The 57671-nt window shown below is 58.7% G+C and carries 37 protein-coding genes (1 of these 37 cut by a window edge); 25 read left to right on the forward strand and 12 right to left on the reverse strand.

What is annotated here, in order from left to right; all coding sequences use genetic code 11:
• Positions 1-181 precede the first annotated feature (181 nt).
• Genes ABH945_RS31320 through ABH945_RS31350 form a run of 7 tightly spaced genes read left to right on the forward strand, consistent with a single transcriptional unit; the run spans position 182 to position 5727 of the window.
• Positions 182-709 (forward strand): Na+/H+ antiporter subunit E, encoded by a 528-nt coding sequence (locus ABH945_RS31320; protein WP_074771897.1) that lies wholly within the window; start codon positions 182-184, stop codon positions 707-709.
• Positions 702-962: a monovalent cation/H+ antiporter complex subunit F gene (locus tag ABH945_RS31325; protein WP_074771899.1), complete on the forward strand. Its 261-nt coding sequence runs from the start codon at positions 702-704 to the stop codon at positions 960-962. The genes ABH945_RS31320 and ABH945_RS31325 overlap by 8 nt, the downstream gene beginning before the upstream one ends.
• Positions 963-964: 2 nt before the next feature.
• Positions 965-1207, forward strand: coding sequence for a hydrogenase subunit MbhD domain-containing protein (locus ABH945_RS31330; RefSeq protein ID WP_074773318.1), 243 nt, complete (start codon positions 965-967; stop codon positions 1205-1207).
• 3 nt (positions 1208-1210) lie between these two features.
• The gene (gene mnhG, locus ABH945_RS31335) at positions 1211-1555 is read left to right on the forward strand and encodes a monovalent cation/H(+) antiporter subunit G (protein WP_074771902.1); all 345 of its coding nucleotides are present in this window, start codon (positions 1211-1213) and stop codon (positions 1553-1555) included.
• Positions 1552-2247 carry a Na(+)/H(+) antiporter subunit B gene (locus ABH945_RS31340; protein ID WP_429253243.1) on the forward strand — a complete coding sequence of 232 codons (696 nt, stop codon included), beginning with the start codon at positions 1552-1554 and terminating at the stop codon, positions 2245-2247. Before mnhG ends, ABH945_RS31340 begins: the two co-directional genes overlap by 4 nt.
• 16 nt (positions 2248-2263) lie before the next feature.
• Positions 2264-2638: a sodium:proton antiporter gene (locus ABH945_RS31345; protein ID WP_074771907.1), complete on the forward strand. Its 375-nt coding sequence runs from the start codon at positions 2264-2266 to the stop codon at positions 2636-2638.
• Positions 2632-5727, forward strand: a complete 3096-nt coding sequence (locus tag ABH945_RS31350; RefSeq protein WP_429253244.1) for a complex I subunit 5 family protein — start codon at positions 2632-2634, stop codon at positions 5725-5727. The genes ABH945_RS31345 and ABH945_RS31350 overlap by 7 nt, the downstream gene beginning before the upstream one ends.
• A gap of 20 nt (positions 5728-5747) precedes the next feature.
• Here the strand turns inward: ABH945_RS31350 and ABH945_RS31355 are convergent, their stop codons facing one another.
• On the reverse strand, positions 5748-7184 hold the full coding sequence (locus tag ABH945_RS31355; RefSeq protein ID WP_429253245.1) for a basic amino acid/polyamine antiporter: 1437 nt from the start codon (positions 7182-7184) through the stop codon (positions 5748-5750).
• 558 nt (positions 7185-7742) lie between these two features.
• Here ABH945_RS31355 and ABH945_RS31360 point away from each other — a divergent pair.
• Positions 7743-8051 carry a hypothetical protein gene (locus ABH945_RS31360; RefSeq protein ID WP_429253246.1) on the forward strand — a complete coding sequence of 103 codons (309 nt, stop codon included), beginning with the start codon at positions 7743-7745 and terminating at the stop codon, positions 8049-8051.
• A gap of 163 nt (positions 8052-8214) precedes the next feature.
• Here ABH945_RS31360 and ABH945_RS31365 read toward each other — a convergent pair whose 3' ends face one another.
• Genes ABH945_RS31365 through ABH945_RS31375 form a run of 3 tightly spaced genes read right to left on the reverse strand, consistent with a single transcriptional unit; the run spans position 8215 to position 13941 of the window.
• On the reverse strand, positions 8215-9765 hold the full coding sequence (locus tag ABH945_RS31365) for an efflux transporter outer membrane subunit (RefSeq protein ID WP_429253247.1): 1551 nt from the start codon (positions 9763-9765) through the stop codon (positions 8215-8217).
• On the reverse strand, positions 9752-12823 hold the full coding sequence (locus tag ABH945_RS31370) for an efflux RND transporter permease subunit (RefSeq protein WP_429253248.1): 3072 nt from the start codon (positions 12821-12823) through the stop codon (positions 9752-9754). Before ABH945_RS31370 ends, ABH945_RS31365 begins: the two co-directional genes overlap by 14 nt.
• Positions 12820-13941, reverse strand: a complete 1122-nt coding sequence (locus ABH945_RS31375; protein WP_143026438.1) for an efflux RND transporter periplasmic adaptor subunit — start codon at positions 13939-13941, stop codon at positions 12820-12822. Before ABH945_RS31375 ends, ABH945_RS31370 begins: the two co-directional genes overlap by 4 nt.
• 1564 nt (positions 13942-15505) lie before the next feature.
• Here ABH945_RS31375 and ABH945_RS31380 point away from each other — a divergent pair.
• The gene (locus ABH945_RS31380) at positions 15506-17524 is read left to right on the forward strand and encodes an esterase/lipase family protein (protein ID WP_429253249.1); all 2019 of its coding nucleotides are present in this window, start codon (positions 15506-15508) and stop codon (positions 17522-17524) included.
• A gap of 3809 nt (positions 17525-21333) precedes the next feature.
• On the opposite strand, the gene ABH945_RS31385 is transcribed toward ABH945_RS31380, so the two are convergent.
• From ABH945_RS31385 to ABH945_RS31395, 3 genes are all read right to left on the reverse strand, one after another.
• A complete protein-coding gene (locus ABH945_RS31385; RefSeq protein WP_074771917.1) occupies positions 21334-22308 on the reverse strand; it encodes a ParB/RepB/Spo0J family partition protein in 975 nt (324 codons plus the stop codon).
• The gene (locus ABH945_RS31390) at positions 22305-23516 is read right to left on the reverse strand and encodes a ParA family protein (protein ID WP_171910365.1); all 1212 of its coding nucleotides are present in this window, start codon (positions 23514-23516) and stop codon (positions 22305-22307) included. The genes ABH945_RS31385 and ABH945_RS31390 overlap by 4 nt, the downstream gene beginning before the upstream one ends.
• A 99-nt stretch (positions 23517-23615) precedes the next feature.
• Positions 23616-24074 (reverse strand): hypothetical protein, encoded by a 459-nt coding sequence (locus tag ABH945_RS31395; RefSeq protein ID WP_429253250.1) that lies wholly within the window; start codon positions 24072-24074, stop codon positions 23616-23618.
• Between the two features lie 496 nt (positions 24075-24570).
• On the opposite strand from ABH945_RS31395, the gene ABH945_RS31400 reads away from it, so the two are divergent.
• Complete coding sequence (locus ABH945_RS31400) at positions 24571-25974, forward strand: replication initiation protein (protein ID WP_074773336.1); 1404 nt, start codon at positions 24571-24573, stop codon at positions 25972-25974.
• Between the two features lie 339 nt (positions 25975-26313).
• Complete coding sequence (locus tag ABH945_RS31405) at positions 26314-26589, forward strand: YadA C-terminal domain-containing protein (protein ID WP_429253251.1); 276 nt, start codon at positions 26314-26316, stop codon at positions 26587-26589.
• Positions 26590-26741: 152 nt separating this feature from the next.
• Here ABH945_RS31405 and ABH945_RS31410 read toward each other — a convergent pair whose 3' ends face one another.
• Both ABH945_RS31410 and ABH945_RS31415 read right to left on the reverse strand, forming a co-directional pair.
• Positions 26742-28250: a GntP family permease gene (locus tag ABH945_RS31410; protein ID WP_074771919.1), complete on the reverse strand. Its 1509-nt coding sequence runs from the start codon at positions 28248-28250 to the stop codon at positions 26742-26744.
• 2 nt (positions 28251-28252) lie between these two features.
• Positions 28253-29239 carry a patatin-like phospholipase family protein gene (locus tag ABH945_RS31415; RefSeq protein ID WP_074773340.1) on the reverse strand — a complete coding sequence of 329 codons (987 nt, stop codon included), beginning with the start codon at positions 29237-29239 and terminating at the stop codon, positions 28253-28255.
• A 1476-nt stretch (positions 29240-30715) separates the two neighbouring features.
• On the opposite strand from ABH945_RS31415, the gene ABH945_RS31420 reads away from it, so the two are divergent.
• On the forward strand, positions 30716-33028 hold the full coding sequence (locus ABH945_RS31420; RefSeq protein ID WP_429253252.1) for a hypothetical protein: 2313 nt from the start codon (positions 30716-30718) through the stop codon (positions 33026-33028).
• Between the two features lie 90 nt (positions 33029-33118).
• Here the strand turns inward: ABH945_RS31420 and ABH945_RS31425 are convergent, their stop codons facing one another.
• Positions 33119-34192, reverse strand: a complete 1074-nt coding sequence (locus ABH945_RS31425) for an AI-2E family transporter (protein ID WP_429253253.1) — start codon at positions 34190-34192, stop codon at positions 33119-33121.
• A gap of 812 nt (positions 34193-35004) precedes the next feature.
• Between ABH945_RS31425 and ABH945_RS31430 the strand changes: the two genes are divergently transcribed.
• The 3 genes from ABH945_RS31430 to nhaC all read left to right on the forward strand — a co-directional run bounded on the left by ABH945_RS31430 (position 35005) and on the right by nhaC (position 39375).
• Positions 35005-36426, forward strand: coding sequence for a basic amino acid/polyamine antiporter (locus ABH945_RS31430; protein WP_074771926.1), 1422 nt, complete (start codon positions 35005-35007; stop codon positions 36424-36426).
• Between the two features lie 48 nt (positions 36427-36474).
• Positions 36475-37731 (forward strand): arginine deiminase, encoded by a 1257-nt coding sequence (gene arcA, locus ABH945_RS31435; RefSeq protein WP_074771928.1) that lies wholly within the window; start codon positions 36475-36477, stop codon positions 37729-37731.
• Between the two features lie 132 nt (positions 37732-37863).
• Positions 37864-39375: a Na+/H+ antiporter NhaC gene (nhaC, locus tag ABH945_RS31440; protein ID WP_429253254.1), complete on the forward strand. Its 1512-nt coding sequence runs from the start codon at positions 37864-37866 to the stop codon at positions 39373-39375.
• Positions 39376-39383: 8 nt separating this feature from the next.
• Here nhaC and ABH945_RS31445 read toward each other — a convergent pair whose 3' ends face one another.
• Both ABH945_RS31445 and ABH945_RS31450 read right to left on the reverse strand, forming a co-directional pair.
• Positions 39384-40715, reverse strand: coding sequence for a type II toxin-antitoxin system HipA family toxin (locus ABH945_RS31445; RefSeq protein ID WP_429253255.1), 1332 nt, complete (start codon positions 40713-40715; stop codon positions 39384-39386).
• 2 nt (positions 40716-40717) lie between these two features.
• Positions 40718-41200 (reverse strand): helix-turn-helix domain-containing protein, encoded by a 483-nt coding sequence (locus tag ABH945_RS31450; RefSeq protein WP_429253256.1) that lies wholly within the window; start codon positions 41198-41200, stop codon positions 40718-40720.
• A gap of 789 nt (positions 41201-41989) precedes the next feature.
• On the opposite strand from ABH945_RS31450, the gene ABH945_RS31455 reads away from it, so the two are divergent.
• From ABH945_RS31455 to ABH945_RS31500, 10 genes are all read left to right on the forward strand, one after another.
• The gene (locus ABH945_RS31455) at positions 41990-48325 is read left to right on the forward strand and encodes an SDR family NAD(P)-dependent oxidoreductase (RefSeq protein WP_429253257.1); all 6336 of its coding nucleotides are present in this window, start codon (positions 41990-41992) and stop codon (positions 48323-48325) included.
• A gap of 38 nt (positions 48326-48363) precedes the next feature.
• A complete protein-coding gene (locus tag ABH945_RS31460; RefSeq protein ID WP_074771938.1) occupies positions 48364-49713 on the forward strand; it encodes an aminotransferase class I/II-fold pyridoxal phosphate-dependent enzyme in 1350 nt (449 codons plus the stop codon).
• Positions 49710-50744 carry a zinc-dependent alcohol dehydrogenase family protein gene (locus ABH945_RS31465; RefSeq protein ID WP_429253258.1) on the forward strand — a complete coding sequence of 345 codons (1035 nt, stop codon included), beginning with the start codon at positions 49710-49712 and terminating at the stop codon, positions 50742-50744. The genes ABH945_RS31460 and ABH945_RS31465 overlap by 4 nt, the downstream gene beginning before the upstream one ends.
• A 15-nt stretch (positions 50745-50759) precedes the next feature.
• Entirely contained in the window at positions 50760-51497 is a 738-nt protein-coding gene (locus ABH945_RS31470) for an ABC transporter ATP-binding protein (RefSeq protein ID WP_083380195.1), read from the forward strand.
• Entirely contained in the window at positions 51497-52723 is a 1227-nt protein-coding gene (locus ABH945_RS31475) for an ABC transporter permease (RefSeq protein ID WP_429253259.1), read from the forward strand. Before ABH945_RS31470 ends, ABH945_RS31475 begins: the two co-directional genes overlap by 1 nt.
• Before the next feature lie 43 nt (positions 52724-52766).
• Positions 52767-53543, forward strand: a complete 777-nt coding sequence (locus ABH945_RS31480; protein WP_429253260.1) for an outer membrane lipoprotein-sorting protein — start codon at positions 52767-52769, stop codon at positions 53541-53543.
• Positions 53544-53561: 18 nt separating this feature from the next.
• Positions 53562-54920 carry a hypothetical protein gene (locus ABH945_RS31485; protein ID WP_429253261.1) on the forward strand — a complete coding sequence of 453 codons (1359 nt, stop codon included), beginning with the start codon at positions 53562-53564 and terminating at the stop codon, positions 54918-54920.
• Positions 54921-55276: 356 nt separating this feature from the next.
• Positions 55277-55660 carry a hypothetical protein gene (locus tag ABH945_RS31490; protein ID WP_074771946.1) on the forward strand — a complete coding sequence of 128 codons (384 nt, stop codon included), beginning with the start codon at positions 55277-55279 and terminating at the stop codon, positions 55658-55660.
• A gap of 10 nt (positions 55661-55670) precedes the next feature.
• A complete protein-coding gene (locus tag ABH945_RS31495; RefSeq protein ID WP_074771948.1) occupies positions 55671-55892 on the forward strand; it encodes a hypothetical protein in 222 nt (73 codons plus the stop codon).
• 459 nt (positions 55893-56351) lie between these two features.
• A protein-coding gene (locus ABH945_RS31500) for an alpha/beta hydrolase (RefSeq protein WP_074771950.1) crosses the window boundary here: on the forward strand, positions 56352-57671 show its 5' portion. It continues 246 nt past the right edge of the window; only the first 1320 of its 1566 coding nucleotides appear in the window; the start codon lies at positions 56352-56354; its stop codon lies off the right edge, out of view.

A 57671-nucleotide genomic window follows, 5' to 3' on the forward strand; every position in this document is an offset into this window, starting at 1 on the left:
TTCGCGCTTGTTTCACCCGTCAACAACGACACTGATTTGCGATGTCAGAGCGCCGGGCTTTGCTTATGTTTTTCCATTGAAGAATCACCGCCCAGTCGAACTGCCTGCGCCGCCTGTCGGTTGATTTGCCACAGGTTGTCACCTAGAATTTTTCTGGGACCCTCTTTTGGAAACTGAAGACGTGGCTTCGCACAACGAAAAACCTGTCTCGTCGTTATTTCCTCAGGGGATGTTCGGCCTCTGGGTCATCCTGTTTGCAATCTGGATGGTCGCCAACGCGTCGTTGGCCATCGCACCCGCGCTCGTGGGCGCAGTGATCACACTGGTGCTGGCCCATGTGTTTGCGTCGACATGCGACGCATGGCGGCAGGTGCGCTTGACGCCCCGCTCGCTCTATCACTTTCTCGCTTATAGCGGCACCTTCATCGTCGAACTGGTGCGCTCCAATCTGAACATGATGGCTTATGTCTACGCGCGCCGTATCGACATAACGCCTGGCATCATCAAGGTTCGCACCAACCTGAAATCGCCCATGGGCCGCCTCGCGCTCGCTAATTCGATTGCGCTCACACCAGGCTCGCTCGTGATGGATATTCGCGACGACATCCTGTTTATTCACTGGCTCGACGTCAAGACTACCGATATCGACGAAGCCACCGAGGCGCTGGTCACGCCTTTTGAAAAGCATCTGGAGAAAGTCTTTGGCTGAGATCATGCTTCAGCTCGCCACTGTCCTGATCTTTTTCGCCATTCTTTTCGCTGTTATCCGCCTCGTGCTCGGCAAGACGCTCATCGACCGGGTCGTCGCCATCGACACGCTCACCGTCATCTCGCTTTCGCTGATTGCGCTGTACGCGCAAACGTCGGGCCGTATCGTTTATATCGATGTCGCGCTCGTCTACGGATTGCTCAGTTTTCTGGCCGTTCTCGCGATTGCACGCTTTCTCGAAAGGGGCCTTTGACCGTGTTGAAACTCCTGCTTCTGCTGATGTGCGCCAGTATCCTCGTCAGCGGAATATTGGCGGTATGCCTGAAAAACATCATGGCGGCGATGGTCAGTTCGGGACTGGCGAGCCTGTTTGCAGCCGTCGCGTTTCTGCTGCTCGCCGCGCCCGACGTTGCAATGGCCGAGGCCGCGATCGGGTCGGGACTCGCTACCTTCATCTTTCTCTACGCAATCCGCAAAACCGGTTACGAGAGGGGCTAACGCATGATCGAGCTGATCGGCAGTGTATTTATTCTGGCGGGCGCGATCTTTCTGTTCTCGGCCGGTCTCGGCCTGTTGCGCATGCCCGATGCCTATACGCGCATCCAGGCCGGCACCAAGGCGTCGACGCTCGGTAACATGCTGGTGCTGATCGGCCTCGCGTTCTATCACCCGGGCTGGACCTTCCAGCTGATCCTCGTCGCGTATTTCGTGCTGGTGACCAATCCGGTGTCGTCGCATGCGTTGTCGCGTGCGGCATGGTTGATTCGTACTCCGATGGCATCGACCACGATGACCGATGCGCTGGTCGACGAAGAAGAGCGCGGCGCCGGGGAGAAGCAGGCATGATGCGCCGCGTTTTTGCGCTGCTGATCGTCGCGCTGTTCGCCGTGGTGTTCTGGCGCATTGTCGGCGGCTATCAGGAGTTGCAGGCGCTGCGGCCGCTGGCCGAATACTACGTCGTACGGGGGCCAATCGATCTCGGCGCACCGAACATCGTCACCGGCATTCTGATCACGTATCGCGGCTTCGATACGCTCGGCGAAGTCGCCGTGCTATTCATGGTTGCGGCGAGCGTCGGCTTACTGTTGAAAGAAGAAAGCACAACGGCTGAATCGGCGGACGAAGACAGCCCGCGCCGCAAAGCCGGCGAGATTGTCAGAACTGGCACACAGGTATTGCTGCCCATGATCCTGACCTTCGGCGCGTATGTGATCGTGAACGGGCATCTGTCGGCGGGAGGCGGCTTTCAGGGCGGCGCAATCGTAGCATCGGGCGTAATGCTGATGCTGCTCGCGCGACCCGGCGCCACGCTGAACGTCGCGTTGCTGAGCATCGTCGAATCGTTCGCGGGCGTGATCTATGTGTTGATCGGCATTCTCGGGCTGGTGCTGGCAGGCGGTTTTCTCGACGCGCGCTTTCTGCCGCGCGGCCAGTTCGGCGCGTTTTTCAGTGCGGGCGCTATTCCGTTGATCTCGGCATTGCTCGGCGTCAAAGTAGGCGCGGAGCTGAGTGTCATCCTCGACCGGTTCAGAAGCTGACGAAGGAGAACAGCGCATGACCACGGGCCTACCGGTTTCGACCATCCTTCTGATCACGGGCTTTTGTCTCTCGTTGATCGGTCTATGGGGAATGCTGACCCAGCGCAACATTTTGCGCATCATCATCGGCTTCGCGGTGATCGACACGGGGTTGCATATCGTGATGGTCGCGACCGGCTATATCACCGGCGGCACCGCGCCGATCATCGACTCGGCCTTGAGCAAAGCGGACGCCGCACGGCGCGCGATCGATCCGATTCCGTCCGCGCTCGTGGTGACCGCGATCGTGATCGGACTGTCGGTGACGGCCGTGATGCTGTCGTTCGCGATTCGCCTTTACGCGGCCAAAAAGACGCTTTCCATCGACGCGTTCTCCGAGTCGAAATGGTAGCCGGGCTGTTTCATCCGCTGAACATCTTCATTCTCGGGCTGGGTGGCGGCTTTGTGATGCCGCTGCTGTACCGGCTCGGCAAGCCGTGGCTGACGGGCGGATTCTTCGTCGCACTCGGCGGAATCGTGCTGGTCAGCGGCGTGTCGTTTTTCGGACTGATCGAAGGCGGCGACACCATCGAAGTCCTCACGGCGGGCGCACTGCCGCCTGCGTCGATCAATCTGCGCTTCGGCATCTGGGAAGGCTTCTTCGCGTTCAGCGTGAACATGGTGGCGCTGCTTGGCGCGCTGCATCTGTGGGATCGTCTGCGTGGCAATTACGCGGCGTTGCTGCTGTATCTGATTCTCGTGATGGGCATCGACGGCATGGTGATGACCCGCGATCTGTTCAATCTCTTCGTGTTTCTCGAGATCGTCTCGATTGCCACGTACGGCCTGCTCGGACTGGATCGCACACCGGCCGCGTTGTCGGCGGCGTTCAAGTACATCATCGCAACGGTCATTGCCTCGACCTTCTTCCTGCTCGGCGCGGTGCTGCTCTATTACGTGAGCGGCACGCTGAATATCGACGACCTGATCGCGGTCCGCGCCCAACTCAACGGACCGATTGCGGTCACTGCTGTACTGCTCGTTTTCGCCTGCCTTGTCATCGAGCTCAAGCCGTTTCCGGCGAACGGCTGGGGACTCGACGTCTACGAAACCGCACCGAGCGGCATTGCGGCGATGGTGTCGGTCGGCGTATCGGCGGGCGTGTTTTTCGCGTTGCTCAAGTTGCTGCCTTTGTTCGAAGGTCAACTCGGTCTGATCGCGATCTCGGGCGGGCTGACTTTCCTGTTTTCAAATCTGATCGCACTTAAACAGACGAAACCTCAACGTGTACTCGGCTATTCGTCGATTGGACAGATGGGACTTTTGATGCTCGCGCTCTCACTGCTTCGTCAAGTGGGCGCGGAAGCTTCGATTCCGCTCGTGGTCGGCGGTCTGTTTATCAATCACCTGTTCGCGAAGGCGGGACTGTTCTGGCTCGTCGGCATATTGAAACGACACGGCGACGACGCGTTCGCGATCCTGTCGCGCAGTCCGTTGCTGATCGGGCTGCTCGGGCTCTTTCTCGTAGCGATTGCCGGGCTACCGCCCTTCCCCGCTTTTTGGGCGAAGTGGGAACTCGTAATGCAGTTGACCATTGCCGGCAAGCCCTATTGGATCGCGCTGATTCTGACCGGGTCGCTGCTCGAAGCGGCCTACATGTTCCACTGGTTCGTGCGCGCACTGCGTCCATCGGATGACGAAGTGAAAGCCGGTCCCGATCTGGTTGCGCTATTCCCGCTCTTTTGTGTCGCGGTCCTTCTGATTGCGGCTGGTTACGCCGCCGCGTCGTTCTCGGGCGCGGGATCGCTATGGCTCTTTTCTCCGCTGATAGCCGGTGGACTGTTCTACGCAGCGGACCGCCTGCCGGGCCGATTGAAAGGCATCGTTACGCTGATCGTGCTCGCACTCGTGGGCTCATGGCTCGCGTCGGACGCGCACGGCATCGCCGGACTTTTCGCATGGCTTTTGCTGGCGGGGAGCTTCGTGATCGCGGCGGCCAGTCTCTATCGCGACGATATTCGCGCAGGCTTTTATCCGATGCTCGTGGTTCTTCTGCTTTCGATCCCCGCGTTGCTGCGTGCGACGACCACGCTCGAATTTTTCTATAGCTGGGAAATCGTCACGCTGTCATCGTGTTTCCTGATCGCAAAATGCAGGAATGCTGGACCACATGTGCTGACCTTCCTGCTGTTTTCGCTGCTGTCCGCGTTCTGCCTGCTTGCCGGTTTCGCGGAAGTCGCGGCGCTCGACGGCAGCATCCAGCTCTCCGCGCTGATCCGGTCGGGACCGGACGCAAGCCGCGCGTTTGTGCTGCTGGCAGCGGGTTTTCTGATCAAGGCAGGCGCAATCGGCGTGCACGTGTGGCTGCCCGGCGCCTACACCGAAGCTGAAGACGACGTGACCGCGATGCTATCGGCAGTAGTCAGCAAGGTGTCGATGTTCGGGTTGCTGATCTGCACGTATCTGACGATACGCTCGGAAGTCGGACTGGAACTGGCGCACGTGATGGCGTGGATTGGCATGCTCACCACCATCGCAGGCGCACTGATGGCGGTCAGACAAAACGACTTCAAGCGACTGCTCGCGTTTTCGAGCATGAGTCAGCTCGGTTATATCGTCACCGCGATTGCGTTGATGAGTCATCTCGGCTGGGTCACGGCACTTTATCTGGTTGCCAATCACATGCTGGTGAAGGGCATTCTGTTTCTCGCGCTCGCGGGGATCATCATGCGCGCGGGCACGCGCAACTTCGCCGAAACCGGCGGACTCACGCGCGCGATGCCGTTCACGTTTGCGACGGTGCTGATCGCGATTGTGTCGATGTCGGGCTTGCCGCCGCTAATGGGCTTCGGCGGAAAGTGGCTGCTGCTGAGCGCGATGACCGACAAGGGCTGGTACGGACTCGCCGTGTGCGGCGTGCTTGCGACGTTCGTCGGCTTTCTTTATATGGCGCGGATTGTCAGCGGACTTTTCTTCGGGCCGCGTCGCGCGGAACAGGCCGACGTCGTCGAAGCACCGCTTCTGCTGCTTTTGCCGCAATTCGTCCTGGTGATTGGCATCGTGATTCTTTCGTTCTTCCCGAAGCTGCTGATCGAACCGGTGTCGGCGGCAATCGACCCGCAGTTCGCTTCGACACTGGTATGGGGAGGGATGTCGCTCGAAAGCATTTACGGATTCTGGAACCCGACACCTGTCGTGCTTGTGGTGCTCGCCGTGGTCGCCGTACTGTTCGCTATCGTCGTGCTGTTCTATCGCAGCCGACGCCGCCAGGCCGAAAGCCTGTCAGGCTTTTTCAGCTTCTATCGGCCGATATTCGGCCGCGCATTGCCGCCGATTGCGCAGATCTTCTGGCGCGGCGTTTCACACGGCGCACTCGCGGCAGCGGCGAAAATACGCCTCGTGTACACCGGCAATGCGCAAACTTACGCGCTCTATGTATTCGGCTATTTCCTTGTGCTCTATTTCGCAAGCACAGGATTCGGTGGCGGCGCTTTGCGATAAATCGCCGCTCTACGATAAACTCAGACCACAATCGCGCCGCTGACCAAACCGATCAGCGCTGAAAGCGCGCCGCAGACAGCAACGACGAATATGATCCACTCGGCCTTCGTGAAAACGGCCAGGCCACGCTCGCGCCTTGCCAGAATAAACAACATGCTGCCCGGCGCGTAGAGCAACGCCGACATCATCAGAAATTTGGCTCCGCCTGCGAAAAGCAGGAACACCGTGTAAAGCGTCGCAAACGCGGCGATCAGGTAGTCGCGGCGTAATGCACGTTGCGGTTCGACGCCCTGTTCGATATCGCGACGCGCAGCCTTGATGCCGAATGCCGCTACCAGAAAATAGGGAATCAGTGCCATTGAACTGGTGAGGTTCAACATCAACGAAAACGCGTCGTTCGACCAATACGTGCTGATGACGAATAGCTGCACCACGCTACTGGTCAACCAGATTGCGGCCACCGGCAATTTGCGCTCGTTCTGACGCGAGAATATTGTCGGCATCGTGCCGGTGCGCGCCGCGGCGAATAACACCTCGGCGCAGATCAGCGACCACGCGAGATACGCACCGAGAATCGAAACGATCAGACCGCCGCCGATAAAGACCGTGCCGAACGGACCGAGCAGCGCACCCAATACGGCAGCCATCGAAGGCTGACGCATCACGGCGATATCCGCACGAGGAAGCACCGCATACGGCAACAGCGTGACCAGCACCAGCAGACACAAAACGGCGATAAAACCGGTAATCGTCGCCGCGCCGACGTGCGAGCGCTGTTTTGCATAGCGGGAATAAACGCTCGCACCTTCAATGCCGACGAACACGAATACGGTAATCAGCATCGTCGAACGAATCTGCGAAAACAGGCTTGCCGGAAGCGCGTTTTCGCCGCTCTCCCAGAAGTTCGCATGAAACATATCGAAGCGGAATAGCACGATCAGGATGCCGATGAACAGGATGATCGGAATCACCTTCGCGACGGTTACGATTGTGTTGATCAGCGTGGCCGATTGCACGCCTCGCAACATCACCAGATGAAATAGCCAGATGCCGACAGACGACACGGCGATCGCTGTCGCGGTATTGCCGTCGCCGAACGCGGGGACGAATGCGCCGAGTGTCGATTTGATCAACACCCAGTAAGACACGTTGCCGAAGCATCCCGCCATCCAGTAGCCAAATGCGGAGAGGAAACCTGCGTAATCGCCGAAGCCTTCTCTCGCGTAGGCGAACACGCCTGCGTCGAGTTCGGGGCGTCGCTCGGCCAGCGCCTGAAAAACCCGCGCCAACGCATACATGCCGATGCCCGCCACACACCACGCGATGATCGCGCCGAGCGGTCCCGTAGCGCGCGCAAAATTACGGGGCAACGAGAAGATTCCCGCACCGACCATCGATCCGACGACCATTGCGGTCAATGCAGGCAGCGATAGTTTTGTCTCGACTTGAGATGACATTGTTCACCATTCAGGGAAGCAGATTGCTTTCAGAAGTGACTGACGCGTCGGCTTGATGACTGGAACACCCGGCCGCTGTGTGCGAGAAATTCCGGCTGGACATCAGCATGTTCTATTTCGTTGGAAGCCGGAGTTCGCTGCACCTACGTGCTATCAACTTTCGCCGATGGCGACAATGCCGCAGGTGGTCTCGTTTGTCGTTTTTTCACTTTACGCCTTGTTGTCATCATAGGATAACTTCGCTATGGGGTCAGGTGATTTGTGCCCGCGAGACGGATTGCACCAGCGACACATGACAGACGCAAAGCCATGAAATCATTGTGGACGACTACAGAGATTTTTCGCTCCATCTATTTTCAAAGGGTTAGCCCTGGTGCATGGCACGCTTCCCCCTTGGTACTAATCAGGTCAATGATTAAAGCAACGCACCTCAAAGTTGCCAAAGAGAATTCGACGACACGAGGAAGGTCGACTCAAAAGGAAGACCCGGGGTCCACGAATGGCGTGAATTCGGAAGGTGTTTTACATTGTTTAATCATGTTGGTTAATGGAGCACAAATGATGGCACGCACTACTTTCAAATTCGCCACTGCATTGGTGGTATTCAGCGTCCTGACCTCGGGCGCAGCAATTGCACAGCAACCCGCAGCCGATGCACCGGCCATGGCCAGCGCCACTCACAGCGACCCGATTGTCCAGAAGCGGATGGAGGTTCGCAGCGCCAATCAGAAGCAGCGCGCGGCGAATGCAAAGACCAGGCAGCAGGCGAAGCAGCAACAAGCTCAGGCTAAAGCCGAACGCGACAAGTCGGTATCGCAATCGCGTGCGCGCGCGACGGCGGCGATGAGCGCATCGGCTCCGCAATAACGTGAATGGTTTGCCGCTGGCAGTGTTGCGGGTTGATGCTGTCAGCGAAGCGCGACCGTTCTGTTGGCGAGATTCAAAAAAAGCGCTGCTGCCGTGACATTCCGGCAGCAGCGCTTTTTTCGTGAGAGGGGAAATGCGGTTTAACGAGTCGCGCGCGACTCACCTACTGACTAACAGGCGGCATCGGATACGGCGGCGATGCGCTAACGGCAGACGTTGCCGGCTGCCAGCCGCCGCCCATCGCACGGAACAAGGCGACCTGCGCCTGCAACTGCCCGACCTGCTCCCGCACCAGCGTCGCCTGGCTTTCGAGCAACGCGATACGCGCCTGGTCGATATCCAAACGCCCCACGTCGCCTACCGTGAACTGACGCGTGGTTTTTCGCAGCACTTCGCCGCGACGTGCGACCTCTTCATTGCGTGCCTGCTGCAATTGCTCCTGGCGCTTCAATCTCGACAATGCCTGCTCGACATCGAATAGCGCACCGGATGCCGCTTTTTCATACGCACGGAGCGCCTGTTGTGCTTGCGCATCCGATGACTCCACCTGCGATTCCCGCGCGCCGAAATCGATCAACGGCATGGCGGCGGCTGCGCCGAACAGCCAGAACGTACTCGGCCCCAGCCCCTGTCCAGCGATCTCCCAACCATTGCGTGCGAGCAGCGCGCTCAACGAGAAGGTCGGCCAGTAATTCAGACGCGCCGCATCCGATTGCTTCACGCTTGCGAACAGGCGGTCTCGCGCGGCGATCAGATCGGGTCGCCGCATCAACAGATCGACAGGTTGTCCGGGAACGATATCCGGTAAAGGCTTCGGCAAACCGCTGGCCGAACTCAACGTCGTAGTCAGTTCACCGGGCTGGACGCCGCATAGATTTTCGAGCCCAAGCTGCGAAGCAGCGATAGCGGTCTCGACATCCTGTTGACGCGCCTCGACTTGCGCGAGCCCTGCGCGAGCGACATCGATATCCGTGCTCAACACCACGCCCGCCTTGAAACTGTGCTCGGCAATCGTGACGAAATCAGCGGCAATCTGACGGCTTTGCGCAAGCAGTTCCCGCTGCTGCAATAGCCCGCGATACGTCATATAAAGATCGGCCACTCCACCGATCACACCAAGCCGCACGGCCTCCGCATCACCGGCGGCTGCAAGCGTCGAGGCTCGCGCTGCCGCAAGACGCGCACGTCCGCGTCCGAATACGTCGATCTCCCATTGGGTCTGAAGACCGATTCGCCAGAATTGCGCATCGAGATCGTTGATGCCGAGAAACTCCTGAAACTCCAACGCCGTTTCGCCGCCGTGATATGACGCGGCCTGCGCACCCACGCCCACCGACGGCAACAATTGCGAGCGAGCGAGACGTATGCCCGCGCGCGCCTGATCAACCCGCGCCGCGGCAATGGCAATGTCGTAGTTGTTCCTGATCGCCGTTTCGATCAACTGCGTCAACGCCGGGTCGTTGAATTGCATCCACCACGTGGCGAGTTGTTCGTCGGTTAGCGATGCGTGCGTGTCCGTTGCCGCCGACGAAGCTTCGTTGAAATTCTGCGGCAGCGTCTTCGGCGAATCGAGTCTCAGCGAACCGGAGCAACCCGATACGATCGCGACGGACAGCGAAGCCAGCGAAGCCAGCGACGCATGACACATGGCACGCCAGATCGAACGAAAAGCAGTAGGCGGCACTGAGCGGTTCCGGTTATCAAGGCTTGCCATGTTGATCCCCGGCTTGTTGGCCCTCTTCCCACTCGTTGCTCTTGATCGAAAAGAGCAGCACGTAAAGCGCTGGAACGGCAACCATGGTCAGGACCGTCGCGAACGCGAGACCTGCCATCATCGTGATTGCCATGTCCTTGAAGAACGGGTCCCATAACAATGGCACCATGCCGAGGATCGTCGTGCCCGCAGCGAGCGCAACCGGGCGCAGACGACTCATCGAGCCGAAAATGACCGCCTGCATTCGCGGTACGCCCGATGAAATCTGACCGTCGATCTCTTCAACCAGCACCACGCCATTCTTGATCATCATGCCGATGAGACTGAGCAGGCCGAGCAGCGCCATGAAGCCGAACGCGCCACGGAACAGCAGCAGGCCGACCGTCACGCCGCAGATCGACATCGGCACGACAAGCAGCACCACCAGCGCAGGCTTGAGCCGGCCGAACATGAACAGCACCAGTAGGATCATGCCGATGAACCCCATCGGCAACTGGCGGAACAGACTTTCCTGCGCGATGGTCGACGATTCGTGTTCACCGCCCCACTCGAAGCTGTAGCCGGGCGGCAGCGGAATCGATTCGATATCGTGCCGCACGCGATTGAACGCGGCCACGCTGTTGCTGCCATACGTGACGCCAGCGGATACGGTGAGCGTTCGAATGCGATCGTTGCGCGAGATGTTGGCTTCTTCCGTTTGCGGCGAGACGCCGTCGAGCACGTCGCCGAGCGGAACATAACGGCGTTGCCCGGCGCTGAAAACCTGCATCGTGAGCAGGCGCTCCATGCCCTGCTCGCTATCGGGTGCGCGCAGCACGATCGGCAGCAACTGATCGTGCTCTCGGAAGATGCCGGCCGTGAGGCCTTCTGTCCCATACGCGAGTACGTCGTTCACCTGCCGACGCGTAACACCGGCAGAACGCGCGCGTGATTCGTCGAATATCGGCCGCACTACGTTGATGGGCGTTTCCCAGTCGTCGCGAACCGATATCATGCCGCCATCGTTGTGCAGAATCGCCTGCGCCTGACGACTCAAACCACGTAACACGCCAGGATCCGGGCCCATGAAACGCGCCTGAATCGGCGTGCTGCCGCCGGGGCCGAAGCTCGGTCGTATCACCGTCCAGCTCGCATTGGGAAAACGTTTCTCGAGTTGTTCGGTCACGGTGGGAATCATCGTGTCGATATCGCGCTGATCCTTTACCGTGACGATAAATTGCGCGTATCGCGGGTCGCGCGTTTCAGGGTCGTAGACGAGGAAGAAGCGCGTCGCGCCACCACCAATATAAGTGCCGACGTTCGCTACGCCATTTTGCGCAAGCAGGAATTTTTCCGCGCCACGCGTCTTTTCGGCGACCGCGCGAATGTCGGAGCCGAGTGGCAAGCGCATGTCTACATAAAAGATAGGCGTGGTCGAATTGGGAAAGAAGCTTTGCTCAACGAAACGAAATCCCCACATGCATACGCCGGTGAGCACCGCCAGCGAAATCACCACCGGCACCCGGCGGCCCGCTACCCAGTTCAAAAGACCCCGATACTTGCGATACAGCCGTGACTCGAACGGATCGGGTTGGTCGCCTTCATCCGCTTTGAACAGGTACGAACCAAACAGCGGCGTCAGGCCGATGGCGATCACCCAGCTAAATAGCAGCGATATCGCCGCAACCGCGAACAGTGACGCGCAGAATTCGCCGACCGCGTCCGGTGAAAGACCAATGCCCGAAAATGCCAGAATGCCAACCACGGTCGATGCCAGCAGAATCCACTGCCCCTGCTGCAGCACTTCGTTGGCGGCATCGATATGCGACATGCCCTTCTGCACGCGAACCAGCATGCCTTCACACACGACAATCGTATTGTCGGTCAGCATCCCCATCACGATGATCAGCGCGCCGAGCGAGATTCGCTGTAACTCGATGCCGGCGGCGTACATCACGAACAAGGTGCCGAGAATCGTCAGGAACAGTTCGACGCCGAGCACGACACCTGCGCGCCAGCCGAGTCCGATACCGAGCGCAACGCCGACAATGACCACCGCCAGCATCACGTCGAACACGAAGCCTTTAACGGCTGCATCGACGGCCTCCGGCTGATCGTAAAGCACATGCAGTTCCATGCCGAGCGGACGACTGCGCTCAAGCTCGCGCATTCGCGCCTTCACTTCCTCGCCCACTTTCACAACGTTTACGCGTGACCGCGCGCTGATGCCGATGGTGAGCGCGGGCTCGCCGTTATAACGAATCAGATTATTTGGAATCCTCGCGTAGCCATACGACACATTACCCAGATCGCCGAGTAGAACCGGACCCGCGGTCGAACCCACGGGCACTGAGCGAACTGCGTCAAGCGAATCCAATGTACCGGTTGGCGCAACCCGCAACAGCAGATCGCCGACGCGCTCGCGTCCCGCCGGGCGGATTTCGTTTTGCAGCGCGAGTGTTTGCGCGAGGTCGTCGGTGGAAAGATTGTTGGCGACCAGTTTCGCCTGATCGGCCTCGACCGTAATCTGTTCCTGCTGATTTCCGGCAATCACGATATCGGCGACATCGGGCATCGTCAGCAATTGCTTGCGCAATTCGCGCGCGTATTCGAAAAGCTGCGCCTGCGTATAGCCCTTGCCGGTGATCGCGTAAAACATCCCGTAGACATCGCCGAACTTGTCGAGAACGACCGTTGGACCTGCGCCGGGAGGTAGCCGCGCTTGCACGTCGCCGACCTGGCGGCGCAGTTCGTCCCACACTTGCGGCAAATCGGCGGAGGTGTAGCGGTCGCGAATCTGCACACGAACTTCCGAGTAACCGGGCATCGAGCGCGAACGCAGAAAGTCGACCTGCTCCATCTGCTGGATCGAGCTTTCGAGCCGGTCGGTCACTTCGTTCTCGACTTCCTTCGCGCTGGCGCCGGGATAGAACGTGACGACCACGGCCGTCTTGATCGTGAACTTCGGATCTTCGAGCCGCCCGATGTTGATATACGCGAACAGTCCGCCGAATAGCGACACGAGCGTGATCACCCACGCGATCAACGGCTTCTCGATAAGAGGGCGCGCGAGGTTCATTGATTCTCATCCAGTGGCCGCACCGCCTGCCCTTCGGCGACGAACTGCGAGCCGCCCCCCACTACCTTGTCGCCGACATGCAGGTCGCCTGCCACGATGGCCGAGTTGTCGCGAATCTCGCGCAGATCGACCGGCACCGCGTGGACCTTGCTCGATCCGGGGTCGTAACGCCATATCCTGTGCTTGCCGTCGGGCGTGACGGAAAGCGCGGCGACCGGCACCGACAGGGCGAGGTTCGTCGTGGGCGCCTGGGTTGCGCCGATGCGCACGCGCATCGCCATGCCCGGCAGCAGCGAAAGCTGCGTGGGCTGTTTGACACTGAACAACAACCGGTAAGAACTCGAGATGGGCGAACTCTGTGTCGAATGCTCGCGATAAACCAGCGGGAACACGTTGTCGGGGCGGTCCGGCGTCCACGCTTCCGCGTGCAGGGTGTTATTGAGCGGCAAGCTTTCGGCGATACTTTGCGGCAGCTCCACGCCGATCTCGATTCGCTCCGCGTTCTCCAGATTGAATACGGGTGCACCGGCCTGCACCATCTGCTGGGTTTCGATGGTGCGCCGTGCAATCCGCCCATCGAACGGCGCGATCAGGCGGGTATTGCGTAAATCGCGACGCGCCAGATCGCGTTGCACGCCCGCGACGTCAACAGCGGCTTTCAGCTGATCGAAAGCGCCGCCCGACAGGATGTTTTCGTTATGCAGTACGGCCTTGCGCTTGAGGTCGTCGGCGAGTTGCGTGTATTGCGCTTCGGCGCGGCGCACCACCAGTTCATAAGGCTCAGGATCGATTCGCGCGATCAGTTGACCTTTGCGCACGCGGCCGCCGTCAAGCACGGCAATCTGGACGACGCGCCCGGACACCTCGAAAGCCAGCGGCGAAATGCTGGTCTGCTCGACGCGGCCGGTGAACTCGCGCAACTCGTTGGCCCCTTCCTGCGTGACAGGCACCAACTGCACCATACGTGGCCCGGTATCGGTTGCGACTTCCTGTTGTCGCCCGCATGCACTCAGCGCGGCGAGTGCCAGAACGATGACTATTCGCGACCGGCGTACCGGCCGCTCTACCTCGTGCAGCACACAGGACCGCACTGCGGGGCGGCTTTCGTGAGCGGTCATTCAGGCCTCTCGTATGGTTAACCCACTACGCTTATGAGCGATATGACGAAACCTGCCGACCTTCTTGCGACGATGTAAAACCGTGCGTTTCAGGCAGGCGACACAAAGTGAAGGTTCAGCCGCAATGAGAGTGTCCGGCGTGGCGACAGTCGACACTCGCGATGGTCGCGGCATCGACCTCCTCCTTGCTTGGCGAGATGTGCGAGTGTGTTGTGTTCGGGCTATCGAGGTTTGCTTTGCGCTGCTTGATATCGTTCATGTCCGCACCTCGGATTGAAAATTTAATCCTGCCCGTCGCGACAACGAAAATGATGGCCGGACCGCCGACCATGCGACCGCGAGGGTGAGCCATTTGGGGTGGAAGACAATGACCAGAACCTGAGTGTCCCAGCCGATGCGCCAGCCTGCCCCGTAGCACCGGCGAAAGATAAACGAAGGTAACTGGCCAACGAAATCTCTTGCGAATTGTCTGCGCATAACGCGGGACACCCGTTCATGATTTTCAGGCTACCTGACAAAGTATTTAAGTTCCCAAACAATTCATTGTCAAGCGCTTAACTACAAGTGCCGAACCGAGCGAAGTATGGCGTTGCCAATCCCGGCACTGATCCAATTGCTCCGCTTCGCTAACGGTAAGCACATCATGCATTTTCTGCGAGTGAATCCTGAATGTTTGCGCGCGGCACGTACAAACAATGTCATGAGCACGTCATTGCCCTCACCCATATTGCACGATTGCCTGCGCTGTGCTCGGGGCACCGTACGTTCTGGCGATCATGCAACGCACCCGCTACGATGCATGATGGCCGATCGATACTAAGTCCGTCAATTGCTTGATTGCCTTATGCAAATAATTAGCGCGCGGCGCGACATTTGACAAATTGAGGCCGGAAATTCACACGCTCATTTTCTATCATGATCAGGATACCGATCTTCAGTCTCCGATCATGTCAAAAGAAAATAGCTGAATGGACGGACTGTAAGGGGACATCAAGGCGGGTTGTTTTCAGCTTCATATCATGACTGCAGACGTCGATGTGCCGTTTTTTCGATCGTGTGAAAATGTTAATTCTCGCCATCTATGTACAAGCGAAGACCGTGATATCGATCAGGCATCCCCAGCTTCATCAACTTCATGGTTCATGCGTGAGCGCTTCGCCAACTGCGTTTCTCGCGCGAGAGTAACAACGCGCAAAGCGCTCTGCGATGAAGCGATATAGTTTCCCCTGCTGAGGTCGCATAGGGCGAATAGACTGCTGTCACCGTGGTGGTCTTTCTGGTCGACCGGAGGTTGGGTCAGTGAAGCCACATTGCAGCGTATCCTCCAATTTCCCATGTCTGCGCACATGGGTAGCGCGGCTCAACTGACTCGCGCAAGCGGTCCCGTCAACCACGCAGATGAGGTAATCGCCCCAATGCTTCGACGCAATCGTTCGAGAAGTCGGTGTGCTGCGCAGCTATCATCAACGCGAATCGTTTGTATAGTTAAACGGATCGGCAATCTGGAGATACCCAGGTGCATGGCGTGGGCGAATTGACAATGGCGCGCACTCGGTCACTGCGTATGCCATGGCGCCTTACGTTCGCCCTACTGGTCGCCAGCCTCCTCTCCGGGTGCGCGATGGTGACCGTCAGTTCGCTCGGCCCGCAGCAATACATCGCCATGCGACGCGGCGATATTCTTTCCACGGGTCGGTTGAGCGCGGCGACTCGCGACACGTTGCGCATCGCGGCGCTCGATGAAGGCGCATGTCAACAAAACCCGCAAGCGTGCATCGATTCGATCGCGACCGTTCCGGGTATCAATATCGACCAGCGTCTTGCCAGCCTGGCCGAGCTTTCGCTTCAGATGGCGATGGCTCAAACGCCGGCCAACAACGCGTCCTGGAGTGACGCCCAATTCGATCTCTGGCTGAGAACGGTCAGATACGCTTATGCCTATCTCTTCTACGGGCAGCGCACGGCGGGTGAACGTGCGTTCGAAGATCGGCAGACGCAGGTGCGTGACTATTACAACTACGCGGCGCAGGAACTCGCGACTGCCCTATTCCGCCGAGGCGCGGGCGGCACCGACGCGGACAATCGGGACCCCGCCAAGCAGGTGATAGGAAACTGGACAATTCACGTCGACTTAAGCCGGTTTCGATTGCCTGAAGGTGTGCGCGAACCACGCGAAGTTATCCCGGCATCAAGGCTTTCTTTTGCAGGACTGCGCAGTATTTATCGCCGCGACGGTTTGGGCGCGGAGTTGGTCGCGGTGATGAACACTCCCTCGCCAGCCGAACGCGCCGAACCGGGTCATGCCGACGACGCGGCCAGCGCGACCGAAGCCGCAGAGGATTCCACGAGCGGCACGACAACTACCGGGACATCGGGACGTCCCACGTCGGCCCCGGTCTTCCGTGAAATGCCATCGCCGAACGTCACCGCGCTGTTTCTGTTCAACGTCGAGACGCTGGAAGAATTGCGCGACACACGTGATGTGATTCTGGCGGTCTACGACCCCTATCGCGAAGCAAGTGTTCAGCGGCATGACCAGACCGTGCCGCTAGCGGCCAACTTTAGTGCGGGTTACGGGATCTGGCTCGCGCGCTCGGGTTTTGCCGGGCAGTCGTTACGCACGCTTTTTGGCCGCGCACGCGGCATTGATACTCCGCGCATTTATATGATGCAGCCATTCGATCCCGATCGACGCATCATTCTGATGCTGCACGGGCTGGCGAGCAGTCCCGAGGCGTGGGTCAATGTCGCGAACGACATTCAGGGCGACGATGTGCTTCGTCAGCATTTTCAGGTGTGGCAGGTTTATTACCCGACCAACGTGCCGATTCTCGTCAGTCTCGCGCGAATTCGCAGAGCCGCGCGGCAGACCTTGCAACACTTCGACCCGGACGGCACGTCGACGGCATCGCACGGCATGGTGTTGATCGGACACAGCATGGGCGGCGTTATCGCGAGGCTGTTGGTTTCGACATCCGATGAAGAACTATGGACCACGTTCCAGGACAAGTATTTACCCGAGGGCGCCGAGTTGGACCGCGAGGATGAACGGCTGAACCGGCTGCTACGCTTTTCGCCGATGCCGCAGGTCGAGCGGGCGATTTTTATTGCTGCGCCTCACCGCGGCACGCCGTTCGCGAGCAATCGCATCGCTCGCTGGGCGGCAAACCTGGTGCGCCTGCCGCTCGCGCTGCTGCACGAATTCGAAGAAGTGATGCAGAGCGCGACCAACATTGAAAGCGGGGACAAGGAGCGGCAGACGTTCCATGTGCCTAACAGTATCGAGCAGTTGCGTGAGAGCGATCCGCTGATTCAGGCGACTGCGCAGTTGCCGATCAGCCCCGAAGTCTGCTTCCACTCGATTATCGCGAGGCGTAGGGAAACGGGCCCGCTTGAAGATTCCGACGATGGTGTGGTGCCGTATCGGAGCGCGCATCTCGCCGACGCACGATCTGAAATGGTGATCGTCTCGGGACATAGCGTGCAGGAGACGCCGCAGGCCATCCGGGAAATTCGGCGGATTTTGCATGAGGATATTGCGGAGGTGGCGAAGGAAGATGGGGCGGTGGGGTGTGGGCGTTGAGTACGGTGGGGTTGCGTGCGCGGGTTGGTGGCCTGGTGATTGCGAGGGGCGGTTTTTTTCGGGGAGACCTGGGATTCGGCCGGTTTGTGGTTTGCGTGGGCGTGACTGCTAACTGAGGTTATCGCTGCCTCTGTCCATGAAGGGGGCACCATGGCATTTGCGAAGGCCGAGCGTGCCTGATAAACATGCGGGCCGATAAATTCGCTCACGGATGAAGGTGCGGGATGCCTCATTGGCAATGCCTTCAGCCTCTCATTCTGTCGACGCGCGTCTTTGACGAAACATCTTATGGAAGATGTCTAATTGATTAGGATTGCAGTTCATATTGTCGACTGAGAAGCCGAGCGAACGCTTTATCGGGGGAAGTCTGATTGAGGGGAATCGGGCGGACGTGTGGAGCCAGATGAATTACGGGGATGGCTGTGGCTGACGTGGTCGTTGCGACCGCGCCTGGGTTCGGACATGCGCCGTTGTCTGGCAGATCAGCATAGTCAATGAATCGAACGCGGAATTGGCTTCCCGCGAATTGGCAAGCACGCCTAGATCGTCTTCGTGACCGACTCCGCCGATCACTTCTGACTCCGGTTCGGTGAGACGTGGCCTATAACTTATCAAGCCCTTAAGGGCCGCTCCGCGCCGGTCTCGCTCGCAGCGAGTTGCTGGTGGGCGAGCGTCCGCAAACGCAGAACGGTGCGCTGGAAATCTTTGCAGACCGGCGATGACCGTTGGTGCGGCGAGTAGCTGAACCTAAGCGGCGCGAGGGTCTGCGGCGTGCGTGCCAATGATTGCGAATTTCTACTTGCACTAGCGTATGTTGGTCCGCGTCTGCTCCACCCGGCGTGTCCCAGGTTGCGAAGATGCGCGTTATATCGCGACGCGGTGCGGGATTTCCTTTGCAGATCTTTCGATTCCGTTGCGCAGGTGTTTGCCAACTATGTGGTCGCCCGGAATATGAAATTGATCGGCAAGTGCGATTCAGCGTGGATGCTCTGTCGCGTGGACAGCGCGGTCAAAGTTGACTGCCTCAGTGAGGCTTTGAAACTGGCGGCACGGCAGTGCGAATGAGTCGGCTTCCGCCGGTTCTAGTTATAGCTAACCTCTTACGCAGAGCACTGTCGAGTCGTGAATGATGGCACTCACAGTCGTTGCCGAAGCGAGCCAAAGGCCGTCGACCACGCTAAAAGTTGGCAACTTTCAAAAGCCACTTCTTGCGATAAAAATTCCCTCAAACACCCCACTACATATTACGTAGCAAATAATACAAATCCCCAAGCGTCATCATAGTTCTGATTGGAAAAGAGCGGATTTCAAGGAAACAAGCTGACGCGTGCTATCAAAGCAGCTATTTTCGTGAAACATATGCTCTAAACTCAAATAAAAACCATATTAAACAATAAGTTATTTTGACATACAAATGTTCACTAATGTTTCACAGAATCAATGACGGACGAAACAGCCCGCGAGACGATATTTGTCGTGGACGCTGATCGGATTGCTAGACATTTGGGAGCCGGGTCCGTCAAGCTTCGCTCTGCAGGAGGTTCCGATACTCATAACAACAGGTTTCGTACTGATTGTGAACCGATAAAGATTCGATTCCTGAAGCGATACGATATGTCCCTATATTTTTATGCTACGAGAGTTTTTGTTTCAGACAGTTGGGCGACTGTTTGTGATTCCATGCGCGGCGTTGGCGTATTTCGTATGGTTGATTGAAATAGCCGTGTCGAGCTAACTGCCAGTACCGTCTGAATCACTCGCCCCAACGTGATCAAGCGAATCGCTTACGTCTGAGCAAGACAATTAGCATCGCCGCGGCATTGGCAATTTGTGTCGTTGTCCAGCTTAGGCCGGTACTCTCCCCTAGCTGCTCCCCAGGCATGGCCGCTAGCGGCTTAGCTTGACAACAAAGCGTTTAGTTAAAGCGAGCAACCGATCTGGACCCCGTATTGTCTCCGGCTTAAAAGCAGACCATTAAAGGCATAGGCCAGCTCGTCTGAATGCGTACAGGTAAGCTGTCCGTACACGAGAGAGATATGCAAACTCGATCGGCGTCTAAGCAATTCTTCCGAACTACTGCCTCGCGCGCATTAGAAGTAGACGGCGCTATGACTGCAGGGAGTTGTTGACACTCTACTCCGGTTAGAAGGGTCCGAGTTTCCTGGCGGTTACAAACGCTAAAGGAAGGGCGAGGTTGCGGCCGTGGTAGGGCGTGGACAAATGAGGATTGCGGGCATTCGACAATGGGCCGATGACCTGCTTTGACCACCGTCGACTCGATCACGCGTCGCTTCGCTGATGCGATATACACGTCGATTTTAGGTGAGATCTCAAGAAACCCAACGCGATGCGAGAAATATGCCTCGCGGTGACGCGACTACTTCGGTTCGCTGCGAGGGCGGAGCAAAATCTTTGGCGCATCGGGTTCACATAGACGGCGACAGCAGCAGCCACAAAAAAGGAGCGATGGCGATTTCACCGCTAAGCTGCTCCTATGAGCCGCTCTCCATGACAAAGTTGAAAACTGAGGTTTTTCACTAAAACCGGTACTTCATTGGGCATCGAGTCCAGCGGTATCCGGCTTTCGATTGCAGGTCGGTTTGTCTGCCTACCGCTCGGCTATTCCCGAATGAAGATTTATCAACAGCGGATATAGCTCTGTCGCTACCCTCGCGAATAAGCAAGCCGAGAGGCAATTCAGCATTTTACAAGCCGACGACAACTGCGATGGGCTACTAGCCACATCCCCTAACAATGAAAATATGCCGCGGCAGACGATATGCATTGCTCGGTGGACACCACTATTGGCGGTACTCAAGCAGATAGGGGAGTTTCTGTCTGAGAGGCCCCGTCGCCTTCCTCCAATAGTCAGCGTGATCCTGGCCTAATAGGTCATGTGATCGCCGTCCGGTTGTACTGGGGCGTATTGGGATGAAAACACGATAGCGATCACGCTAAAAAACGTATGGCCGCTAAATTGGCATCTTTTTTAACCGTAACGCGGCTAGCTTCGCCGCCTCTGTAAAGCAGCACGTGCAGATGCCCTCTGAGGGTAATGCAGATAAATTCAAATAAGGTCGCCGACTACATGGCCCCGAAGGAAAACCCATCGTCACCAAGATATCGCCTGTGCGCTTTTATATTCATTGGTCAGACTCCACGGACGATGCTAACGGCCCTTCCTAGACTGGAGATAGCTTCGATTGCCCCGGTTCAAGGTTCGACGTGAATGACAAATTAGGGTGTAGGAGGGATGCGACCTAGTAGCTGTACGGCAGCTATATCAATGCCCGAGCCGATTTAAAGGCAATCCAAATGACGGCGCGAAAGCAACTGCAACCGTTAGAGAAAAGTTCGCCGGATGACTAAGCGGCGGCACTGGCACCCTCTGCGGATGGAGTGCAGGCGTATAGTTGACGCTCAAAATCACGATTGAGAATGCAAACCGGTGTTCTCACGCGAAACCTAACTATTCATCCCCCTGCCTCTACTGACCCGGTCCTGTCAGAGGCTTTACTTTTGCGTGAGCGACGCCCTACGATTTAAAGACCAGGCAAAATATTGAGCCGTTTTAATTTTTGAGTGACGCAAGTACGTGTTGCACCTATTTCGATTACCTCAATGGTCGCCGTCTGCCTTATCTACCTTGGTTAGCCGACGGATGAAAACGTTGTTAAGGTGTCTAGACTCTAGACACTCACCCCATACAGGTGTCTAGACTCTAGACACCTCGTCAGCAAAGCAAATCTCCCCGCAGAGCGAAAAATAAAGCCCGCATTATGCGGGCTTTATTTTTGAATTCAGTTCTATCAGCTTGTTTTTGGCTGTGTCTGGAACATTTCGCCGATGAGTTGCCGTATCTGCACCTCTTGCGCCTCGGTCAGCACACCCGCTTTAATCTTAATGGTGAAGTTGCTAACGTCTTTGGTGATGCTTCCGGCCTGCTCTCGTCCCGAGAAAAATTTATCGATGCTACGTCCAGTGGTCGCCTCTGACGAGGTCTTTCGCGTCGCCAGCGCGGCAATAGCAGCGGCTGCCTTGCCCTGGTCCATTTCCCCTCTCGCTACAAGCGGCCAAATCTCCGTGGCGGCTTTGACGCCATCTTCACCATGCTTTTTGATACTGGCGGCGATAGCTTGTGCCGCTGTTCCCCCAAGTAAGCGAGGCTGAATGTCGAGGTCTTTTTTTACAAAATCAGGCAAATTTTCAAACGCAAGAAATTGATAGAGACCCGCGCGCGACAACCCCATCGCCTCTGCCAATCGCTTACGGTTAGGAAACTCTGATTCCGATCGTCGAATGGCAACACCGATTTCGTAATCAGCCAAATCGTCCCGACTAATATTCTCAACCATCGCAAGCACGGCCATGTCTGAATCAGTACATTCCGCGACGACGGCTTTGATTGCATCAATACCCAACATTTTGTGGGCACGCCAACGGCGTTCGCCAGCAACAATCTGATAGTCATCCCCAGTCCGGCGGACGACGATAGGCTGCATCAGCCCCACTTCACGAATAGACTCCGCGAGTTCTGTCAGCTTGGCTTCGTTGAACACGCGTCGAGGTTGCCAAGGATTCGGCAAGATTCCACCCACCTGCAACAGCGACGCTACGCCCGTTGACTCCAACTCCTGTACGCGAAGTTGCGCGACGGCCAAAGCACCGGCGAGGCCTGGCGCAGTCTGCGTACGATTGCTACGCTTAACTTCCTCTTCATTGATAGACGAAGTCTTACGGATGCCGGACGTCTTTGCCAGCAGTTGTTCTCGCATATTGCTCATTGCGCATTCCTCCATTTTTCCGAATAGATCTCATCGATCCATCGGCAGTAGTCGACGAGTGGCTGCTTGACTCGTTGCAGCGACTTGGCCGCACTATGGGTACTGCTAATATCGAAGACCGTCGAGAAGGCTAAAGCTCCTGTGCTCATTACCGAACTCGCCGGAACCTCAATTGAATGCAGCCAGTTTTCGTAAGCACTTTGCGCCCAGGCGCGCACAATCGGCGCGGATGAGTTTCGCCCGTAGTCCACTCGCGAAAGTACGAGTGAAACGAAGTCGTACTTCTTATCCTTTTCATATTTGATAAAGCTTTTCGATACGTCTGAAAAAAGCCTCCAGAACGACAGCGAACTAATGAAATCCAGGTTTTCAGGAACCATCGGCATAATCATTGCATCGGCGGCCATCAGCGCATTCAGATTTAGATACGAGAGCGAAGGTGACGTATCCATCAGAATGTAGTCGTACTTCTTTCGCAGAGGTTCGAGACCCTGGCGAAGCACGGTCCAGAATCGGAAGCCCGGCTTCATCTTTTGCATCGCAGGCAGATGAAACTCCGCCCCAATCAACTCAGTGTGAGCAGGGATCACGTCGATGCCATCCCAATAAGTTGACTGCACTCGAGCCTCCAGACCGCCCTCAATGTCCTGATCGTAGACAAACGGCAGCACCGTGTCCTCGGGCGTCACGTCTTTTTCTGCATACAGTCCACAAAGCTCCGACAGTGACGCCTGCGGATCGAGGTCGACCACCAACACCTTTCGACCGCGTAGTGACAGCCCTTGCGCCAGACACATAGTCGTGGTCGTCTTGGCGGACCCGCCTTTTAACTGCGCCGTTATGACGATTTTTCCATCGGGCTCTTTCAGACGAGTAACGAGCGATGTCTGATATATGTCCGACACCTTTTGCACCCAGATCCGCGCTTCTTCCAAGGTAAAAGTTCGCGTCCGACCGGTGCCGGCTGCAGTACCCGGGGGCAATTCACCATCGCCTTTGGTGGCGAGATATTGAACCTGCGAGTGGGAGATATTGCACATCTCGGCGATTTCTCCCGTTTTGAAAACGGGAGCCGTCTTCCGCGGACGAGGAGCCAGAATCGTGTCACGCAGTTCATTTGTGAAAATCGTGACCTTTTCCGCAAACTGGCTAATCTGCTCAAAATGCACTGTTCGGTCTACGGCAGGGAGTTGGCTCGTTCTGACCATTCTGAGGTTTTTCCATAAAATTCTAGAAACCTCAGAATACAGGAAATACTCGAAGATAGCTTTCCAAATCGCTGTTTATACGTGCATTTTTTTGCAAATCTACCGCATTTTTACATTTTCTCGGCGGGTAGACATGACTTCTGACTTCGAGCGCTCCAATGCATCCGACTTCATATACCTGCAGAGCCATGAGCTGAGAATCAAATTTGCACAAATGACCTCACCGTCCTTGTTTAAACATCGCAAAAATACAGAAAAATGCTCAAAAAATAACCACAAGGTGAGGCCCGTTGTGCAGATCAGCCCGTTGTCCAAATGCGTGGAACGACAATCAGCACAACCAACCTCACCTTCGCCCACCGAACGGTTGGATCCTCGGTGCATTTCTGCCGAAATAGGATCGTCTCGAGCACACGCACAATGAACCTCACCATGCTCCGGGTTAAAAACCGGTGATCGATTCAAACCTAGCGAACCAATCACTGCCTCGTAAGCCACGCGCAGCACAATGAACCTCACCATCCACGCTACATTCGTTCCCGGCACAACAAACTTCACCTTGATGTCCGGCTCTCACATTCATGTCTGAACGCTGGTTTGTTTGTTTTTTTTAAATCGTAAACAAGCCAACCAACCAACAGGGAATCTCTATTCCAATTAAATTCAAGTACTTAATGGTCTCAAGGTGAGGTTATATGTGTAAAAGGTGAGGTTGGCTGTGCCGGAAGGTGCGGTTGAATGTGCAGCAAGGTGAGACCTGTTCTGCACGTTGGTGAGGTTAGATGTGTTTAGACGCGGCTTAAACGCACAGGGTGAGGTGCATTGTGCGAACGCGATGGAATTACCCCTCGAGCCCGTCTACAAGGGATTTCCACCGAGAAGACGCTACGTAAAAGGTGAGGTTAATTGTGTCAACGGTGAGGTTTAATGTGCGCGCCCGGGATTCGGCCACCACCTCAGCCTTCCAGTCAGACTTGATGGTGAGGTTCTGTGTGTTGACAGCTCACCACCGCATGCTTAAAGTCCCGAAAGCAAAAAAGAGTGGATGAAAAACATGGCGGCGGACAGTCCGGAAGAAGGCAAGTCGAAGGTAACGTCGCGACAAATGGCACTTGCGCTATTTGAGGACATGTTCGACCTGGGACTGCGCATCAACGAGGCCAATCGCGAAATCGGCTATCAGCGCAACGATTTCTTCACCGAAATCGTCAATATGGGGCTGCCGGCGCGTCGCTTCCTCGACGCCGCATATTTCATCGTTGCACAAGAGCCCGAACAGCGCGACCAGTACGACGTCGAGCTGAATTACTTCAAGTGGTTGATGCGCTATGACAGCCGCAACCTCAAGCACTTGCGCACCATTGCAGACGAAGCTCAGAACGCCAAGGTTCGGGTAACGAATACGCCTATGGACCGGGACCCCAATGAGAATGATCTATGGGTTCAAGTCCAGCTCATCGGCATGGTTGGTTTTCATCGCGGGCGGATGCGCTTCGACGTCCACCCTCGTCTTGTTCCGCATATCCGCGATCCGCAAAAATCTCATTGGCTGAGTCTGCGCATTTCAACTGCGTTCACGCGCAGCCTCGCGCGCGCAATTTACGACAAGGTGATGCCGCACGTCCCGGCGGGCCGTACGGATTGGATTCAGCTCGATGAGATGCGCAATTGGCCCGGCAGAATGGGCGCGAATGCCGCTATCTTCAAATATTTCAAGCGTGACTGGCTTGAACCGGCCGTGCGTGAGATCAACGATGTGTCAGACATCGAGTTGACGTACGAGACGAGGACTGCGTCGACGTCGTCAAAAAAAATTGACCGCATCCGGTTCTTGCTCAAACGTAAGGACACGGCTGATGCCGTGCTGGCGAGCTTGGCCGACGCCAGCCATCTCTATAAGACCCTTACAGACGAGTTCACGCTCTCCACCAAGCAGTTCAGCGAAATCTCGGAAAACCGCGACGTCTGGACCGACGAGCGTATCCAGCAGGCGATCGAATACACGCGATTCAGGATTAACCGAGGCCAGGTTAAGAAGAGTCCGGCCGGCTATCTGATGAGAGCGCTCCGCGATAACTGGAAAATGTCCGACGCCGAGCGGACCATGGTCGATGTGCAGGCAAAGCTTTTAGCCGACGAAGTACAGGAGCAGGTCGCAAAAACCGAAGTGAGAAATTCGGTGGCGCGGAGCGTGGCGTCGCGTGAGGAGGAAGTTCGTGCGCGCATGAACGAGGATTCGGGTAAGGGGCGCGATTTCTTCAACGCTGCCGACGCGAGAACGCGGAACGAACTTTTGCACGCGTGGACGACGTCGCGGGAAGGCAAGCTGATGCTTCGGCGCATGAAACTCGAGCCGTCCACGGTGACTGAAGACGTTGTTCTGGCGAACACCGAACTGGTCTGGTATCTCGGGCAGTTCGTATTTGGGCGGATGAATTCGTCGCGTGCATTGGCTTGAATGGCAAGTTGCGTCGGGCGCGCGATTTCGTTTTCTCACGCCGCCGCCAGCAGTAACGACTGTGCGACTGCTTTCGCTCACCAGGCTACCGTTTTCTTCAATTCCTGTCCGTGATACAGCTGGGAACCTGGAGCGACATGAGATCGCGTCCAGGCAACGGATATTTCAAAGTCATCGCATAGGACTTAACCCGCGCCTCGCGATGGATCAGCATTACTCATGCCCTTGCCAGCATCGCTTCGAGAAGAGGGCGGGTACGGACTCTGCCGGCGCCGTGGCGCCAAACATTTACATTCCTGCTCGGTGAACAACCTGCTGCCGCAAGGAATCGCACAAGGTGTGCAGCAGTCCAATCATGCGAATCACGTGATCAATCAGGTGGCGCGCAGTGCGTATGCCGATGTCGCTGCAGCGATGGCGATGCCGAACATGACGCCGTCGGGTCCCGACCGTGCGATCGTTGCCGCACGCGCGGGCAATTACGAGAACGGCAGCGCGTTAGCAGCAGGTATGACGTATCGTTCGCAGGGCGGTAACTGGCTGATGAACGGCGCTGTATCAGTGACGTCCACGGGCGATGCCGGCGGACGTGCCCGGGTCGGCTGCGAGTTCTAACTACATACGAAGCGACGACAGAAGTGTTGCACGGTCTTGCCCGCCCTGGCAGACCGTGCTTTTTTTGTGCCTCACTAACGTATCCGTATTCCAGTCGTCGGTTGATGAAATCAGTATCGTGCGCAGAAAAACGCCAGCCGCGCGAGCGCGAACTAGAACGACCCAACAATCGATCCGAGAACGATCACCACAACCAGCGCAAGCAACGCCCCGAGAATGCCGACGATCACAATGTCGCGATAGCTCTCGCGATGAGTCGATCCGCACACCGCCAGCAAGGTGACCACCGCGCCGTTGTGCGGCAGGCTGTCGAGCGTGCCCGATGAAATTACCGCGACCCGATGCAGCAGCGCAGGGTCGATGCCGTGTTGCGCGGCCAGTTGCAGATAGGTGCCACCGAGTGCATCGAGTGCAATCGTGAGACCGCCGGATGCCGATCCGGTCAGCGCGGCCAGCAGGTTGGTCGCGACCGCAAGCGACACCAGCGGGCCGCCGCCCACGCCGAGCACCCATTCTCGCACCAGCGCAAACGCCGGCAATGCCGCGATCACTGCGCCATAACCCACCAGACTGCCGACGCTCAACACCGGCAGCACCGATGCGTTCGCGCCGGCGTCGACGGTATCGCGCAAGGCAGGCAGGCGACGGCGGTTGAGCAGCACCAGCGCGACAATCGCCACCGCGAGCGCCACGCATACGCCCCACACACCGCCCACCGCGGCCAGCGACGTCTCGCCCCAACGGATATCCGACAGATAGTCGGCGTCCAGTCGCGGCAGCACGATCATGCTCATGATGAAGTTCACGACGACCACCAGCACGAGCGGCGTCATCGCGACACCGAACGACGGCAGGTCGCTGCTGATATGTCCGTGCTCGATTTCCTCCGGATCGAAACTCTGCGAAACGGTGGCGCGTTCACGCACGAGGTTTGCATTGAGTGCGGGCTTCGCTTCGTTCACGGCGACATTCGCCGCCGCGCCGAATCCCTCGAAACCTTCGTTCGCCGCCTTCGCGCGCGATTGCTGAAGCGACAGCCACCAAAGTCCGAACCCCACCATCACGATGCTCGCTATCACGCCGAGCCCCGGCGCGGCAAACGGCGTCGTGCCGAAGAACGGCATTGGGATCGCATTCTGGATCGCGGGCGTGCCGGGCAACGCGGACATCGTGAAGGTGGACGTGCCGAGCGCAATCGCCGCCGGCATCAGTCGACGTGGAATGTTCGCCGCCTGGAACAGTGCGGTCGCCATCGGTGCAATCACGAAGAAGGCGACGAACAGGCTGACGCCGCCATACGTGACCAGCGCGCCACCGATCACCACCGCGAGAATCGCCCGATGCGCGCCGAGCTTCTCCGTCATGTAGCTGGCGATGGCCTTGACGGAGCCGCTGTCCTCCATCAGCTTGCCGAACAGCGCGCCGAGCAGGAACAGCGGGAAGAACTGCGCGACGAATCGCGCGGCGCTGATCATGAAGGTTTGAGTCCAGTGCGCGAGTACGGGCTCGCCGGAGATCGCCGCGGCGAGCATCGCGGCAAATGGTGCGAGCAGCAACACGGTCCAGCCGCGATACGCAAAGCCGATCAATACCGCGAGACTCGCGAGCATCGCAAACAACCCGAGACCGGCCGCGAAGGGTGACAGAACAATGACGTCCATGATCAGACTCCGTCGAGCAGCGCGTCGAGATCGAGCGACGATTCCACGCCTATTTTTGCGGCATGTTCTGAGAGAAACACTTCAGCGGCGCGTCGGCCTTCGTCGCGCAGCATCGTCAGGAATGACCATTCGGCATTGAGCTTCGACGAGTAGCCGAGCTTTGTCATCTCTTCGCTCGAAATGCGGTGGATGCGCATTTCCGCCCAGTGACGGCCTTCGTCGCTGCCCGCGTCCGCTGCACGCCGTAGCAACGCGATCATGCGCAACTCCTTCATGAGCGGCGCGTTGAACGCAACTTCGTTAAGACGACTGATGATGTCGCGCGCGGAGCGGGGCGTCTCGTCCCGTTCGACAGGGTTCACCTGTACAAGCAGCGTGTCGCTCGACGTGCATTCGCGCACCAGCGGCGTGATCGTCGGATTGCCCGCATAGCCGCCGTCCCAGTAGTCTTCGCCGTCGATCTCGACCGCCTGGAACAACGTGGGCAGACAGCCCGATGCGAGCAACACATCGGGCGACAGGTCGGCATTGCGGAACACGCGCGCCTGGCCCGTACGCACTCGTGTCGCGGTGATGAAAAGCTTGATCGGCGCATCGCGTAGATGAGCGAAGTCGATCGATTCGTCGAGGATTTCCTGCAACGGATTGACCCCGCGCGGATTCAGGTCGTATGGCGAAAACATGCGCGCGGCGAGATCCATCGCGAGGAACATGGGCGAATGATCGAGCGTCCAGCGTCCCAGCAGCATGTCGAGCGGACTGCGCCGGAACGGGCTGTAGACGGCGGCATCGGACACGCGTCTCCAGAAGGTTTCGAGCGCGCGGCGCGCGCCTTCGGCGCCGTCCTGCTGATAACCGCTCACCAGCACGGCGGCGTTCATCGCGCCGGCAGACGTGCCGGAAATGCCTTCTATCTGCAGCCTCGACTCTTCCAGCAGACGGTCGAGGACGCCCCATGTAAATGCGCCGTGCGAGCCGCCGCCTTGCAATGCGAGATCGATGAGGGCGGGCGAATGATGCGCGGATTCATTGTTCGTAGCAGCCAAGACAACTCCGTTGTGAGGAGTGCTCTGTGTCGCGAGCTGGCGCCGATTGACGGCGGACGTGCAAACCAGTGGAGCAGAAACGACAGCAACGATGTGTGAGCCGCGACCGGGATCGAAGCCCCGCAAGCAGCCATTGAATGAACGGCATTGTTACGAAAATGCGAATCTTTGAACGTGCGTGCAGATTTATTTGACGATTGAAAATCTGGAGACACACCTGTTGTATTGAAAGTGGCGGTTGCTTAAAAGTCAAGCGTATTCGGGACGACGGTTGCGCTGAAATGCGTGATGGAATAAAGCTGAATTTGTTAACTTGCAGGCAGAGTCGTAGTTGTGGTTGATCGGCGTTGGCCGGGTGGGCAGATAGTGCATCGGTCGGTCATGACATGGTCAATCGATACGTGTATGGAAGCAGGATGAGGTCGAATTGTTTTGCTTCTATCTCATCCATAGGTCACGTTAAAAAATATATGTATGTTTATTGAATAGATTAAGCAATGTGACAGATATTTGAAATGGCGCGATGCGCGCGCCAATCCGCTCGAATTTATTTTTGACTGGATGCTTAGGAACGGCCAATGCAATTTCATTCGTATTAGTAATACAAAATAAATTATTGGGGCACGATTATTGAGAAAAAATTAAAGCCTCGCCATTTGCGGTTCGTGCTGAGGCAGACATTTTCGATCTTCCGGCGTTTGGAAAATTACCGGAAAGATACGGTAAGAAATTCTTCGGTTTATTACTTATCGTCCCGGGACCCCGCGACGTTGCACGTTTGAAACGTTTATAATTCCTCAGTCCTAGCGAGTGATGTAACTTCTACCGGAAAACTAGTAGTTCAATTTCGCTTCAGTAATAGTTTCATTGGCTGTTCTGGCGCGCAATGGATCAGTATTCATCATACGAACTCGTTTGGTTGGCGTCCGCGAGTCAGCCGTCAACTTGAGACTCGTTCCCCGTCGATAGTCCGGTCGTGATATCGGCTGCATCGACTTTCAATAGTGAAATGAAGAATCTCGCTGATTGGAAATTTTTTGCATTTCACGTCGGCGGATTATCCCGTCTTCGATATTCAACGTCCCAATTAAACGGGTTCAATCAGCGATAACGCTTTCGGGAATAACGGTTAATCGATTTAAAAAGTAAGTAATACGTAATGTCGGATGGGTTTGCCGACAGTACATGGCCGTTTATGCACGCCATAAGCCGGTTGCCTCTTCGCACAGGCCGATGTCAACGGGATGTCAGGCGACGTTGCAGCGGCTAACCGCGCGTCACGGCTTTATCAGCAACGAACGTAATCACTGCGTTCTCAGGTTCACCTCTCTGTACTCAATAACGTCAAAGCAGGACGACCTGGATCGATCTTGCGAATTCTCGGGGAAAACCTGCTCTTTGCGATACATACGGATAAAGATGAGATATTTGAAATTACTGGGAGTTGCGTCGGCAACAGTGTTGGCGTCGTTTGGTGCGGAAAGCGCACAGGCGCAGACAAGCACTATCACGGTCGCAGGCCAGCAATACAAGTTGTGCGGTCAGGAGAACGGCAACTGCTCATTCCTCGGAACCGGCTCGGTGGTCTTTGGCGCCGTGCCGCCCACATCACCGTCGGTCATGCTGAGCGCGCCGCGCACGTTCAGCAATGGCGTCGGTTGCTACGTTGGTGCAGTTTCGCAGACGGATCCGGCTTATGGCTACGGCAAATCGTGTTGGGTAAGGGCAGTTGCGGCTACGCCTACGCCTACGCCGGCCCCGACGCCCACGCCCACGCCCACTCCGGCGCCTGCACCCACGCCAACACCAGCACCCACGCCAACACCGACCCCCACGCCAACGCCAACGCCCACGCCAACGCCCACGCCAACGCCAACGCCAACGCCAACGCCCGCCCCAACCCCCAGCCCGACAGCAACACCAAACAACACAACCTCAACATCGGCGACCGGCAGTTCAACCCTAACCTGCAGCACGCCGACGCAAACCGCAGGCGGAACCGCGAACGGCGTAATCAGCGCCGACACGCCGACGACAGACGGCCTGCGCATCTTCCAGAACAACGTCGCGTTCAAGCTCGCGATCACGACAAATGCGCCCAGCGCCGACACGGTCGTCTGGTCGGTCGCGGATTCGAACGGCGCAATCAAGGCGCAGGGCAGCTTCCCGGTCAGCGCCGGGGTGCAGACCAACGCGATCCCCTGTACCTCGACGTGGTCGGGTTACGGCGCACTGACGGCGACGCTGAGCGCCAAGGGCGGCACGTTGCCGAACAGCGGCACGCGTCCGCAAGGTATCGCGACCTTCGGCGTACTGCCGAATCTGAGTCCGGTTCTGGGCACGGTCACGTATGCGCATCAGGATCAGCATCGCTTCGGCATGCAGGGATTCAACGGCAACATTGCGGCTCTGCACGATCTGGGTATCTCGTGGACGATCGACGACCGCCAGCAATCGGCAATGGAACCCAACGGCCCGAATACGTACACGCCGAGCGTGAGCGATCTCGATCCGTTCTATAAAGCCAATCCGGACCAGATGCGCATCGTGCGTCTCGACGGCATTCCCGCATGGGATTCGAAGACCGGCCAGTTCAACGACAGCTATTACGCACCGTCGAATCTCACCGAGTTTCAGGGCTTCATGGCCAAGGTCGGCACCGATACGAGCCTGATTCGCGCGGCCAATTATCCGAATCAGCAGAAGAACTACTACCAGGTGACGTGGGAACCGAGCCTCGGCTGGGCGGATAGCGATGCCAACTTCGTCGCCATGTACAAGGCGGCCTATCAAGGTATTCATTCGACCGATCCGAATGCGGTCGTGATGGGCACCGGCAATCCGTTCGCCGCGAATTGCGATACGTGTACCACCGGATATCTGCAGAAGTTCGGCGCGCTGGGTCTGTGGAATTACATCGACGCGGTGTCCACTCACGGCTACTGGAATGCTGGCACGTACCCGGCGCATCCGCCTGAATTGCAGGACTCGGACCCGGATCCGGCGAACCAGGCCAACGCACTCGACAATCAGATGAAGCAGTTGCGTTCGGTCATGCAGGCAGGCAAGCCGAACATGAAGCTGTTCTTCACGGAGGCGGGCGTGAGCTACGATCCGGGCTTGAACTATGGACCGACTGTGCCGTCGCAAAACCAGCTGTTCGCGCAGGCGGCGGTTGGCGTGCGGGCGCACATCATCACGCTCGGCGGTGGTGCGCAACTCACGACGCTGTTCTACGGCCCCGACTATCCGGGCGAAGTGGGATACGGCACGTTCTTCGATCTGAACGACGCGCAGGGCGCATATGGCGCGACGAATCTGTCGCCGAAACCCGAAGCAATGGCGTTCGCGACGATGACCCGGGTGCTCGACGGGACGAACACGTTGGGCCGCGTCAACGGTACGCCGTCAGGCACTTTCGCGTATTCGTTCCAGCAGCTCGGCAACGGCAAGGTCATCACAGCCGCGTGGACGCACAGCAACGCGCAATGGCCGACGAGTGGCGGTGCGTATAGCCAGACCTACTCCACCAGCTACACGCTTCAGGTGGATAACGCCGGTACGTCGGGCAATGTGACGAAGATCGATGGTTACGGCAATACGAGCACGGTTGCTTACACCAACGGTCAGGTTGCGTTGACGCTGACCGAAGTGCCGCAATACATCGTGTCGAACAATGCGTCTGTTGCGACGGCGAATGCAACTGTCCCGGTCGGATATACGGGTCAATAAGATATGGGCTGGTAATAAGCGAAACCCCGGAAGCGGGACTACGGTCCCCGCTTCCGGGGTTTTCTTTTTCAATAAGAAAAAGCGTGCGGTTCAGGCGACCGGCGCGCTCCCGCCGTAAGTCAGTCTGCCGTTTTTCGATAGAAGAATTGCAACCGGCCTCGTCATCTCGAACTCGGAGAAGATGATCGTTACGATGACGGTGATCGGAACCGCGAGGAACGCGCCGGAAATACCCCATAGGGCGGACCAGATCGCCATGCTCGCGAGAATCGCAAACGGACTCAGGTTCAGCGAGTTACCCATCAGATAGGGATCGAGAATGTTGCCGATCAGGAAGTGAATGACAGTAAGCGCTATCACCACGATCAGTACTTCGTTGAGGTCGCCGAATTGCAGTACCGACATGAGTGCGGGAAAGAGAACGCCGAGTACCGAGCCGATATAGGGCACGTAGTTTAGTAGCGCGGTCAACACGGCCCATAGCCCCGCGAATTCGAGTCCCATGCCGCGCATTGCGCCCCAGCACACGCCGCCGAGCACCACGCCAAGCAGCGTCTTTAGCGCAAGATAAGCGCCAATGCGACGGTTGATGTCGATCACGACATTCTTCACGCGCGCAGCGTTACTCGCATTCGCCGCCATGTTCTCGAGTTTTTCGCCAAAGGTCCGGTGTTCGAAAAGCAGAAAACTCGCGTACAGCGCGACGACAAATACATTGATGATCACCGACGACAACGAAGCCAGTGTGCCCGTCACCAGCGCCTGGATGTTGAATTGGGCCAGCATGTCCCGCCGTAGCGAATCCCATGTGGGCTCATTTTCCAGATGCAGCAACGCAGCAATTTTCTGGATCAGCGCGAGCACCGAATCCTGATAGCGCGGCGCCAGCGCAATGAGCGCATCGTAGTTCGCCACGAGCATGTCGACCGCGAAGAATATGCCGGCGGCGATCAGAAACACGGACAGCGCATAGCGCAATTGCACGGGCAGTCGCTCTCCAATCACAGGAATGCGCTGCAGCAATCGCGTGAAGCCGACGATCACATAGACCGCGATGACCCCGAATACAATGGGCACAAACACTGCACGCCCGATATAAAGCACCCAGCCGACAATCAGCATTAGCACGACAACGCATACGGAAGCCTGCAATCGGTCGGTCATCTGTCATGCTCCATTGATCTGCGAACTGTTTTTCCTGGGATATCGCCAATGAAACGATGTAAGCGGTGATGCAACGGCGCGGTACATGCTTTGATATCGCAGGCCTTCGCTGACGCGCCGTCGTACGAATACCTTACAGGTAGCCGTTCAGCGCCACGAAGGATAGTCGCACAGAAACATGACTTCTAAAAACGGCCGCCAACGCAATCGCTTGCTCACGTCGGGTGGGGGCTTGTCATGAAAGGCCATCTGGTCATTCGTTTTGAGCAGAACCGCACTTCGTCTGTCATAGAAGCCCGCGGCGTTTTGAAATGCGAAAGTGCTTCTTTCCCGTTCAGCATTTGTCTTTGGAATCCTCACTTCACGACGCATTTTTAACATTTAGAAAATCGCCACGAAGGCCGACGTACCGACCTTTGACCTTACCCGTTTTCGCTGTTTAATTCCGGCTCGCCGTGGAGCAATTTTCGAACCAGACACCTTTAAAAATCGAAACGCCGGGTACGTTCGGATCGTACTTTTTTGCCAACCGACAAAGTCCCACAACCTATGAGCGAATACCCTTAATCGATTGAAACGGCCGGTAGAAGAAAGCACGGAAACTCCCGGGAGACGCCCGAATCGCATGCGCAGTGGCCGTTTTGTTAAATCCGGCGATCATTTGACAAAAGCCCCCGGACAGACCATTCTTTTCTTCATGTGTCGTTTGCAGACAGCTTCGGCGACACAGATCAGATGAGTTGTGAGAGAGACAGGTTACATTCGAAATGCGTCGCGAAGGTAATTGGCAGGCTAATTAAAAAGGAATCCGGATGGCTTCCACAGCCCAAAAAATGTCAAAGATGCAGCTCACCGCAATGGTGGTGGGTGGGATGGTAGGAGCCGGGATTTTCTCCTTACCTCGGACTTTTGCTAATGCCACGGGGCCTTTAGGTGCCGTCATCGCGTGGCTGATTGCAGGAACCGGCATGTATATGCTGGCGCGGGTCTTCCAGTCGCTTGCCGAGCGCAAACCCGAACTGGACGCAGGTGTCTTCGCTTACGCCAAAGCAGGTTTTGGCGACTATCCCGGCTTTCTCTCCGCCTTCGGCTACTGGATAGGTAGCTGCATCGGCAACGTCTCATACTGGGTACTGATCAAGTCCACACTCGGCGCATTCTTTCCGGTTTTCGGCGAGGGCAACACGGTCGTTGCGATTCTCGTCGCTTCGGTGGGTATCTGGCTCTTCCACTTCATGATCCTGAAAGGCGTACAGCAGGCCGCCTTTATTAATAGTGTCGTCACCGTCGCCAAGATCATCCCGATCCTGGTATTCATCGTCATCCTGATATTTGGGTTCAGGATGGATCTGTTCAGCGCGAACTTCTACGGTGGAGGGCTCGAAGGCAATCTCTTCGAGCAGGTGCGTGCAACCATGCTCGTCACCGTGTTCGTGTTCCTAGGGATCGAGGGGGCGAGCGTCTATTCGCGCTACGCGAAAGAACGTACCGACGTCGGTAAGGCCACGATTTTAGGCTTCATCACTGTCACTACGCTGATGGTGCTCGTGACCATGCTGCCGTATGCGGTGCTGCAGCGCGCGGACGTGGCGGGCATGCGTCAGCCGTCGATGGCAACGGTGCTCGAAGCAGTGGTCGGCCACTGGGGCGCGATTTTCGTCAGCGTGGGTCTGATCATTTCGGTGTTGGGCGCTTACCTCGCGTGGTCGCTGATCTGCGCCGAAGTGCTGTTCACTGCGGCAAAGACCAAAGACATGCCGGCCATCTTCGCGAAGGAGAACGCCAACAAGGTGCCGGCCAACGCGTTGTGGCTGACCAATATCGTGGTCCAGCTCTTCGTTATCAGCACGTTTTTTTCACGCGACGCTTTTGCGTTGATGCTGAACCTCACCAGCGCGATGTCGCTGATTCCGTACCTCTTCGTCGCGGCGTACGGCTTCATGCTGTCGAAGCGCGGTGAGAGTTATCAGATGCGTCCGGAGGAGCGAAAGCGTGATCTGACCATGGCGACCATCGCCGTGATCTACACGGTTTTCATGATCTACGCGGGCGGTCTGAAATTCATCCTGCTCTCCGCTGTGCTGTATGCACCGGGAACGGCGCTGTATATCTGGGCGCGGCGCGAGCAGGCCAAGACCGTTTTCACGTCGGTGGACTGGATCATCTTTATCGTTGCCATCATCGGTGCGGTGATTGGTATTTATGGTCTCGCGACAGGAATGATTACGCTCTAGTACGCGAATTGAACACAGCCGGCTCAGGCCGGAATTCAGGAGATCGTCATGGCTACAGATGCGAAAACGGACGGGTTCGGTGTGTATTCCGAAGTCGGGCAACTGCGCAAAGTGATGGTGTGCGCGCCAGGGGTTGCCCATCAGCGGCTGACCCCGAGCAACTGCGATGAATTGCTGTTCGACGACGTGCTATGGGTCGAAAACGCCAAACGCGATCACTTCGACTTCGTCACGAAGATGCGCGATCGTGGTGTCGAAGTGCTGGAGATGCACAACCTGCTCGCCGAGACGGTGGCGGTGGCCGAAGGCAAGAAATGGATTCTCGACAACCAGGTGGTGCCGAACCAGGTCGGGCTGGGTTTTATTGATGAACTGCGCAGCTATCTGGAAGGGCTGGACAATCGCAAGCTGGCCGAGACGCTGATTGGCGGCTTATCGACTCACGATTTTCCGGAAGCACATGGCGGCAAGGCACTGGAAGTCGCGCGGGAAGCCGCCGGCTCGACCGAGTACCTGCTGCCGCCGCTGCCGAACACGCTGTACACCCGCGACACTACCTGCTGGATCTATGGCGGCGTCACGCTGAATCCGCTGTACTGGCCCGCGCGTCATGAAGAGACGATTCTTACCACGGCGATCTACAAGTTCCATCCCGACTTCGCGGGCAAGGTCAACGTGTGGTGGGGCGACCCGACCCAGGACCACGGGCTCGCGACGCTGGAAGGTGGCGACGTGATGCCGATCGGCAAGGGCGTGGTGCTGATCGGTATGAGCGAGCGGACCTCGCGCCAGGCGATCAGCCAGCTGGCCGCCACGCTGTTTGCAAAAGGCGCGGCCGAGCGCGTGATCGTCGCGGCCATGCCGAAGATTCGCGCGGCGATGCACCTGGACACGGTATTCACTTTCGCCGATCGAGACTGCGTGCTGCTCGCGCCGGACTTCATGAACAAGACGCGCACGTTCTCGTATCGGCCCAGCAGTCATCCGAGCGGCGTGGAGTTGCATCGCGAAGAGAAGTCGTTTGTCGATGTCGTCGCGGAAGCGCTGGGTTTGAAGAAACTGCGCGTGGTGGAAGCGGGCGGCAGCGACTATCAGCGTGAGCGCACGCAGTGGGACAGCGGCGCGAATCTGGTGTGTGCGTCGCCGGGGGTGGTCTATGCGTACGACCGCAACACCTACACGAACACGCTGCTGCGCAAGGAAGGTATCGAGGTGGTGACGATCGTCGGAGCGGAACTCGGCCGGGGTCGCGGCGGCGGTCACTGCATGACCTGCCCGATCATGCGCGATCCGGTGGACTATTAATCCCTCGGAAGATTGACGTTGCTGCCCGCTGATGCGTCAGCGGGCAGCAGCGCATTCGCGATTGGCTGGTGCCAACGTTGCCGGCGTGATCGCGACGAGTCGCAGCGCATGCCGATACGGGGACAAGCTTAAATGAAGAGGCCCGAATCACCTCAACCGGTCACGATGATCGAGGCGATCATTCCGGTTGCCAGCCTGGTCGTGCTGGTGGGCCTGTCTTACTACCTGTTCGGCGATGGCGGCGCGGGCGGCCCGAACCAGGTCGGCCTCGTGGTCGCCACGATGATCGCGGTGTTCATCGGATGGCGGCGCGGACACTCGCTGGCCTCTCTCGGCGAAGCAGCGGTGGCGAGCGTCAGCACGGGTATCGGCGCTATCTTCATCCTGTTTGCGGTCGGTGCGCTGATCGGCACCTGGGCGCTCAGCGGGACTCTCGTGGCCATGGTGTACTACGGCCTCAAGCTTCTCAGCCCCAATTACTTTTACGTTACCGCAGCCGCTATTTGCGCGTTCGTGTCGTTGAGTATCGGCAGTTCATGGACCGTTGCCGGCACGATCGGCATTGGCTTGATGGGCATCGCGCACGGCATGGGACTGAGTCCGGCGATCACAGCTGGCGCGGTGATTTCGGGTGCGTATTTCGGCGACAAATCCTCCCCCTTGTCCGATTCCGCGAATCTCGCCGCGGCTGCCGCAGGCGTTGATCTGTATCGACATATTCGCGAGATGTTTCTGACCTCGGCGGTGGCGCTGGCGGTCACGCTCGGCGTGTTCTACTTTCTCGGCAGGCCCGGCGACTTCGATGCAAGCGCCGAGATTGCCGCCATGCGCGGTTCGTTTCACATCTCGCTGGTCCTGTTCCTGCCGCTGCTGCTGGTCATTGCGCTGGCGATCTTCAAGATTCCGCCGTTCACGGCGATCTTTCTCGGCGCACTCGCTGGTGGCCTGCTCGCCGTCTGCGTGACGCCCGAACGCGTGATCGAATTTGCGTCCGCGAAGCAGGGCGTGCCGGATTGGCTCGCGCTTCTCAAGGGCGTGTGGCTCGCATTGGCGAGTGGCTACAAGGCGTCGACGGGAAACGCAGAACTCGACATACTCGTGACGCGCGGCGGCATGGACAGCATGTTGAACACCATCTGGCTGATCATCACTGCGCTGGCGTTCGGCGGCGTGGTCGAAAAATGCGGCGTGCTCGAGCGGCTGATTGCACCGGTGATCGCGCGCGCAAAAACGACGGGCACACTGATCACTTCCCTGGTCGCAGCGATCGTCGCGACCAATGTCGTTACCGCTGATCAATACATCGCCGTGGTTCTTCCGGCGCGGATGTTCAAGACCGCGTTCTCGAAGCGCGGCCTTGCGCCGATCGTGCTGTCGCGAGCTGTTGGCGACGCCGCCACGCCCACCGGCGCGCTGATTCCGTGGAATAGCTGCGGCGCGTATATGGCGGTGACGCTAGGTGTCAGCACGCTGAGTTACGCGCCTTATGCGGTGTTCTGCTTCGTGAGCCCGCTATTGACGATTGCAATCGCGTATTCCGGCTTTCGCATGCCGCGCCTACCGGCTTCTACCGCGTCCACGCCGGAGCAGATTGCGACGGACCCCGCGCTAGTAAAACCGGACGACGACACGCACTTGGGCTGAGAATGTTTTCATTCGCCGATCAGCTTCCTGTTCAACCGCCGCATCCCTTCGAAGATCGAGCCGGCGATATCCATCGGAAAATCTTCCGGCAGTAACGACGAGACTTCTTCGATCACTGCTTCGGTCCGCTCGGTTAGCGCGTCGATCATCGCGTCGATGTCGGCTGCGGAAAACCCGACGCGTTGCCCTTGCGCAATCCAGTGCCGCCGCTGGATCTGATTGAGCTGATAGTGGACGTTCTTGCCACGCACAGCCATCGCGAGTTTCACCTTCTGTGCGGCGAGGCGGCCCGTTCCCGTGCCGATAATCGGATGCGCGGACAGCACGTCGTAAAGCGGCGTGGCCTCGTAGCGGCTGCCTGGCAGATGGGCGATGCTGAAGTTCTTTGCATGGCCGTCGGTTGCCGCAAGCAGCCAGAAAACCATCTGCGTGACGAAGAAGTTGCGACGGTCGGTTGTCGCGCGCTCCGAGCCGGACAGCACTTCCATGATCGCCTCGATGCCGGGTCCGCCGTCGGCCTCGTACTTGTGTAGCGCCGACGTGCCCGTCGCCTGGCACATGTCCTCTTGTGGGAGTCGCACGATCCACGTAGCGTCGCTGGACGGCCTGCGGTCGAACCGTTCGACGATCAACACTTTCTGATCGTCGAATCGCGCGATTTCGCAACGGGCAACGGGCAACCCGTAGGCCGCCACGATTTGCGAGCAGAGCCATTCGTTCTCGACCGAGGTGCGCATGTCGGCGCGCATATTGCCGACGAGCCCGAGCGGAAGCTTGAAAATGTGCGTGGTCGGCGTGCTGCCCTCGGGCAACAACCAGCGGTTGCGATGCCGCAGAAGCGCGGTTTTTTCCTGCGCGCCCGCGATGGACAAACGTAGGTCTTCCAATGGATCGTCCCGGCCTGGTGCCGACGTGGAGGTCGTTCCCCGCAGAAGCTGGGCGATTTCGCTTTCGCTGAGTACCCGTCCGGTGATGCTGGCGAGATCGGTCGGCGCTTCGTCCGGCGGCAACATCTGAAGAGCGCCGACGCAGTCGCGCCCGAGCGCCGCCAGAAGGGGGAACGGCGCGGTGCTGCCGGTCTTATAGCGGGTAGCGATGCGTCGACGGATCGGCTCGCTGTCGGGGAGCAGGTTGTCGAAATAGTCCGCGACGATCTGGCCGCGATACGGCTGATTACCCGGCGTAAAAGGAAGCGATAGCGAAAGCGGCCGGCCTTGGGGATCGTCGATCCAGTCGTCGTGATAGACGAGGCGCTCGCCGCCGCGCGTGGCCTCCCAATGGCCGACTTGCAGGCCGTTCATCCACAGGTTCAGGCGGTTCGGATGCGTGCTTCGCGCCATGCTTACCAGTCCTCCCGTTTCTTGCCGACGCTTTTGGGCTTGGCGGTGCTGCGCGGAGCGGGTTTTGCCTTCGTGTTTTTAGCGCGGGCAGACGTGGCTCGCGGAGTTTCCTCATCGCGCGAAGCTTGGGCTTTGCCCTTCGCGTTGCGCGCCGTTGCCGTTGGCTCTTTCTTCGTCGAGCGCGTAGCAGCGGTTTTACGAGGAGCCTGCGCGATGGACGTCGATTGAATCGTATCTTCCGCGACGACGTCGCTTTCCGGCGATCCGGCCGCGCGAGGGATGAGCGTCAAATCGACTTGAAGCACCCGCAGAACCCTGAATAACCGATCCACACTGACAGCGGCGGGATTGGCTTCGAGTTGCGCATAGGTTTGCTGTGTTACGCCGAGATGACTGGCCATGCCGGCCTGAGTGAGTCCCGCAGCTTTGCGGAAGCCTTGCAGAATCGGCCTCAATTGGCCCAGCGTCTTGATGGGGTAGTCCACAGCAGATCTCCGACTCGTGTTTCGACACCATAACAGGTTAAAGCCTGTTAAATATTTATACAGTCTATACGCTGTATTGTACAAATACAACCTAAAGGCTGTTAAAAGCGGTGTTGCCCAACCGCCGTACTCGACCAGCTATCGGCAAGTATCGCGAGACGATAGCTGCAACTAACGGTCAACGAAAATTCGCCCCTTGCTTCGCTGCTCCGCAGTCATCTCCCAAGCCGACAGGATCACCATCTGAGCCTATACACCGCCCGCAGCAGGGTTCTTCAAGTTTCGCTGGTTCTTTCACTTATCAGGGCCTTTCAGAGTTGTCTGATATTTGTAAATTAACCTCAACCGTATTCTTTCGGCGAAATAAAGAAGATGAGTTTTTAAGAGATAAGTTTATTTAAATAAATTCGTATGAATTGAATGAAATTTTAAAGAAAAGACACTCTCCGGGCGATAACGCGATAGACCTTAATTCAAGTCAGAAGGCCCCATGGCGTTACGGTTTTCGAATCATCGCGTACCACGAAAACGCGGCCTTAAATTACCCAAAGAAATTTCTGCAATGAATGATCGAAAAATCGCATTTTAAGTTTTGAGCATGAAAACGCGAAATGGGATTTGGTTTTGAGATTGTGAAATGAAGGAAAACATAAAACATGAATTCCACAGGGAATGAGTTTTATGAGTGTCGAACAGAAGAGTAAATGTGCACGGGGAAAAGCAGCTCATCGCAAATGCGCTAGCGTTTAAAGAGCACATATTTTTAACATCTATCCAGAATAAATGCACATGCGTGATATTGCTGTGGTCGGAATGGCATGCCGCCTTCCTGGTGGCTTGGACGATCCTGATTCCCTGTTGGCTGCGCTGCGTGAGCGGGTCGTCACCGCAGGTCCCATTCCGGCAGATCGCTGGGATTCGGCTCGCTACTATTCGGCGGACGAAAGCGTGAAGGGCAAGGCCTATGTCAACCAGGCCAATTTCCTCACGCAGGACGTCCGCTCAATGGATGCGGACTTCTTCGATCTGCCCGCGCGCGTCGCCGAAAATCTCGATCCGCAGCAACGCCTGTTGCTCGAACTGATCTGGGAAGCGTTCGAAAACGCCGGCCTCGACCTGCCTGCGCATGCGGGCAGCAAGGTCGGCGTCTACGTTGGCGGCTTCATGCTCGACCACATGGTCACGCTGATGCAGGTGGCCAACCGCACGCGCCATAACGCCAACACCGCCGCCGGCATGATGATGACCATGCTGGCGAACCGCCTGTCTTACGCATTCGATCTTCGCGGACCGAGTCTTTCTATCGATACGGCCTGTTCGTCGTCGCTGGTTGCATTCAGTTATGCGTGTCGCGACATCTGGTCGGGCGACTGCGACATGGCCGTCGTCGGCGGCGCGAACGTGATGACGCGTCCCGAGTATTCGATCGGTATGAGCAAGGGCCAATTCCTTTCGCGCGACGGCCAATGCAAATCCTTCGACGCGCGCGGCGATGGTTACGGCCGCGGCGAAGGCGGCGGCATCGTGTTGCTGAAGACGCTGGAAAAAGCGCTTGCAGACGGCGACACCATTCTGGCGACGGTCGCGGGTGCGGGCGTCAATTCGGACGGCCGTACGCCCGGTATTTCAATGCCGAGTGTGCAGGCGCAAAGCCAACTGATCCGCGAGGTCTGCGAGCGCTTCGAGATCGATTCGAACGCGGTGCGCTATGTCGAGTGTCACGGTACGGGCACGGCGGTGGGCGATCCGCTCGAAGCGGCATCGATTGGATCGGTTTATGGCGCGGGCCGTCATGGCGACGATCGTGTCGTGCTGGGCTCGATCAAGAGCAATATCGGGCATCTGGAAGCGGGCGCGGGCGTGGTCGGCGTGATCAAGGCCGTGCTCTCGCTGATACATCGCGAGGCATTCCCGCTCGGCAATCTGCAAACTCCACACCCCGGCATTGCGTTCGACGAGTTGGGCGTGCGTCTCGCCGATGCATCGATTCCACTGGCCGAACCGAACGAGCCGTTCCTCGTGGCGGTCAATTCCTTCGGCTATGGCGGGACGAATGCACACGTCGTGTTGCGTTCGGCGCCGCAAGTGACGCGCGAAGCAGCGGTTGCGGCGTCGGCGCGTCCCGCTGGTTTCCCGCTGTATCTGCCGTTGTCCACGCGTAGCCCGGCTGCGCTCAAGGCGCTGGCACAACGTTACGCGGATTGTCTGTCGAAGCCCGGCACGCAAGTCGCCGATCTGCTGCATTCCGCCGCTTTACACCGTGCCCCGTTGAACCATCGCGCGGTCGTGCTGGGTGCTGATGCGCACGAATTGCTCGACGCGCTGGCCGCGTTGCAGCAGGGCGAGAAATCGGACAAGGTCGTCACCGGTCAACAACTCGCGCCGGGGCAGCAGTTGCCGGTGTGGGTGTTCACCGGCATGGGGCCGCAATGGTGGGCGATGGGTCAGGAACTCTATCGCGACGAACCCGCGTATCGCGCTGCGGTCGATGAAGCCGACCAGATTTTCCAGCGCATCGCCGGCTTCTCGATCCTCGTTGAAATGCTGAAGAGCGAGGCCGAATCGCAGATCACGCGAACCATTCACGCGCAGTCGGCGAACTTCATGATTCAGTGGGGCATTGTGGCCGTGCTTCGCGCGGCAGGTGTCACGCCGGGCGCGGTGATGGGCCATAGCGTCGGCGAAGTGACGGCCGCCTGTGTCAGCGGCGCGTTGAGCCTGCCGGACGCGTTGCGCGTGTGCTACGAGCGCAGCCGTCTGCAGGCGACTACCGCAGGCAGCGGCAGCATGCTTGCGGTCGGCCTTGACCGTGAAGCCGTCGCCACGCTGCTGAAACCGTTCGAAGGACGCGTCGAAATCGCCGCGATCAACGGACCCACCACGCTCACGCTGTCCGGAGAGACGGCGGCGATCGAAGCGCTGGCCGTAGAACTCGCCGCGCGCGAGGTTTTCCATCGCGTGTTGAACGTGGAAGTGCCGTACCACAGCTATCTGATGGAACCGATTCTGGCCGAGCTTGCTTCGTCGCTGGACGGGATCGTCGCGCGCGAGCCTCAAGTTCCGCTGTACTCGACGGTCACCGGCCGCCGCGCCGAAGGACCTTCGTTCGGCGCCACGTACTGGCCGAAAAATGTCCGTCAACCGGTCGCGTTCGCCGACGCGGTTCAGGCCTTGCTTGACGACGGCTTTACCACTTTTGTAGAAGTCGGTCCCCATCCGGTGTTGTCGAGCGCGCTGCGCGATTGCGCCAAGGCGCGCGCGAAAGAAATCCGCCTTGTCGAAACGCTGCGCCGCAATGAAGCCGAGCGCGCGCGCCTGCATCGCACCGTTGCGCAGGTGTTCGCAAGCGGTTGCGAGATCGACTGGACGTTGCTCAATGGCGAAGGCCACGTTACCGCGCTGCCGAACTATCCGTGGCAACGCGAACGTGCGTGGCTCGAAACCGATCGCGCGATTTATCAGCGTGTCAGCCCGACCGATCGCCCCATGCTCGGCTGCGAGCAATACCCCGCGCACGACGTGTGGGTCAACGATCTCGAACACGACGGCCTCGCGTACCTGAAGGATCACATCGTGTCCGGCACGTCGATCATGCCGGCAGCCGGGTATGTGGAGACACTGCTCGAAATCGCCGCGCTACTGCATCCGCACGCGCCTGGCTGGCGTCTGAACGACGTTGAGATTCGCGCGCCTCTCGTCATTTCGAGCGACCGCGCGATCGACTACGTATCGAGCTACGAACGCAGCACGAACCGCGCGACGATCCGCAGCGTAGAAAGCGGCAAGACCGGAGAAGGGCAGCTGCATCTGACTGGTGGCGTCGGCGCGTTGCAGTCGGCGGAAATCCGTCATGTCGATCTGGAAGCGTTGAAAGCCGCGCTGTCCAACGAGCAGGACCCCGCCGTGTTCTATCGCGAGTTGTCGCGTATCGGTCTGCAATACGGGGCGAAGTTCCAGTCGGTACGGTCGCTGCGTCTCGCACCGCAAGGCGGCCGCGTGCTCGCACTGATCGAACGTGATGCCGCTCTGCGCAGCGACGGATATCACGCTCAGCCGGTCATGCTCGACGCCTGTTTCCAGGTCCTCGTCAGCATGCTCGACGACAATGAATCGACCTTTCTGCCCACGGGCTTCAGGGAACTCCGCCTGCTCGTGCCGGCGCTGCCGGACCGCTACTGGTGCGACGCCGTGCAGGTCAGCGCGACGCCTCGCCATGTCGACGCCGACCTGACGATCATGGACGATGCAGGTCGCGTGCTGGCGGTGATCCGCGGGCTGCGCGTGACGGCGTCGTCGGCGAAGGTCGAACGTACGGACGCATACGGCGATCCCGTGAAGCTGCAAATGCCGCGCTACGAATGGTCCGATGCAGGCCGGTTGTCCGAGCCGAAGCGTCTCGGACACTGGCTGATCGTCGAAGATCGCGCCACAGCGGCGCTCGCCGACCGGCTCACCGCCGGGTTGGAAGCATTCGGCGCGCGAGTTTGCGCGCGACTGAGCACGGCTTCGTCGCTCAGCATTCAACGCGAATGGATGACCGTGCGTCCCGATTCCAACGACGATATTTCAACAGCATTGCAAGCCGCCGGCGCGTTGCATGGTGTGGTCTTCGTTCATGGTGCGAATGCGAAGCTCGACGGCGCAGACCCGACAGGCTCGCGGGCGCTGCTCCTGATGCATGCGGTGACGCGCCATCTCGCGGGCTTGCCGGTGTCGGAAAGGCCGCGTGCTTATGTGCTCACGCGCGATGCGTTCAACGTTACGGACGGCGATGCAGCCGTGCAGCCCGCGCAGACTGCGCTCAACGGTTTCGCCCGCGTCGCGTTCAACGAACTCGAAGGCATGCGCTTTACCACCATCGACGTTCCGGCCACTGAAACCGACCACGATATCGACGCTGCGATTCTCGAGTTGCTGTGTGACGCGCCAGGGGACGAAGTTGCGATCCGTCGTGGACGCCGCTTCTTCAGCCACCTTGTCGCAAGTCCCGTGTTGAGCCAGCCGCGCATCGAGCCGGTGGCGCTGACCGCCAACCGCGCGGTCCAGGTGCGCAGCCTCGGCGAACACGAAGAAGGCGCGGGCAGCGTCAAGCTGATCGAAATTGCCCGCTTGCCGTTGCGCGACGACGAAATCGAACTGAAGACTGAGAGCGTCGCGTTGACGATGCGCGCGTTGCGCACCACGAACGGCGACACACTCGATCAGAATTTCGTCGAAGTGATCGCGACGGTTCACGCGGTTGGTGCAGCCGTCTCCGATCTGTGCGTGGGGCAGCGGGTCTACGGCCTCGCGCCCGCCGACTTTGCCAGCCACCTTCGCGGACCACGTTCGGCCTTCCATCTCGTCGAACTGGCCGATGACACGAATGCAGCGCCGTTGTTGCTGGTGGCGGCGCGCGAGGCAGTTGCCGAACGTCTGGTCGAACAGGCGGATCTCGATCGTCACGCTCGTGTCCTTGTCGAAGCCGACGAGTTGGGTCTGTCGATCAGCTCGGCGCTGCGCCGGCGCGGCATTCAGACCACTGTGCTGACGCGGCCGGGTACCGTTGCGCCGAAGCTCACAGCGGACTGCAAGCTGATCGAAGCGGGCTGCGACTCGCTGGAAGGAGCGGTTGCCGAGGTCACGCAAGGCCGAGGTTTCGACGCGATTGTCGCGCCGATGGGTACATGGGCCGACACCTTCGGCTGGCGCTCGCTCGCCGCAGGCGGCGTTGTGATCGACACCGACCCGCATGCCGGCGCGTTCACGCTGCCGCCGTCGGCTTCGTCGATCGTGCGGGCGGACCTGTCGGTGTTGACGCAACGTGCTGGCCGCTTCGCCGAAGCGCTCAGCCGGGCCGTGAGTCGTGCAGGTACGAGCGAAATCGTCGCGCCGGACAGCCTGTCGGTATCGATTGTCGATCTCGCGACCCGCAAGTTCGCGCTGCCCGATAGCGACTTGCCGTTGATCGTCCACTTCGACGACGCATCCACTGCATTGCAGGTGCGCGTGCACGAAGCAATCACGTTCGCGCCCGACGCCACGTATCTCATCACCGGCGGCCTCGGTGGCTTCGGCCAGAAAACGGCGCACTGGATGGCGGAGCGGGGCGCGCGTCATCTGGTGCTGGCCGGCCGCAGCGGTGCCGATACCCCGGAGCGCAGCGCGTTCGTCGCCGATCTGCGTCAGCGCGGCGTGACGGTGGTCTGCGTGAAATGCGATCTTGCTCACGAAGGCCAGGTGCGCGATCTGTTCGCGACGATTGCCGCGTCGGCGCCGCCGCTGCGCGGGGTGTTCCACGCGGCGGCGGTCATCATCGATCAGCCGATTGCCGAACTGAACCCGCAAGACCTGCTCGACGTGATGCGCAGCAAAGCTGAAAGCGCGCGTTTGCTGCACGAATTGACCCGCGAGATGACGCTCGATTACTTCGTGCTCTATTCGTCGATCGCGAATCTGGTGGGCAACAGCCGTCAGGCCAGCTACGTCGCCGCGAACGGTTTTCTCGACGGACTCGCGTGGCGTCGCCGCGCAATGGGACTGCCGGCCATCAGCATCAACTGGGGGGCGATTGCGGATGTCGGCGTGGTAACGCGCGATGCCAAGCTCGAACAGTTCATGCGCTACATGGGCTTGCGCGGCATGGAATCGGCGGAGGCGCTGAGCTGGCTCGAACGCGCGATGTTGCGCGACGTCACGCAACTGGGCGTCACGCTGATCACCAACTGGAGCGAGTGGAGCCGCTACGAGACGCTGGGGGGACAGTCGCTGCGTTACGCAGAGCTGATTGCCGCCGACACCCGCCCCGACGCCGACCCCGGCGCCGTCTTGCGCGCCGAACTGGCCGAGGTGCCCGCCGTCGAGCGCTTCACCGTGCTGGCGAGCCTGGTCGCGTCGTTGATCGCCGACGAACTCGAAACCGATGCCGAAGCTATTCCAGTGGATCGGCCGATCCTCGATCTGGGCGTCGATTCGTTGATGGCGACCGAGATCCAGGCGCTGCTTGGACGCGACCTCGGCATCAGCGTATCGGTGCTCGAGATTCTCGACGACCTGACGATCCGCGCGATCGTCGACAAGGCGCTGAATGCGTTCGGATGGGGCGAGCAAGGCGATGCCGCTGCGGCAGAAGTTCAGGCCGCGTGATATCGGCCCGCGTCTGAAACAATCAAGGAGTGTCGAATATGACTGCTGAAACGCACGTCGAGCGTCTGCGAGCCAGGCTGCTCGGCAAACAGGGCGGCGCAGCCGCGTCGGGCGACGACGCGCCGATGGCGCGGGCCGCTTCCGCCAGGGTCGCGGTGGGCCCCGAGCATTACGACTTCGCGCAGTTTCCCGAACTGCGCGAGTACGCGAACACGCGCTGGTACTACGACAAGCAGGGCTACGAGTGGAACATGTTCCGCGAGCATGTCGGCGTGGCCAGCGCGGAAGTCGAAGTCGCCGGACGACGGGTGATCAATTTTTCGTCGTACAACTACCTCGATCTGTCGGGCGATCCGCGTGTGCAGGCCGCAGCGAAACAGGCCATCGACGACTTCGGCACGTCGACCGGGTCGGGGCGGATCATCATGGGCGAGATTCCTGTCTTCAACGAGTTCGAGCGAGAACTCGCGGACATGCTCGGCGTCGAGGACGCGGTGCTCGGCGTCAGCGGTTATGGCACCAACGTCGCGGCAATCGGCTATCTCGCGCGCAAGCAGGACCTCGTGCTGTACGACGAACTGGTTCACAACAGCATGCTGGTCGGCGCCAAACTGAGCGGCGCGCGCCGCTTCGCGTTCCCGCACAACGATTGCGATGCGCTGGAGCGGTTGCTGGTCGAGCATCGCGGCAACTTCGAGCGCGTGCTGATCCTGACCGAAGGCGTGTTCAGCATGGACGGCGATATTCCCGATATCCCGCGAATGATCGAGATCAAGAAGCGGCATCGCGCGCTACTCATGGTCGACGAAGCGCACTCGATGGGCGTGATCGGTCCGCGAGGACTCGGCGTGGTCGATCACTTCGGTTTGAACAGCGCGGATATCGACGTGCACTATGCGTCGATGAGCAAAGCGTTCGCGACGATCGGCGGCTACATTGCCGGCCGCCGCGAGTTGGTCACGATGCTCAAGTATTACGCGCCGGGGCTTGGCCTCTATATCGCCTCGCCGATGCCGGCGAACGCCGCGGCTGGCCTGGCCGCGTTGCGGATCATGCGCGCCGAGCCGGAGCGCGCGCGCCGCGTGGTGGAGAACGCCAACTACTTCCGCGAGCAGGCGGCGCGCGCGTCCCTGAATGTCGGGGCGAGTGCGGGGTCGGCGGTGATTCCGGTGATGCTGCCCGACGCGGAGATGGCGCTGTGGATGGCCGCGCGGATGTTCGACAACAACATCTTCACGTTCCCGATGATTTTCCCCGTAGTGCCGCGCGACGCCGCGCGCCTGCGCTTCTTCGTCAACACGGCCCATACGCGTGAACAGATCGATCGCACGATTCGTCTGCTTGCTGAACTGAAGGCTAACGCACCGGCGAGCAAGGGGCTGTTTTGAAGCAGATTCGCTTTGATGTTTTCGGTCCGCCGTCGCATGCGGCACGCTGCTGCGAGGTGCCGTCGCCGGGCCAGCCATCGGCGTGGGAAGTGCTGGTCGATGTCGAAGCCTGCGCGATCAACCCGGCCGATCTTGCGAGACTCGCCGGGCGCTACGGTGAGTTGCCAAAGCTCCCTGCCACCCTCGGTCTCGAGGCGGTCGGGCGGATCGTCGCTTGTGGCTCCTCGGTGGCGGACCTCGCCGTGGGCGACCGCGTCATTCTGATCAGTAACGACAACTGGTGTCAGCAGCGCCGTCTCGCCGCGTCGCAGGTGTTCAAGGTTGCGCCCGAACTCGACGTGCTGCAGCTTGCGGCACTCAAGGTGGGCGCGTGCACGGCGCTCGAACTGGTGCGCCGTCACGCCGCCCTGGAGCGGGGCGCATGGATCGTGCAGACAGCGCCGTTGTCGAGCGTCGGGCGCGCGGTGATGCAGATCGCGCGGCACGACGGCCTGCGCACGCTGAACATCGTGCGGCGTCCTGACGCGATCGACGAAGTGAAAGCGGCTGGCGGCGATGTCGCCATCGTCGATGGTCCGGATCTGGTCAAGGCTGCCCGGGACGTCATGGGCAGCGCACCGGTGACGCTTGCGCTCGACGCGGTCGGCGGCAATGGCGTTGCGAGGCTCGCCCAGCTACTCGAGCGCGGCGGCACGATCGTCAACTACGGCATGTTGTCCGGCAAGCCGATCGAACTCGGCTGCGACGAAGTCATTTTCGGCGGCATCAATCTGAAGGGCTTCTGGTTGACCCAACGGCTATCGCGCATGACGCAAGTCCAGCGCAACACACTGATCGCGGAGGCGGTCGGTTTGCTGAGCCTCGGCGTTCTCCATGCAGAAATTGCGGCGACCTATCCGCTCGATGCCATCGGCAACGCGTTGCGTCATGTGGACGAACCGGGCCGTCGCGGCAAGGTTTTTCTGCTGCCGAACGGACCCATCGAGCGGCGCAGCACGTCGCCTGTCGATGCTGTCGCCGCCCATCGTTAAAGAATCGGGATTTCCATGAGTATCGATCTGCATGAATCCGCGCCGCACGATGCGGATGCCGGGCACGTCGCCGCGCGCGCCGCGCCGGTTGCACGCCTGATTGGCGTGAGCAGGACATATGGCGATGTGCATGCGCTTGCCGACATCAACCTGGACGTTCAGGCCGGCGAGATGCTGGCGATTGTCGGGCCATCCGGCAGCGGCAAGACCACACTGCTGAACCTTATCGGCCTGCTCGACAAACCGTCGGCGGGCGAGATCCAGGTGTTGGGTGAATCGACGGCGCGCCTGAGTCCGGTGGAATACGCAAAGCGCCGGCAATCGTCGATTGGTTTCGTGTTTCAGAGCTACAACCTGATCCCCGTACTCGATGCAGTCGACAACGTGTTGCTGCCGCTGCGCCTCGCTGGTCGCACGAGCCATGCGCAGAATGCACGCGCTCGCGAACTGCTCGACGAAGTCGGACTGCAGGGGCATCACCACAAACGCCCGGACCAGATGAGCGGCGGGCAACGTCAGCGTGTCGCCATCGCGCGTGCGTTGATCACCGAGCCTCGCCTGGTTATCGCCGATGAGCCGACCGCCAGCCTCGACACCGACAACACACGAGCGGCGATGCAACTGTTCCAGCGACTCAACCGGACGCACGGCGCGACCTTCGTTTTTTCGACCCACGACGAGCGCGCGTTGCGCTATATGAGCCGGTCCATACGCCTATGCGACGGACGGCTGCCAGATGGAGAAGAACTCTGATGCATTCGCTTGTTCTCGCGCTCAAGAACGCGTTCAGAAACCGCCGTCGCAGTTTTGTCACGCTGGCCGCAATTGCGCTCGGGCTCGCCGCGATCAATCTGTTTAGCGGCTATATCGCCAATGTTTATGCGGGGCTTGAACAGCAGGCCGTGATGGGCGAACGGCTTGGACATCTGACGATCTTCAAACGGGGCTTCGAGCTGGAAGGCAAGCTCCATCCAAAGCGCTTTCTGTTTTCGCCGGAAGAAACGAAGAAAATCGACGCGCTTATTTTGCGCGAGCCGGGCACGAAACTGGTATCGCCGCGGCTCAGTCTGAATGGGCTGATTTCGAATGGCAACGCGTCGACGGTATTCATTGGCGAGGGCATTGTTGCCGACCATAACGACAAACTCGGCGCGGCTCTCGAAGGCGATTCGGGCGGTCACCTCGATCCGCATAGGGATGCTGGCGTTGCCGTGTCGTCTGATCTCGCGAAGCTGCTCGACCTTAAAAAGGGTGAGACCTTCAGCCTGCTAGCGTCGACTATCGACGGCCAGGCCAACGCGGTCGATGCGGATGTCGTCGATATTTTCAACACCGGCAGCGCGGGCACGAATGACAAATATGTGCTGACCACGCTCGCGCTCGCGCAGTCGCTGATGAATACCGAATCGGTGGAACGCTTCATCGTGCTGCTCGATAACGCGAGCCTGACCGAGCAGGTGAAGCTGCAACTGAGCCATCGTCTGTGGGCCGCAGGATTCGATGTCGAGATCAGAACATGGCAGGAAATGTCGAGCTTCTACACGCAGGTGAAGGGCCTCTTCGACATGATCTTCTCGTTCATTGCAAGCATCGTTCTCGTGATCTCCGCGATGAGTGTGGCGAACACGATGTCGATGGCGGTGATCGAGCGCACCCGTGAAATCGGCACGCTGCGCGCGCTGGGTCTGACTAACGCGGGGGTGGTCAGGCTGTTTGCATTCGAAGGATTCTGGATCGCGCTGCTCGGCTGTCTATTGGGTCTGATCGTCACGATCATCGCCGCGCTTTGTATTAACGCCTCCGGCATCGGCTATATGCCGCCCAATTCATCCGATCGCGTGCTGCTCCAGGTCGACCTCGACTGGATTCGTATGGGCGGCATCGCGCTGGCAGTGAGCTTCTTTGCCGTGCTGTGCGCTGCCTATCCGGCGTATCGCGCGACGCGCGTCGAAGTGGTCGATGCATTGAGCTTCGTTTAAGCGGCTGGGTCGCTTCAATTGTTCCTTATCAGATATGACGTATATGCAGCTCTTAAAAAAGACCGCTTTTCTGCTGGCTTCGCTGGTGCTCGCCAGTGCAACTTACGCGGCCGGTTCACCAGCCACTTCAACTTCGACGCCGGACGCGACGCAGATCGTGGCGGCCAGCGATCGCGCTCGCGGCGGCGGCCTCAATGGCGTGCAATGGACCATCGACATTACGGGCCAGGATTCGGGCGGCCCGATCGACAAGCGTACGTATGTTGTCCGCGCAAGCGGTGAAGACAGTCTCGCCGAGGCCACCTATCCGCCGCGCGAAGCGGGTGGCCGTCTGTTGCAGAACGGACGCAGCATGTGGTTCGGCAAGTCGACGCTGACCAAGCCTGTCTCCATTTCGACGCGACAGAAAATGGTGGGCCCCGCATCGAATGGCGACATTGCGTCCACCAACTACGCGAAGGATTACGACGCCACGTTGCTCCGTATCGAGCAGGTGAACGGTGAAAACGCGTACGTGCTCGATCTGGTCGCGAAGAGCAAGTTCGTGACCTACGACCGGATCGTCTACTACGTGTCCATGTCGCGCCTCGTGCCGCTCAAGGCCGAGTTTTACACCGTATCGGGGAAGATCTTCAAAACGGCCTCGTTCGAAATGGGGAACCGGCTCGATATCGACGGCGCTGTGCAGCCGTTTGTCAGCAAGATGAGTATTCAGGACGCTATCGACAAGTCGAACTTCTCGTTGCTGCAATACAGCGAAGTCACCACGAAGAAATTCGGCGCGGATATGTTCAACCTCGGCTCACTCAATCGCCCCTGATCGCAGGCTATCGAAGTCATGCATCTGAAAAGGGCGAAGGGACGGCCGCGCAAGCAGCCGGCCGGAACGACGCGTGTCGCGCTTGGCCTGCTTCGCACGCTCGCGCTGATATCGACCGTTATGCCGGATTCGGTGTGGGCTGCCGACGCGCAGGATGACGACGCGTCGTCGGGCCGCTTCACGTTGCGTCAACATACGCAACTCGTCGCTTACGCGTCGGGGTACGTGGTCAATACGCGCTCGCTCGCCAATCCGAATAACCAGATCGCGAAGCTGCCCACGACGCAGGCGCAATTAGCCCCTCGGGTGGACCTGACATTGACGGTCGATCCGTGTTATCTGCAACTGAAGCCGCGTGGCTTTTTCGTCTGGCAAGGCAATACGCCTGGCGCGAGCGGCACCTCGACCGATGCTTACCTCAATGAAGGGCGTCTGTCGTGTCAGGCGGGTCCGGTCAATGTCGAGGTTGGCCGCAGCGTACTGCTTTGGGGTAGTTCGATCATGCTGTCGCCGAGTAACCCTTTTTTCGCGGAAACGGGCAAGACCGATCCGGTCAGGGAGTTGCTTGGTCGCGACATCGTGCGCGTGAGCGCGCAGATCAACCCGTCGTGGAGCGTTGAAGCGATCAGCAACTTCCACGTGGATACACGCGATACGACAAAAGAAAACTTCTCTCCCGTGACGGCGCTCAAGGCCAACTGGACCGGCGATTCGGCGTCGGCGAGCGCGCTGGTGTCGCATCGCGATAACGGGGTGGACCGGATCGGTGCATATGGAACATGGACAGCGTCGGATGCGCTGCTGTTCTATGGCGACGCGTCGTTGGGGCGAGGGCGTAATGCGTTATTCGCCGTACAGCAGCCCCAGGCACCGGCAGGTTGGACCTTCCTGCAAAATCAGACACGCGACGGTTCGCTCCGCACGAGCGCGCTGCTCGGCGCGAGTTACACGTTTATCTCGGGTTGGACCCAGACTCTCGAACTGCTCTACAACGGCGATGGGTACAGCAGTGGTGAACGGCGTTCTTATCAGAATGCGATTCAGTCCGGCAATACGGCGCTTGCGGCAGGCAATGCAGCGGCGGCTGGCTTGCTCGGGCAATCTCTTAACCCGCAGCAGAGTCTCCTCGGGCAACGTTACGCGCTGGTTCAATTGGGCCGTACGGATCTGTTCAACAAGCTCGATGTAACGCTACGGTACATGCAGGCATTCGACGCGCCACGAGGCGGTAATCTGGCATTGTCGGTCAACTACAAATTGAGCCCGACAGCGGAACTGTTTGCATACGGGCAATGGAATGTGGGGAATTCGCAGTCCGAGTTTGCCCAGCTCTACCGGTTCTCCGTGATAAGTGGTTTGCGATACTACTGGAATTGACATCAAGGGGATTGGCGAAAACCCGTGCATCGCGCAGCGGTTCTCTCATGCGGATTCGTCGGAAATAATGGGCTTGGAAATATGGAAAAAGGCTCTAGACTTTATTTCGTGTCCTTTTCTTCGCTGCTTTTCCGGAGTTGAATCGGGCGCTGCAGTAACTAGCCGGGCCCGCATGGCGATAGATTTTTTCTTAGCCAATGCCGGATGCAGCGCTATTCAGACAGACCCGGTGAGAGACCACGAAAGGAGACACGGCCCGACATCACTCAAAGAAAATGTTTCTGCTCACCAGATCGATGCCGCCGAATGTGCCCGGTGGCGGATCGCAGGAGAACACAACTTCCACGGAGTAAGCGATGGCAACCAGAACACCATGGCGAACGCTGTTATCTCTGACTTTCCTCACGTTCACAATGATGGGCAACGTCGCCCGCGCGGATGAAATTCCGATCGTCACGGGCCAGCAATGGACGACCTCAACGGTTGAAGCCAAGAATGCCTATCTCGTGGGCATTGCCAATCTGATCGATATAGAGAACGCCTACTATGCGAAAAACGGCCAGGCGACCAACAGGGACATCGCGCCGCGCTTTGCGAAAGGCATGCAGGGGCAAACGCTCGACAGCGTGCGTCAGGGCGTCGATAACTGGTATGCCACCAATCCCACGATGATCCAGCATCCCGTGATCGAGACCATCTGGTTTGAAATGGTCTTGCCCGGTTTGCAAAAGAGCCAATAAGGAGCCGATCATGAAACGACTTGGATGGATCGTGACAATCGGGGCTCTGGTCATTGCAGCCGGATGCACGGACATGACTCCGCGGCAGCAAGGCACGATGAGCGGTGCAGCGCTCGGGGCGGCGGGCGGCGCGGGCATCGCGGCGATCGCGGGCGGCGACGCGTGGACCGGCGCGCTCATCGGCGGCGCGGCGGGCGGTGTGGCTGGGAATATTGCAGGTGGGCGTCGATAGAGTCGCCACGTAGTTGGCCTGGAAGCTATCGTCAATTACACACTGTCAGGTAAGTCTTGCCGGACGCGAAGCAACGCAATGTTGCTTCGCAGAAATTCATCTGCTTTTTTACACGCGGGCGTGGCTGATTGCTGCGCGCCGCGCGCCTGTCTAAAAGAACCGCTCGTCCGGTTCTTCCAGCTCATCGCAATTCAATCCAGGGCGGAATGTGGCATCCTACGTTAGCGTCGATACGTTGACGGGAGAACCTGCGCGGCCATGCAAACCATCCGTCAAAATTGAACGAATGTCCAAAAGACTTTAGGATGTCGAAGCGGAGTTCAATCGACACAACGCGCCGTGACCACAACCGATCCAAAGCGCTTTCATAGCCTTCGTGGATCACATCAGTGGCAGGTCGATTAACGGTATGAACGCTGAGCGCTGACAAAAACCACACCCCTCACTGTGAGAGCAAGAATGCTACGCAAGCTGCTGAAGGTGACAAAAATAGGCGTACTGGTTCTGGTCCTGCTCGCCATAGGCGCATTGGCATTGCGTGCATGGTATTCGCAGCGCGGACCCGCTCTGTCGGTCTGGCATACCTACGTGCCGCGCGAATTGACAGTCGAGGAAATGGACACCGGCGACTGGAATACGTATCTCAAGGCGGAGGCCCGCATCTTCGACGACGTGCGCACCAACGTCGTCGAAAAGATAAGTCCCGCCGAGCGTGTTCCGTCGAACCGGTACTACGAAGGTGCGCCGATTTATCCCGAGCACTTCAAGGACGACTGGAATCGCTCGTACATACTCGAACCGTCGGGGCCGCCGGTTGGCGCGGTTGTGATGTTGCACGGTCTGACGGATTCACCGTTCAGCTTGCGGCACATTGCGCGCCGTTACCGCGACCGGGGCTTTGTCGCTATCGGCATTCGTCTGCCGGGGCACGGCACGGTGCCGGCGGGTCTGACGAGCGTCGAATGGCGTGACTGGGCTGCGGCGACGCGGCTGGCGGTGCGTGAAGCGCGCCGGCGCATCGGTCCCGACAAGCCGCTGGAACTGGTCGGCTTTTCGAATGGCGGCGCGCTGGCTTTGCAATATGCACTGGACTCGATCGACAATCCCGCGCTGAGCCGACCCACTCGTGTCGTGCTCATTTCACCGATGATCGGCGTGACTCGTTACGCACGATTTGCCGGGCTCGCGGGAATTCCGGCAATCCTGCCAGCCTTCGAAAAAGCCGCGTGGCTCGGTGTCGTTCCAGAGTTCAATCCGTTCAAGTACAACTCGTTCCCGGTGAACGGCGCGCGTCAATCGTATCTGCTGACCCGGACCATTCAGGATCAGATCATCCGGTTGCAGCGTGAGAACAGACTGGTCGACTTGCCGCCTGTGCTGACGTTCCAGTCCGTAACGGATTTCACTGTCAGCACGCCGGCCGTGATGTCGTCGCTATACGATCAGCTTCCGCAGAACGGCAGCGAAGTCGTGTTGTTCGATGTGAACCGCAGCGTGCGATTCCGCACCTTCCTGCGCGTAGCGTCGTACACCGCGCTATCGCGTCTGCTGCGTATCGGTCCGCAAAACTATCGGACCACGGTGATCGCCAACGCATCTCAGGAATCGGCTCACACGGTCGAGCGCAGTGTCGATGCGGGCGAAGTGGATGTGCGGGTGAAGCCGTTAGACATCGATTATCCGCAGGATATTTTCTCGTTGTCGCACGTCGCGATTCCGTTTCCGGTGACGGATGCGCTCTACGGCATTGCGCCGAACGACGAAGAAAACTTCAACGAA

This window comes from Paraburkholderia sp. GAS333 (genome assembly GCF_050435665.1).
In the GTDB taxonomy this organism is placed as follows: domain Bacteria; phylum Pseudomonadota; class Gammaproteobacteria; order Burkholderiales; family Burkholderiaceae; genus Paraburkholderia; species Paraburkholderia fungorum_A.

Coding starts and splice junctions, on each gene's coding strand:
- ABH945_RS31365 (WP_429253247.1), bottom strand. CDS start 9,765: ATGGCAAGCCTTGATAACCGGAACCGCTCAGTGCCGCCTACTGCTTTT.
- ABH945_RS31420 (WP_429253252.1), top strand. CDS start 30,716: ATGAGATATTTGAAATTACTGGGAGTTGCGTCGGCAACAGTGTTGGCG.
- ABH945_RS31370 (WP_429253248.1), bottom strand. CDS start 12,823: ATGAACCTCGCGCGCCCTCTTATCGAGAAGCCGTTGATCGCGTGGGTG.
- arcA (WP_074771928.1), top strand. CDS start 36,475: ATGGCTACAGATGCGAAAACGGACGGGTTCGGTGTGTATTCCGAAGTC.
- ABH945_RS31410 (WP_074771919.1), bottom strand. CDS start 28,250: ATGGACGTCATTGTTCTGTCACCCTTCGCGGCCGGTCTCGGGTTGTTT.
- ABH945_RS31470 (WP_083380195.1), top strand. CDS start 50,760: ATGAGTATCGATCTGCATGAATCCGCGCCGCACGATGCGGATGCCGGG.
- ABH945_RS31425 (WP_429253253.1), bottom strand. CDS start 34,192: ATGACCGACCGATTGCAGGCTTCCGTATGCGTTGTCGTGCTAATGCTG.
- ABH945_RS31385 (WP_074771917.1), bottom strand. CDS start 22,308: ATGAGCAATATGCGAGAACAACTGCTGGCAAAGACGTCCGGCATCCGT.
- ABH945_RS31480 (WP_429253260.1), top strand. CDS start 52,767: ATGCAGCTCTTAAAAAAGACCGCTTTTCTGCTGGCTTCGCTGGTGCTC.
- ABH945_RS31475 (WP_429253259.1), top strand. CDS start 51,497: ATGCATTCGCTTGTTCTCGCGCTCAAGAACGCGTTCAGAAACCGCCGT.
- ABH945_RS31485 (WP_429253261.1), top strand. CDS start 53,562: ATGCATCTGAAAAGGGCGAAGGGACGGCCGCGCAAGCAGCCGGCCGGA.
- nhaC (WP_429253254.1), top strand. CDS start 37,864: ATGAAGAGGCCCGAATCACCTCAACCGGTCACGATGATCGAGGCGATC.
- ABH945_RS31350 (WP_429253244.1), top strand. CDS start 2,632: ATGGTAGCCGGGCTGTTTCATCCGCTGAACATCTTCATTCTCGGGCTG.
- ABH945_RS31490 (WP_074771946.1), top strand. CDS start 55,277: ATGGCAACCAGAACACCATGGCGAACGCTGTTATCTCTGACTTTCCTC.
- ABH945_RS31455 (WP_429253257.1), top strand. CDS start 41,990: ATGCGTGATATTGCTGTGGTCGGAATGGCATGCCGCCTTCCTGGTGGC.
- ABH945_RS31400 (WP_074773336.1), top strand. CDS start 24,571: ATGGCGGCGGACAGTCCGGAAGAAGGCAAGTCGAAGGTAACGTCGCGA.
- ABH945_RS31390 (WP_171910365.1), bottom strand. CDS start 23,516: ATGGTCAGAACGAGCCAACTCCCTGCCGTAGACCGAACAGTGCATTTT.
- ABH945_RS31445 (WP_429253255.1), bottom strand. CDS start 40,715: ATGGCGCGAAGCACGCATCCGAACCGCCTGAACCTGTGGATGAACGGC.
- ABH945_RS31375 (WP_143026438.1), bottom strand. CDS start 13,941: ATGACCGCTCACGAAAGCCGCCCCGCAGTGCGGTCCTGTGTGCTGCAC.
- ABH945_RS31345 (WP_074771907.1), top strand. CDS start 2,264: ATGACCACGGGCCTACCGGTTTCGACCATCCTTCTGATCACGGGCTTT.
- ABH945_RS31355 (WP_429253245.1), bottom strand. CDS start 7,184: ATGTCATCTCAAGTCGAGACAAAACTATCGCTGCCTGCATTGACCGCA.
- ABH945_RS31430 (WP_074771926.1), top strand. CDS start 35,005: ATGGCTTCCACAGCCCAAAAAATGTCAAAGATGCAGCTCACCGCAATG.
- ABH945_RS31340 (WP_429253243.1), top strand. CDS start 1,552: ATGATGCGCCGCGTTTTTGCGCTGCTGATCGTCGCGCTGTTCGCCGTG.
- ABH945_RS31460 (WP_074771938.1), top strand. CDS start 48,364: ATGACTGCTGAAACGCACGTCGAGCGTCTGCGAGCCAGGCTGCTCGGC.
- ABH945_RS31360 (WP_429253246.1), top strand. CDS start 7,743: ATGATGGCACGCACTACTTTCAAATTCGCCACTGCATTGGTGGTATTC.
- ABH945_RS31380 (WP_429253249.1), top strand. CDS start 15,506: ATGCCATGGCGCCTTACGTTCGCCCTACTGGTCGCCAGCCTCCTCTCC.
- ABH945_RS31495 (WP_074771948.1), top strand. CDS start 55,671: ATGAAACGACTTGGATGGATCGTGACAATCGGGGCTCTGGTCATTGCA.
- mnhG (WP_074771902.1), top strand. CDS start 1,211: ATGATCGAGCTGATCGGCAGTGTATTTATTCTGGCGGGCGCGATCTTT.